Here is a 54,688-nt window from a genome sequence, read left to right as displayed (position 1 = left end):
CGGCTGCTGGTCAAGTTCATCCGGATCGGGCCGAACGAGCAGGACGAGCCCGAGACCGCCGTCCCCGCGCTGAGCTACTGAGGAAATCATGGAAAACGTCTGGTTCGTACTGATCGCCGTGCTGTGGACCGGCTACTTCCTGCTGGAGGGCTTCGACTTCGGCGTCGGCATCCTGATGCCCGTCCTGAGCCGCGAGGAGGCCGACCGGCGGGCCGTCCTGCGGACGATCGGCCCGGTGTGGGACGGCAACGAGGTGTGGCTGCTGGTGGCCGGCGGCGCGACCTTCGCCGCCTTCCCCGAGTGGTACGCCACCCTGTTCAGCGGCTTCTACCTGCCGCTGTTCCTCATCCTGCTGGCGCTCATCGCCCGCGGCGTGGCCCTGGAGTACCGCAGCAAGAGCGACAGCACTCGGGGCTGGGACCGGGCGCTGTTCTGGGGCTCCCTCGTCCCTGCCTTCCTGTGGGGGGTGACGTTCGCCAACATCGTGCGCGGTGTGCCGCTGAACGCCGAGCACGAGTACACCGGCACGCTGCTGACCCTGCTCAACCCGTTCGCGCTGCTCGGCGGGCTGGCCACGCTGCTGCTGTTCACCCTGCACGGCGCGGTCTTCCTGGCCCTGCGCACCACCGGCGACCTGCGCCTGGCCGCCGGGCGGATGGCCAAGAGCATCTCCCCGGCGGCGTTCCTGGTGGTGATGGCGTTCCTGCTGCTCTCCGGCGGCGGCGGCGCGCTGCGGTGGGCCGCCGTGGCGCTGGTCGCGCTCGGCCTGGCCGGCGCGGTGGCCGCGACCGTGCGCGGCCGCGACGGGTGGGCCTTCACCGCCAGCGCGGTCGCCGTGGTCGCCCTGGTGGCCGCCATCTTCAGCGGCCTGTTCCCGAACGTCATGCCCGCCCTGGACCCGGCCAACAGCCTCACCGTGACCAACGCGGCCTCCAGCCCGTACACGCTGACCGTGATGACCTGGGTCGCGGCCATTTTCACGCCCCTGGTGCTGGCCTACCAGGCCTGGACGTACTGGGTGTTCCGCCGCCGCCTCACCGGCGTCGTCCGGACCTGACGGCCGGCCGGATCGTCGGCCGGATCGTCGGCGGGGTCCGCGCGGCGGCGTCAGCGCCGGGCGGCGTCCACCGCGGCCAGCACGGCGGCGGACATGGCCTGGTGGCCCGAGGCGTTCGGGTGGAGTCCCACCGAGTCCACGCCCTCCATCGGCTCCATCCACCGGACGCCGAGGGGCTTGCACAGGTCGTGGCCCACCGAACCGGTGTAGGTGTCGACGAATCGGGCGCCGCCCGCCGCGGCGCGGGTGGCGAGCATGGTGTTGAGGCGCTTCTCCACGTCCCGCAGCCAGGGGGCGTCGCCCTTGGCGATGGGGACGGTCGCATAGCAGTTGCTCCCGTCGTCCGGCATGATGACCGGATATCCGACGACGAGGACGTCCGCGCCGGGGGAGCGTCGCCTGATCTCCTGGAGCACGGCGTCGACCTTGTCGCCGGTGGCGGCGATGCGCCCGGCGAGCTGGTCGATGCCGGCCAGGGTGTAGCTGGCCTTGCACGGCGAACCGCCGGGGTTGAGCTTGCCGAGGATGACGCAGCGGCCGATGATGCCGCTGACGTTGATGTCGTTGCCGCCGATCCCCAGCGTGACCAGGTCCGTCTCCGGGCGGAGCGCGTCCAGCTGGGGCGGGGCGGCGCCCTGTGCGCCGGTCATGTTCTCCGTGGTCGCGCCGGCGCAGCTGACGTCCGTGAAGGTGGCGACGGCCCGCGCGGCCGCGGTCAGGGTCGGGTAGTTGCGGTCGGAACGGCCGCAGTCGGCGTCCGTCTGGGTCGGGATTCCCGGGCCCGCGGTGTAGGAGTCGCCGAGGGCCACGTAGTGGCCGACGGCGGTGTCGCTGACGGTGTCGCTGACGGTGTCGCTGGTGGAGCCGTGCGCGGCCGGCGTCGCCAGGAGCGAGGAGACGGCCGCCGTGACGACCGCCGCTGAGAACGTGAGGGACTTCTTCCCGAACATGGTCACCTTCTCTGGAGGGGGGTGAGGGCAGGGGCCGGCGCGGCGGCGGAGGCGAACGCCGCGCACGCAGGGCGAACCCGCGGGCGCGCAGCCATTTCCTACCAGGTGGTTAGTTTTGCCGGGGCGCGGGCGTCCCGTCAAGATCCGGGTCGTGGTCCGGGCGGGGTGATCATGGGCCGGGCGCGGCGCGTAGGGTGGTGACCCGAGCGGATACGATCCGTTCGCAGGCGACGCCGGGAAGGGCGGGTGATGGTCCGGTGGCGCAGAGGGCGACCGTCTACGACGTCGCTGAGCGGGCAGGCGTCTCCATCGCGACGGTCTCGCACACCTTCCGGCAGCCGGAGAAGGTCCGCCCGGAGACGCGCGAGCTGGTCCTGCAGGCCGCGCGGGCCCTCGGCTACGTGCCCAGCGGCAGCGCGCGTGGCCTCGCGAAGGGCCGCTCCCAGGCGCTCGGCCTGTACGCCTTCGACATGTTCCTGCCCTCCGACCTCGGCGCCCCGGACCTCGACGCGATGGTGGCCCGGGAGCTCGACGGCCTCGGCGACGTGCGGCGATTCCCGCTCTACGTCGACGAGATCCAGCGCGGGTTCGAGCTGGAGGCGCAGCGGCTGGGCCGCCCGGTGATGCTCGGGTCGGGGGCCAGCCGCGACTCGCTGGGCAGCTTCGACCTGGCCGGCAGCGTCGACGGCCTGGCGATCTTCCCGGGCGGCGCGGCGCGCGACCTGCTGGAGCACGTGGGGCGCGGCGTGCCCGTGGTGATCTTCAGCAGCCCGCCCATGCACGACCCGCTGCACCACATCACGGTGGCCAACGAGAGCGCCGTGCGCGAGCTCGTCGATCACCTGGTCGAGCGGCACGGCCGCCGGTCTCCGGCCTTTCTCGGCGAGCCGGCCGCGCCCGACATCGCCGCCCGGTTCGCCGGGTTCCAGGCCGCGCTGGCCGCGCACGGGCTGCCAGTCCCCGAGGAGCCGTTCGACACCACCGCGCTGGCCCAGGACAGCCTGCGCTCGTTGCGGGCCGCCATCGCGGCCGGCGACGTGCCGGACGCCCTGGTCTGCGCCACCGACCAGCTCGCGCTCACCGTGATGGACCTCCTGGCCCGGCACGGCGTCCGGGTGCCGGACGACGTCGCGGTCACCGGCTTCGACGGGATCGTCGCCGGGCGGCTCTCGAACCCGACGCTGACCACGGTCCGCCAGCCGTTCGCCTCGATGGGCCGGCTCGCGGTGCGCATCCTGACCGACACCGCGTCGGGGGTGTCCCACCCCAGGTCGTACGTGCTGCCGACCCGCATGGTGCTCGGCCGCAGCTGCGGCTGCCCCTGACGGAGTTTTATCTCGATTGCGCAATGGGGCTGGATTTCTGGCGAGTTAAGCGCATAAATTCTCAGCCGTTCGGGGGAGGGAACACAGGCCGACAGGAAGGAACTGGCCGTGCGACACAGATCTACAGTGGCGGCCCTGGTCGCGATCGCTGCCGCGACGGCGCTCACCGCGTGCGGCCGGGCCGACGAGGGCGCCGGACGGGCTCAGCCGTCCTCCAGCGTCGCGGCCAAGGCCGCCGGCGCGATCACGATGTGGGCGATGGGCAATGAGGGCGAGCTGCTGCCCGAGTTCTTGAAGAAGTTCGAGGCCGCCAACCCGGGGGTCAAGGTCGACGTGACCGCCATCCCCTGGGACTCGGCCTACCAGAAGTTCCAGACCGCCATCGCCGCCGGGAACGTTCCAGACCTGGCCATGATGCCCGGCCTGCCGGTGTTCAAGGACGCCTTCGCGCCCGTGCCCGGCACCATCGACACGGCGGGCATGTACCCGGGAGCCGTCTCGACGGGAACGATCGGCGGCCGGCTCCTGGAGGTGCCCTGGTACGTCGACGTCCGCGCGCTCTACTACCGCACGGACCTCGCGCGCAAGGCCGGCTGGGACAAGCCGCCGGCCACCTGGGACGAGCTGCGGCGGATGGCGGCCGACCTGCAGCGCAAGGCCGGTGCGAAGTGGGGCATCCGGCTGCCCGCGGGCAGCACCGGATCGTTCCTGTCCTCGCTCTGGATGCCGTGGTCCAACGGCGCGGAGCTGATGAACGCCGACCAGTCCTCGTGGACACTCGACACCCCGCAGTTCGCCTCGGCGTACGAGTACCTGGCGTCGTACTTCAAGCAGCGCATCGCCGACCCGAACGCCGACACGGCGCCCGCCGCCGCGGTGAAGGACTTCCTGACCGGCACGACGCCGATGCTCGTCGCCGGCCCCTTCCTGCGCGGCGCCATCTCCCAGGCCGGCGGGGACGCGTTCGCGGGCAAGTACGCGACCGCGCCGCTTCCGGCGGGGAAGAGCTCGACCTCGTTCGTCGGCGGCGCGAACCTCGTGGTCTTCAAGGCCGCCAAGAACCCCGGCTCCGCCTGGAAGCTCGTCCAGTGGCTCAGCGAGCCGCAGACCCAGGCGGCCTGGTACAAGGTCAGCGGCGACCTGCCGGCGACCCAGAGCGCGTGGCAGGATCCGGCGCTGGTCGCCGACCCGACGCTCGCCGCGTTCGCCGAGCAGCTCAAGACGGCCAAGGCGCCGCCGCAGCTGGTCGCGTTCGACAAGGTCGGCGCGGCGGGCGACTCGGCGATCGAGCAGATCATCAAGGGCGGCCTGCCGGTGGCGGACGCGCTGCGCAAACTCCAGCAGCAGGCCGACGGCATCGGGGTGTCCTGAGCGGTGTCGAACCCCATGTCACCCGCCGCCCCCGGACGGGCGCGCGCCTCCCGTGACGCGCGCGCCCGCCGGGCCGCGGGAGCCAACTCCGAACGCCGGCGCCGGCAGACGACGATCGCCTGGCTGTTCGCCGCGCCGTTCGTCGTCGTCTTCGCGGTGTTCATGGTCCTGCCGATCGCCGCTTCGATCGGCTTCTCCTTCACGGACCTGACCGCGCAGGACATCCAGTCGCCCTTCAACGTGGACTTCGTCGGCCTGCAGCAGTACGCGGAGGTCCTCACGGATCCGGAGTTCCAGAACGCCGCCGGGGTGACGGCGCTGTTCGTCCTCGTCGGCATCCCCGCCACGGTGGCGCTCGGGCTGGGGCTGGCGCTGGCGCTCAACTCGGGCGTCCGCCGGCTCAGGCCGGTCTACCGCGTCGCCTTCTACGCGCCGGTGGTCACGAGCGTCGTCGCGGTCTCGGTCATCTGGCGCCACATCCTCGCCCGCGACGGGCTGCTCAACATGGTCCTCGCCCTGGTCGGCGTCGACGGGCCGGACTGGCTGAACAGCACCACCTGGGCCCTGCCCTCGCTGATCCTGATGGCCGTCTGGCGCAACACCGGGACCCTCATGGTGATCTTCCTGGCCGGGCTGCAGGCCGTCCCGGCCGACGTCAACGAGGCGGCGGCGATGGACGGCGCCGGGCCCTGGCGCCGCCTGCGCAGCATCACGCTCCCGCTGCTGCGCCCCACGATCCTGCTGGGCTGCGTGCTCATCTCGGTCGGCTACCTGCAGTTCTTCGAGGAGGCATTCGTGATGACGCAGGGCGGGCCGCTCGGCTCCACGCTGTCCATGACGTACTACACGTTCAACGCCTTCGGCTTCGGCGACTTCGCCAAGGCGTCGGCGGCGAGCTACATCATGTTCGTCGTCATCGCGGCGGTCGGCGTGCTGCAGTTCCGCCTGCTCAGGAGGGCCGCATGAGCCGGCCGGGAGGCCTGACGGCGCGCTCGCTCAGCTACGTGGTGCTCACCGCGGGCGTGGTGGTGTGGCTCGCGCCGTTCGCCTGGATGGTGCTGGGCGCGTTCAAGACGCAGGACGAGATCTTCGCCGACCCCCCGACGTGGTGGCCGCACTCGCCCACCGGCGGGAACTTCGCCCGCTGGCTCACCGAGCTGCACTTCGGCACCTTCTTCGGCAACAGCCTCCTCGTCGCCGTGCTCACCGTGCTCGGCAACCTGCTGTTCTGCTCGATGGTCGGCTACGCGCTGGCCAAGATGGACTTCGCCGGGAAACGCGTCCTGCTCGGCGTGGTGCTGGTGACCATCATGGTGCCCGGCGTGGTGACCTTCGTCCCGCTCTTCGTGATCGTCGCGAAGATGGGCATCCTCGACACGTACGGGGCCCTGGTGCTGCCGTTCCTCACGCAGCCCGTGGGCGTCTTCCTGATGCGCCAGTTCATGCTGGACATCCCCGACTCGCTGCTGGAGGCCGCGCGCATCGACGGCGCCTCCGAGACCAGGATCTTCACCCGGGTCGTGCTGCCGCTGTGCGGCCCGGCGCTGGCCACCCTCGGCATCCTCACCTTCCTGGGCTCGTGGAACAACTTCCTGTGGCCGCTCGTGGCGAGCCAGACCGAGTCGATGTACACGCTGCCGGTGGCGCTCTCGCTCTACTCCACCGGCCAGTACGCGACCGACTACGGCACGCTGCTCGCCGGCGCCGTTCTGATCATCACGCCGATCCTCGCGCTGTTCGTGTCCCTGCAGCGCTACTTCGTGCAGGGCATCGCCACCATGGGCCTCAAATGACCACACCTCCGACACCCAAGACAGGATCCAACATGGCGACTTCGCAGCCGCTGACCTTTCCCGACGGTTTCCTGTGGGGCGCGTCGACGGCGGCCCACCAGGTGGAGGGGAACAACGTCGGAAGCGACTTCTGGCAGGCCGAGCACGACGGGAGCCCGGGACTGCCCGAACGCTCGGGGGACGCCTGCGACAGCTTCCACCGGTGGCCCGAGGACCTGGACATCGCCCGCGACCTCGGTCTGAACGCCTACCGGTTCAGCGTCGAATGGGCCCGCGTGGTCCCCGCGCCCGGTCACCCGTCGCCGGCCATGCTGGACCACTACCGCCGGATCATCGAAGGCTGCGGGCAGCGCGGGCTGACCCCGGTCGTCACCCTCCACCACTTCACCAGCCCCGCGTGGCTGAGCGCCGTCGGCGGATGGACCTCGGGGGAGGCGATCGCGCACTTCGCCGACTACGTCCGCGCGGTGGTGCCGATCCTCGACGGCGTGCCCTGGGTGTGCACGATCAACGAGCCCAACATGGTCGCCCTGGTGGCCGCGCGCCGCAGGTACGGCGCCGGCGAGCCCGTCCCGTCCTTCGTCCCGCCGGACCCCGCCGTGACCGCCGCGCTGGCCCGCGCGCACGAGCAGGCCCGCGACCTGCTCGCCGCCGTGCCCGGACTGCGGTCGGGATGGACGGTGGCCAACCAGAACGTGCAGGACCACGGCGCCGGCCCCGACCGCACCGCCGAGCTGTCCTACCTGGTCGACGACCAGTACATCGACCTGGCGAAGGACGACGACTTCATCGGCGTGCAGGCCTACAGCCGCCTGCGCGCCGGCGGGGAAGGCGTCATCGCCCCCGGCCCGGACGACAGGCGCACGATGATGGGCTGGGAGTACTACCCCCTCGCCCTGGAGGACGCGGTCCGGCACACCGCCGCCCGGCTCGGCGGATCGACCCCGCTGCTCGTGACCGAGAACGGCATCGCGACCGGCGACGACGACGAACGCGTCGCGTACACGACCGAGGCCGTCAGGGGCCTGGCCCGCGCCATGGCCGACGGCGTCGACGTGCGCGGTTACCTGCACTGGTCACTCCTGGACAACTACGAGTGGGGGTCGTGGACGCCCACCTTCGGCCTCGTCGCGGTCGACCGGACCACCTTCCGGCGCACGGTCAAACCCAGCGCCCGCTGGTTCGGACGGCTCGTCCAGGACCCGGCGGCCGTCCTGGGCGGGAAGGCCGCGCCGTGACGGACCTCCTGGACGTGACCCTGGACGCCGCCGACCTGGCCCCCCTCGTCGACGGCGCGGCCGTCCTCGACCCGGGAGCCCACGGCGGCCTGCGCCCGCGCCGGCTGCCGCCATGGGCCCGCGCACAACACGACGATCCCTGGTTCGACCTCATGGAACAGGCCCCCACCGGCGTCTCCCTCCGCTTCGCCACCAGCGCGACCCTGCTGCGGCTGCGCCTGCACACCCGGTCGATCCGGCCGGCCGGCGCCGGGACCGCCAGGCCGCACAGCCTCGCCGTCGTCGTCGACGGCGCGCTGGCGGGCCACGTCGCCATCCCCGAAGGGGACGTCGTGGTCATCGGCGCCGACCGGCAGGTCACCGGCCGGGAACAGCGCGATCCGTCCGAGGTGACGGTGGCCCTCGTGCCCGGCGGCGGGGAGAAGCAGGTCGAGATCATGTTGCCGCACGACTGCGCGGTCGAGGTCATCGGCCTGGCCGCCGACGCCCCGATCTCGCCGCCGTCCGCCGGCGGTTTCCCGCGCTGGACGCATCACGGCAGCTCCATCAGCCATGGGCTGCAGGCCGCCACGCCCGACGGCACCTGGCCGGCGCGGGTCGCCCTGGGCACCGGCTGGCGCCTGCGCAACCTGTCGTTCGGCGGGAACGCGCAGCTCGACCCGTTCGTCGCCCGCATGATCAGGGACACCCCCGCGGACCTGATCACCCTGAAGGTGGGCATCAACCTCGTGAACGCCGACTCGATGCGGGCCAGGACGATGCTGCCCGCCGTGCACGGCTTCCTCGACCTGATCCGCGAGGGCCATCCGACCACGCCGGTGGTCCTCATCACCGCCATCGCCTGCCCGGCGCACGAGCACACGCCGGGACCGACCGTCGACCGCGGCGGCACGGCCGCCGGGGCGGACCGGGCCCTGGAGGCCGACGAGGGCGCCCTCACGTTGGCCGCCACCCGCCGGATCATCGAGCGCGTCCACGCCGGGCGCGCGGCCGACGACCCCCACCTGCACCTGGTGGACGGCCGTACCCTGCTGGGCGAGCAGGATGCGCGCCTGCTGGGCGACGGGCTCCACCCCACGGAGGAGGGGCTGGACCTCATCGCGCGGCGCTTCCAGGACACGGTGGCCGGCATGCCGGCCCTGGCGGGGCTGCTCGGAGGCCGGCGATGAGGGCCGCGCTGGTGCCGTGGCCGCACGCGGTCGCGCTCGACCACGCGACGACGATCGTCCTGCATCCCGGCCGCGTCGAGATCCGGGCGGACGATCGTCTGGACGACGCCCGCGCGTGGCTCGAAGGCGAGTTCGCCCGCCTTCCCGCCACCCCCGCGGCGGGCGACCCGCCCCCGTCGCGCGTCGTCCTGCTGATCGGGGAGGCTCCCGGCGACGTGCCGCCGGCCGGCGGCGTCGCGCCGGAACAGCTGCCCCCGGACGAGCGGCACACCGTGACGATCGCCCCGGGGGAGATCACGATCACCGGCCCGAGCCCGCACGCGGTCCTGCGGGGCGCCGCGACGCTGGTGCAGCTGGCGGAGTCGGCGGCGGGCCGGCTGCCGGTCGGGCGCATCACCGACGGCCCCGCCCTGGCGTGGCGGGGCCTGATGCTCGACGTCGTCCGGCATCCGTTCCGCCCGGACGAGATCCGCCGCGTCGTCGACCTGCTGACGCGATACAAGCTGAACGTGCTGCACCTCCACCTCACCGACTCCGGCGGCTGGCGGCTGCAGTCGGCGGCCCGTCCCGCGCTGGACGCGACCTCGCCCGGCGAGCTGATCACGCGGCGCGAGCTGGCGGAGCTGACGGCGTACGCCGCGGCGCGCGGGGTGACGATCGTGCCCGAGATCGACCTTCCCGGGCACGCCCATGCCGCGATCCGCGCCTACCCGGAGCTCGCCGGCGACGGGACCGCCACCCGCCTGGGCTACGTCGATCCGGCCATGCCCGGGGCCGAGTCCTTCATCGCGGAGACCGTCACCGAGTTCGCGCAGGCGTCCCGTGCCCGGTTCGTGCACGTCGGGGGGGATGAGCCGTTCGGGATGCCCGTCACGGCGTACACGCGCGCGGTCGGCGTGGCCGTCCGCGCGGCCCACCACGCCGGCAGCCGGGTCGTGGCCTGGCAGGAGACCGTACGCGCCGGGGCGCTCGGCGACGGCGACCTCGTGCAGCTGTGGATCGGCGCGGAGACGAGCATCGACGCCGACGCCAAGAAGGCGGAGCTGCCGGAGTCCGCGCACCCGTTCGTCGACCAGATGGTGGCCTTGTTCGCCCTCGCGCCGTCCGACGGGCCCGCCGCGGCGGCCGCCGGGCTGCCGGTGCTGCTGTCCTCCAGCGACGTGCTGTACTACGACCGCCCGTACGCCGAGCCCGCCGCGGACGCCGAGGGGGAGGCGCGCCGGGCCCGGCTCGGGTTCCGCGACTATCCGGCCAAGACGCTCCGGCAGATGTTCGACTGGACCCCGCGGTCGTTGGTGGCGGGGCTCGACGTCCGCGTCGCCGGGGTGGAGGCCGCGATCTGGTCGGAGACGATCACGTCCTTCGACGATCTGGCGTTCCTGCTGCTCCCTCGTCTTCCGGCCGCGGCCGAACGATCCTGGACGCGCGAGCCGGTGACCTGGGAGGACCACCGGGCACGCCTGCGACCGCACGCCGCCACGTGGGAGGCGACGGGATGGGGAGCGGCGTACCGGCCCGCGGCGGAGCCGTGACCCCGCCGCGGCCCCGGAAGCTCGCCGCGATCCCAGGGCTCGTGGCGGGCGCGGAGCCCGTCGCGGTCCGGGGGCTCGTCGTGGTCAGGCTTGCACGGGCGATCCGCCGAGCTCGGTCACCGTCAGGGCGCGCAGCAGGTGCGGGTGCAGGCTCTCGGCCCGCGTGCGGGGCAGGCCGGCGGCGAGCGCGGCGTCGGTGAGCGCGGCCCGCGTCCAGGCCAGGTCGACCCGCCGGCCCGCCTCGCCGGTGAGCAGCGGGTGGTCGGCGGGCCGGTCGCCGCACAGGCGGCGCAGCGGGCGGCGCAGGTAGGGGGCGAGCGGGAAGGCGACGATGTCGCCCCGCCCGTCGTGCAGGGTGATCAGCACGGGGTCGCCGGCGCCCACCAGGTGCACGTCGCACGGCGTCAGCCGGGCCAGCGCGTCGACGGACGCGCCCGTGGACTCCAGCAGCCCGACGGCCACGGCCTCGGCTAAGCGCCCTTCCTCGGCCAGCAGGGCGACCCCGCCGCGCAGCAGCCGCCGCTCGGCCGGGGTGGGCGGGTGCGCGACCGGCGCCGGGAGAGCCGGCCCGTGCCGTCCGGCGAAGGCGTAGAACGAGGCCAGCACCGCCCGCCGGCGGACCACCGTCGCGCGGGCCAGCGGCCGGCCGGACGGCGCGAGGCCGGCGGTGAGCGCGGCCAGGCAGTAGGCGTCGACCTGCGACCCGGCCCCCAGCACGTCGCCGCCGGGATCCTGCCCGCGCAGCCACCGCAGGTAGGAGGCCAGCACCCGCAGCCGCGTCCGCCGCAGGGCCGGGGAGGGCCGCTCGCGCAGCCAGGCCGCCGCCGCGCCGGCCGCCGCCGGAGCCAGCCCCTCGACGACGTCGACGTCGGCCGCGGGGACCTCGCCGCCGTCGCCGGGACCGCGCCGCGGACGCAGCCCCTCGATGCGGGAGACGAGGCCGCGGGCCTCCTGACCGGTGAACGCGCCCCGGGACGCGACGGTGTCCTCGGCCATGCTCAGCACACGACCGGCACGGCGACGGGATCGGCGGCAGGGTCGGCGGCGGCCCGTGCCGGGACACAACAGGACGAAAGGGAGGCGTGGAGGACGTCGCTGCTCGCGCCCAACGGACCCATCATGATCTCGATCGTCTCATGGAACTGCGCCCGCGCACTCCATCCGGCCGGGCCGCCGGGGCCGCGGGAGCCAGGGGCGCGGCCGTCCGCCGAGGTCAGGGTTCGATCAGGCCGGCGCGGATGGCGTAGCGGGTCAGGTCGAGCCGGTCGTTGAGGCCGAGCTTGGCCAGGATGTTGCTGCGGTGGCGGTCGACGGTCTTGGGGCTGATGACCAGGGTGTCGGCGATGGCCTTGGTGGAGTGGCCTTCGGCGATGAGCTTGACGATCTCCTCCTCGCGGGCGGTCAGCAGGGTGTCGGGCAGCGGGTCGCCGTGCCGGTGGCGGTGGAGGTAGTCGCGGATCAGCGCGGTGACCGCCCCGGGGTACAGGAACGGCTCGCCGCGCATCGCCGCCCGGCACGCCTCGATGAGGTCGCGGTCGGCCACCGACTTCAGCACGTAGCCGCAGGCCCCGGCCTTGAGCGCGGCGAAGAAGTACTGCTCGTTGTCGTACATCGACAACATCAGCAGCCGGATGCCGGGCCGGCGGCGGGAGATCTCGCGCGCGGCCTGCAGGCCGGTCATGCGCGGCATGGCGATGTCCAGGACGACCAGGTCGATGTCGTGGGTGCGGACGGCCTCGACCGCCTCGGCCCCGTCGGCCGCCTCGGCGACCACGGTCAGGTCGGGCTCGGCGTCGAGGATCAGGCGGACGCCCTGGCGGACGAGCGCGTGGTCGTCGGCGAGCAGGATGCGGGTCATCGGGCGTTCTCCTTGGCCGCGCCGGGGACGGTGAGGACGATCTCGGTGCCGCCGCCGGGCGGCGAGTGCACGCTCAGCCGGGCCCCGATGAGCAGGGCCCGCTCGTGCATGCCGCGGATGCCGGCGCCCGGCTCGCCGATGCCGCCCCGGCCGTCGTCGGTGACGCGCAGGACCAGGTCGCCGTCGTCGGGCGTCAGCGTGAGCGCCGCCCTGGTCGCCTGGGCGTGGCGGGCGACGTTGGTCAGGCTCTCCTGGGCGATGCGGTAGAGCACCAGCTCGACCTCAGAGCTGAGCGGCGGCAGCCCCGGAGCCAGTCTACGCGTGACCTCGACCGTGCCGGTCTGCGACAGGTCGGTGGCCAGCGCGGTGAGGGCGCTGGTCAGCCCGAGGTCCTCCAGGACGCCGGGACGCAGCCGGTGGGCGACCTGGCGCACCTCGTCCAGGCTGGTCCTGATCGCCTCCTGGGCGTGGCCGAGCTCGTCGGCCAGCTCCGCGGGCGCCCGGTCGCGCACCCGCTTGAGCGCCAGGAGCGCGACGGTGAGGCTCTGGCCGATCTCGTCGTGCAGCTCGCGGGCGATGCGGCCGCGTTCGGCCTCCTGGGCGGCCAGGGCCTGGGCGCTGGCCACGCTGCGCTCCTCCTCCAGCCGGTCGAGCATCTGGTTGAAGGTGTCGGTGACGCCGCGCAGGTCCCGGTTGCCGGCGGGCAGCCGGTCGTGGGTGTGCAGCAGGTCCACCCGCCGCATGAGGGCGGTCAGGGAGGTCAGCGGGGCCAGGCTGGCCCGCACCAGGAACGCGTTCGCCGCCAGGATCAGCGCCAGGCCGATGAGCAGCACCGGGATCTCGGTCAGCAGCACCGGTGAGGAGACCGTCGCGGGGGACAGCGCCAGCACGAACGTGCCCGCGGCGAAGACCAGCGCGTTGATGACGAACAGGCGGCGGAACAACGCCTGGGCCGGGGTGCGGCCAGGCGGCTCCGGCGCGGTGGCGACGGCGTCTCTCATGCCCTTAGCCTGGGCGTTCGCCGCCCGCGCTGTCCACTGACCCGGCCCGGATACGGCCCCGCCCCCACCCGATATGGGGGCTGGACCCGATGGGCGCGGCCCCCCGCGCGGTGATGGCATGGTCTCCCCGGAAAACAGGGACGGACCGTAAGGAGGTGGGCGATGCGTGGCACGGACCTTCGCCGAGCCGCGGCGGCAGGACCGCTTCTCCTCCTGCCCGCCCGCGGGTCGCGGTCCGTCCCCCGGGGCCATCTGACGCGCGGGCCGCGCCGGGGGCCGGCCGCCGTCCCGTGGCCGGGGCTGAGCGCCTGAGCCGTCCTGGCCGCCTTTGTGACCTTCGCCCATGCCCCCGCTGGAGGCTCCCCATCAAGATCCGTCATACGACCGCGCCCCGAACCGGCGCGAACCGTCGTCTTCCCACCACTCCGACCACCGTGGACGGTGCCATGCGAGCACAGGACATCGCCGTCACCCTGCCGACCGTGACGGCCCGCGACTCCGTGGGACGCGCCGTGCGCCTGATGGTGGTCAACCGGCTGCCCGGGCTCATCGTGGTCGACGAGCGGGGCAGGCCGGCGACCGTGCTGCCGGGCACGCAGGTGCTGCGGCTGGCCATCCCCGGCTCGTACCAGGAGGACCAGGCCCTGGCCCGCACCCTCGACGAGAGCGACGCCGAGCTGTTCTGGCAGGAGCTCGCCCACCTGACGGTCGGCGACTGCCTGCCCAGGCCGCCCGCGCGGCCCGTCACCGTGCCGCCGGACGCGACCCTGCTGGAGGTGGCGGCGCTGATGGCCCGCACGCGTAGCCCGCTCGTCGCCGTCCTCGGCCCGGACGCCACCCTCACGGGGGCGATCACGCTGGAACGCCTGCTGACCAGCCTGGCCATCACGAGCCTTCCGGACTGATCCGCATGAGCGCGATCCTGGCCCTATCCATCTTCGTGGTGGCGTTCTTCTTCATCGCCACCGAGAAGGCCGACAAGGTCAAGGTCGTCCTGGTGGCGGCCGGCCTGATGACCGTGCTGGGGCTGACACCGGGGGAGGAGGTGTTCTCCTCGGGGCACGCGGGCATCGACTGGAACGTCATCTTCCTGCTGCTCGGCATGATGATCATCGTGGGGGTGATCAAGCAGACCGGGCTGTTCGACTACCTGGCGATCTGGGCGGCCAAACGCTCGCGGGGACGGCCGTACCGGCTGATGGCGATGCTGATGGCCATCACCGCCGTGGCCTCGCCGTTCCTGGACAACGTCACGACGATCATGCTGGTCGCGCCGGTGACGGTGATGGTGTGCGGACGGCTGCGCATCCCGGCGCAGCCGTACCTGATCGCCGAGGTGCTGGCCTCCAACATCGGCGGGGCCGCGACGCTGATCGGCGACCCGCCGAACATCATCATCGGCAGCCGGGCAGGGCTGACGTTCAACGACTTCCTCGTCCACATGGCGCCCGCGGTCGTGGTGATCTTCGCGGTGTTCGTGCTGCTCACCTACCCGCTGTTCCGCCGGTCGTTCCACTACAACGCCGAGCACGTCGCCAAGGTGATGGCGCTGCAGGAGCGGCGGGCCATCACCGACCCCGCACTGCTGGCGCGGTCGATGACGGTGCTGGCCGCGGTGGTGACGGCGTTCGCGCTGCACTCCGTCCTGCACCTGGCGCCCTCGATCATCGCCCTGGTCGGCGCGGGGGTCATGCTGCTGGTCTGCCGGGTCGAGCTCGGGGACGTGCTGCGCGAGGTCGAATGGCCCACGCTGGTGTTCTTCGCCGGGCTGTTCGTCATGGTCGCCGGCCTGGTGCACACCGGCATGATGGAGACCATCGGCCGCGCCACCATCGACCTGTTCGGCGACAACTACTTCGCCGCGGCCACCTCGCTGCTGTTCGGCTCCAGCGTGCTGGGGGCCTTCTTCGACAACATCCCGTACGTGGCGACGATGGCGCCGGTGGTCGAGGAACTGGCCGCCGCCGCACCGGACGCGTCCACCGGGCAGGCGCTGTGGTGGGCCTTCGCCTTCGGCGCCGACTTCGGCGGCAACGGCACCGCGGTCGCCGCCAGCGCCAACGTCGTGGCCCTCGGGATCGCCGCCCGCACCGGGAACCCGATCTCCTTCTGGCAGTTCACCCGGTACGGCATCGTCGTCACCCTGGGCAGCACGGCCCTGGCCTGGGTGTACGTCTGGCTGCGTTACTTCTGACCCGGGCCGCCCGGGTCAGGGGCGCAGCCGGTGGAACAGCTCGACCCGGGCCCGGTGGTAGTCGAGGTCCTCCTCGTCGTGCGGCACGCCCGCCGCGGCGGCCTTGCGGAAGTAGGCGTGCTCCCTGCGCAGCTTGTGCCGTACGAGCTGGGCGAGCGACTCGTCGTCGAGGGGGGCCGCCGTGCCGCCCTCCTCGTGGTAGGCCGCCACGAACTCCTTGCTGGGCCCGGTCAGGTCGTCGCCCCACTCCAGCGCGGCGGCGGCCAGCTCCAGCTCGGGGGCGCCGACGAAGGTCTCGTCCCAGTCGAGGACGGCGACGATGCGGCCGTCCCTGGCCAGGGTGTTGCCGGTGTAGTAGTCGCCGTGCAGCGGGTGGCGTACGGGATGCCCGGCGTGGAAGGCCGCCAGCCAGCGGTCGAGGACCGGGTCGTGCAGGTCGGCGGCGTCCGGGGGCGGGTCGCCGTACAGGCCGGACTCCTGGAAGGCGGGCACGGGACGCGGGCCGGGACGCAGACCGGCCAGCGCGCGGTGGAGCCTGGCCAGCAGCCGCGCGCCCGCCTCCCGCTGGGCGGGGACGTCGGAGTCGGGCCACTCGCCCTCGACGTAGGGCCAGCAGGAGACCGCCCGCCCCGCCACGACGACCACCGTCGCGCCGCCCGCGGTGGCCAGCGGGGCGACGGCCTCGGGGAGCGTGGTGGCGGCGTGCCGGGCGACGGCGTGGCACCACTCCGACTCGGCCACGCCGCGCGCGGCCGGCCCCACCCGGACGACGTGGTCGCCGAGGCGGTAGGCGGCCGACTCCTCCCCGCCGTGCAGCCGCTCGCCCTCTCCTTCGGCGCCCCAGGCCCGGGAGACGGCGGCACGGATCTCGGGGGTGAGGGGCGTCTTCGCGTAGATCACCTTGTCAGGTTATGGGGTTCAGGTCATGAGCCGGGACGGCTTGTGGAGTGTTCTGCCAAGGTCGGGCGACACGTGGCGCAAATTCGGCGCTCTCCGCCGGATGGCGCTTAACCTGCACTAACAGGATCATCATCCGCTTGTCACCCTGCCGTCAGGGCCGCCGGTGCCGAGCCCGCTCCGAATTCGGGACGCTCATGATCGTGCAGTCGCAACAAGTCGCACAAAGCTCACATCCGCCCGATACCCGCCCGTCCCGGCGACGAGGCACCCGCACGCCACCCGGCACCGCACGCCGCGCCCTGAGGCCGGCCGTCACCGTCCCGCTCGGCCTGCGGCGGGTTGTCGCCGTCCCGGTCGGCCCGCGGCGGGCTGTCGTGGTCCCTGTCGGCCCGCGGCGGGCCGTTGCCGTCGGGGCCGGCTCGTGGGCCGTGGGGCAGTTGGCTGATGGCGTCGTGCCCGGTCAGGGGCAGCACATCGTCCGGGCCGCGTCCGTGTGCCGGGCCTTCCCGGGCCGGCTGCGCGCACGCCTTGGAACGGTCCAGAGTCAGGGGCCGGTCCGGTGCGACCTGCCGCCCGCCGTCGTCCCGCGCTGCCGTTAGCGCCGCTCGGGCCGGCCCGCCGATCACCGTCTGGGAGTCCCGCGTGTCCCATCCGACTCCGCCCGCAGTGCCCACTGCTGTGCCGTCCGCCACGCTGCCCGTGGTGCCGTCCGTGGTCCCGTCCGTCGTGCCGCCCGTCGTGCCGCCCGTAGGGGCGGGGCGGGGGCGGGCGACGTGGCGGCACGTCGCCGGCTCCGGCCGGCGCGTGGACATCAACCCGTGGCTGGCGCGGGCGCCGTGCTCGGTGCGCGCGTGCCTGCCGGAGGAGGCCGTCGCCGCCGGGCGGGCGCGCCGCGCGGCCCGGCTGTGCGCCGCCCTGCTGGTGCTGCTGGCCGCGTTGCCCGCCTTCCTCGTCGTGGGAGCCGGGCCGAGGCGCTGGCGGGCCAGGACCGCGCAGGCCGCGGCCCGGCTGCTGCTGCGCGCGCTCGGCGTCCGGGTCGAGGTCGCCGGTCCGGCGGACCTCGCGGGGGAGGGGGCCGGGGTGCTCGTCGTGGCCAACCACGTCTCGCTGCTCGACCCGCTGGTCATGCTGGCCGCGCTGCCCTGCCGCCTGCTGGCCAAGCGGGAGGTGCGCCGGTGGCCGCTCATCGGGACGCTCGGCGCGGCCTGCGGGGCGCTGTTCATCGACAGGGAACGCCTGTCCACGCTGCCCGCCGCGGTGGGCCTGGTCCGCGACGCCCTGCTGGCCGGGGAGGCGGTCGCCGTCTTCCCCGAGGGCACCACGTCCTGCGGGCGCGAGGTCGGCACGTTCCGGCCCGCGGTCTTCCAGGCGGCGATCGACGCGGGGGCGGCGGTGTGCCCGGCCGTCCTGCGCTACTACGAGGGCCCGAGCCCGTCGAGCCGGGGGAGCTGGGTGGGCGAGGACTCGGTGACCGGGTCCGTCGTCCGGGTGGCCGGGACGCGGCGGCTGCGGGCCGAGGTGCGGCTCACCCCGCTCCTGCCGCCGCCCGCGCCCGCCCGCGGGCCGCGCGGACGGGCCGCCCTGGCCCGCGCCGCCGAGGAACGCGTACGCGCCGGCCTCGACTGAATGCCCAAGCCAACCGCACAGGCCCGACCGCACAAGGCCCGACCGCACAGGGCCCGACCGCACAGGGACCGACCGCACAGGCGCGCGCCGCGGGGGAGCGCGTGCGCGGCGGCCTCGACCGACCGTTACTCGACGTAAGGATTCACCGATGTGGGGCAATTCGCCGCCGTCCGGCCGTGGGCGGAGGTGGCCGCGACGGGTCGTGCTCTGGGGCGCGGCCGTCACGTTCGCCGTCTCGCTCATGGCCGGCCTGGACGTGCACGACCGGCTCGTGCTGGGCGACATCGTGCCGCTCGGATCGCAGTCCCTGCGCGCGGACGACATCCTCCAGGACGCCTTCCACGCGGGCAACGCCGACCTGGTCCTGATCGCCCGCGCCGCGCGCCCGGTCGACGACCCCGAGATCGACGCCGCCGGGACGCGGCTCACCGAACGCGTCTCGGCCGACCCGGGCGTGTGGCGGGTCACCTCGTACTGGCGCGGCCACGAGCCCAGGCTGCGCGGCGGTGACGGGCGCGCGGCGGTCGTCCTGGCCCACCTGCGCGGCGACAACGCCGCCCGCAACGCCGCCGCCCGCCGGATCGTGGAGTCCCTGCACGGCCGCTACGGCCCCCTGTCGCTGACCGCCACGGGCGAGGCCCAGGTGCGCGTCGAGGCGCAGGACCGCAGCGAGACCGACCTGCGCACCGCCGAGCTGATCGCCGCGCCGCTGACCCTGGCCATCCTGTGCGTGGTGTTCGGCAGCCTGGTCGCCGCCCTGCTGCCGGTGCTGATCGGCGCGCTGGCGGTGATCGCGACCATGGCGGTGCTGCGCCTGCTCACCGAGGTCATGGAGATCTCGGTGTTCGCGCTGAGCATCTCCAGCGCGCTCGGCTTCGCCCTGGCCGTCGACTTCAGCCTGTTCATCGTCACCCGCTTCCGCGAACAGCTCGCCCAGGGCCAGGACGCCGCCCAGGCGGTCGCCGTCACCATGCGCACCACCGGCCGGGCCATGGCCTGTTCGGCGGCCACCGTGGCGCTGTCCATGTCGGCGCTGCTGCTGTTCCCGTTCACCATCCTGCGCTCGCTGGCCGTCGGCGGGATGACGATCAGCCTGACGGCGGCCGCGGCCAGCCTCGTGGTGCTCCCGGCCGTGCTCACCCTGCTCGGCGACCGGGTCAACCGGCTTCCCGTGCCCGGCCCGTGGAACGCCGCCCGCCGGTCCGCGCCGCCGGTGGAGGACGGGCCCTGGTACCGCCTGGCGGTCGCCGTCATGCGCCGCCCGCTGGCGGTCGCCGTGCCGACCACCGCGCTGCTGCTGGCCATGGGCGCGCCGTTCCTGGGCGCCCGCTTCGGCACCCTGGACGACCGCATCCTGCCGCCCGACGCGCCCGCCGCCCGGGCGGCGCAGGCGCTGCGCGCGGAGTTCGGCGGGCAGCAGGTCGTCGGCGGCACCATGATCGTGCTGCCGGACCTGCGGATGACCGGGCAGAGCTCCGCCGGCCCGCTGGACGGCTACGCCAGGCGCCTGGCCGCGACCGACGGCGTGCTCCGGGTGGACACGGCCGGCGGCTCCTACAGCCGGGCCGCCGCCGTCCCGGGGCCGGGCCGCCGGTTCACCGGCGAGGCGGGCACCTGGCTGCTCGTCACCACCGCGCACGAGCCGTACTCGGTGGCCAACAGCGAGCTCGTCCGGCGCCTGCGCGCGATCCCGGCCCCGGGCCAGGCGCTGTTCGCCGGGCCGGGCGCCGAGCTCGACGACATCAGGCAGAGCATCGCCGGCACGCTGCCCACGGCCCTGGCGCTGATCGCGCTGGCCACCCTGGCCATGGTGACGCTGCTGACCCGCAGCGTCGTGCTGGCCGTCAAGGCCCTGGTGATGAACGTGCTCAGCCTCACCGCCACCTTCGGCGCCCTGGTGCACGTCTTCCAGGACGGCCACCTGCGCGGGCTGGTCGGCGACTTCACCGCCACCGGCAGCATCGACGCCCTCATGCCCACGCTGATCTTCTGCGTCGCCTTCGGCCTGTCCATGGACTACGAGATCTTCCTGCTGTCCCGGATCACCGAGGAGTACCGCGACCGCGGCGACACCGCCACCGCGGTCGCCACCGGGCTGCAGCACACCGGACGGCTGTTCACCTCGGCCGCCGTCATCTTCGCCGTCGTCATGGCCGCCGTGGCGACCTCCGGCCTGGCCGTGCTCAAGATGATCGGGGTGGGCATCGCGCTGGCCGTCCTGGTCGACTGCACGCTGATCCGCACGCTGCTCGTGCCCGCCGTGATGCGCCTGGCCGGACCCGTCAACTGGTGGACGCCCCGGCTCCTGCGCGGCAGGCGGGGCAGCGGCGGCGGCTCTCCCGGCGACCCGCCGCGCGTCCCCGTCGGCGCGGCGGCAGGCGGGCCGCCCGGGCCAGGCGGCCCGGACGGGACGGAGCCCGCGGCACCGCCGGCGGGCACACCATGACGACCACCCGCGACCAGGACCACCGCCACGAGCGGCCGCCGTCCGGGCCGGGGCTGTCGCCGTGCACGCCGGACGCGTGCGTGCGCCCGCCGGTCGCCGCCGCCGGGCCGGTCCGCCGGGCCGCCCGCCTCCTGGGCTGCGCGCTGGCCCTGGCGGTCGCCCTGACGCTGTCGGCGGCGCCCGCCCGCCGCGCCGGGGCCCTGCGCGCACGCCTGGCCCGCAGGGCCATGGGCCTGATCGTGCGCACGCTCGGCATCACGGTACGGGTCCCCGGCGGCGTCCCGGTCCTGGACGGCCACGGCACCCTGCTGGTGAGCAACCACATCTCGTGGGCCGACCCGCTGATCATGGCGGCCCTCACGCCGGCCCGCCAGCTCGCCAAGCGGGACATCGGCCGGTGGCCGCTGGTCCGGTCGCTGGCCGCCGCCCACCGCACGCTGTTCATCGACAAGGACCGCCCGGCCGGGCTGCCCGCCGCGATCACGGCCGTCGCCGCCGCGCTGCGCGACGGGGACGCCGTGCTGGCCTACCCCGAGGGCACCACCTGGTGCGGGCAGGCCATGGGAGCCTTCCACCCGGCCCTGTTCCAGGCCGCCGTCGAGGCGGGCGCGACCGTCCGGCCGGTGGCGCTGCGCTACCGCGAAGCCGGCATGCCCTCCACCCGCGCCGCCTGGATCGGCGCGGACTCCCTGCCGCTCTCGCTGCTGCGCGTGGTCGCGACCCGGAACCTGGTGGCCGAGGTGACGTTCCTGCCCCCCGTACGCCCCGCCCCCACCGGACGGCCGCGCGCGGACCGGGCGGCGCTGGCCGCGCTGACCGAGTCGCGGGTCAGGGACGCTCTGGGCCCGGCTTGATGGACATTTGAGGTGTCATACCCGGACCCGCCCGCGCTCCTGGAGCACACTCGGACACGCCCCCCATCCGCCGAGAGAACGGACGGCACCATGACCGACGACCAGATAACAGACACGCTCCGCGGCCACTGCGCGCGGGTCCTGGGTGTCAGCCCGGCCCAGATCGGCCCGCACACCGACCTGCGCGAGGAACTGGACGCCGACAGCCTGGACTTCGCCGAGCTGTACGCCGTGGTCGAGGACGAATGGGGCACCTTCGCCGACGACCGGCTCCAGCGGGTGCGGACCGTCGCCGACATGGCCGCCGTCATCCGCCGCCACCTGACGGCGGTGGGCGGCTGATGCGACCCCGCGTCGCGGTGACCGGGCTCGGCCTGCGCACGCCCGCCGGCTCCGGTCCCAAGGAGCTGTGGAACGCGCTGCTCGGCGGGCGCTCGACGGCACGGGCCATCACGTCCTTCGACACGTCCGCGCTCGCGGTGCGCTTCGCCTGCCAGGTGCCGGAGCTGGACGTCTCGGCGTACCTGACCGACCGGCAGGCGCGGCGGCTGGACCGGGCGTCGCTGCTGGCGGTGTGCGCGGCGGGCGACGCGCTGGCCGACGCCGGTCATCCGCGGGTGCCGCCCGAGCGGCGGGCCGTGGTGGCGGGCAGCTCGTTCTGCGGCACCGAGACCTACGAGTCGGCGCTGCTCGACACGCCCGGTCCGGCCGCGCTGCGGCTGTCGCCGATCTTCATCCCGAAGATCATGCCCAACGCCGGCGCCGCCGCCATCGCCATGCGGTACGAGATCCGCGGGCCGAGCATGTCCGTGGTCACCGCCTGCGCCTCCGGCGCGCACGCCATCGGCGAGGGCGTCCGGCTGATCCGCGACGGCTCGGCCGACCTGGTCGTGGCCGGGGCCGGGGACGCGAACGTCACCCCCGGCATGCTGCACGGCTTCAGCCGGTGCCGGGCCCTGTCGGTGCGCAACGACGACCCCGAGGCCGCCTGCCGCCCCTTCGAGGCCGACCGCGACGGGTTCGTGCTGGCCGAGGGGGCCGCGTTCCTCGTCCTGGAACGCCTGGACGACGCCGTGCGCCGCGGGGCGCGCGTGCACGCCGAGGTGTCCGGCTACGGCCGCACCAGCGACGCCCACGACCTGACGGCCCCCGCGCCCGGCGGCGAGGGCGCCCGGCGCTGCATGGACGCCGCGCTCGCCGACGCGGGCCTGGCGCCCGAGGACATCGTGCACGTCAACGCCCACGGCACCGGGACCGAGCTGAACGACCTGGCCGAGGCGCAGGCGATCGGCCGCGTCTTCGGGCCCGCCGCCGTGCCCGTGAGCTCCACCAAGGGGGTGACCGGGCACGCCCTCGGCGCGTCCGGGGCGATCGAGGCCGTGGCGTGCGTGCTGGCGATGGCCGAGTGCACCGCCCCGCCGACCGCCAACCTGGACCGGCTCGACCCGCGCTGCGACATCGACGCGGCGCCCGTGCCGCGCCCGATCGCCAGAGGGCCGGTGATGTCGAACTCGTTCGGGTTCGGCGGCCACAACGCCACGCTGGTCTTCTCGCCGGCGCGCTGACCGCTCCCGCCGGACGGCCAGCCCCGCCGGACGGTCAGTCCCGCCGGGAGACGAACACGCAGAACGGGTGCCCGGCCGGGTCGGCGTAGACCCGCAGGGGCTCCTCCTCGTCGTCGATCCGGTCCAGCAGCAGCCGGCCGCCCAGGCGCAGAACGCGTTCGTGCTGCTCCAGCAGGCTCTCGACCGAGGAGACGGTCAGGTCGAGGTGGAGCTGCTGGGGCACCCCGGGCTCCGGCCAGGTCGCCTCAGGAAGCGTCTCGACCTGCTGGAAGGCGAGCTGCGGCGCGCCGTCCCTGGTGCGCAGCACGAGCCAGTCGCGGCCGCGTTCGTCGTCGGCCCCCGCCTGCGGCGGCTCGTCGCCGGGCCGGTAGACCAGGTCCAGCAGGGACCGGTAGAACTCCGCCAGCGCCCTGGCGTCGGTGCAGTCGAGCACCACCTGACACAACCTGATCCCGCCGTCCGTACCGGTCATGCGCGCCTCCGTGGTCGTCCTTCGTCCGTCATGCTCTCTGCACGGCCGGAGGGCACGTCAAACGCGGCGGCCTCACCAGGTGACCGGCAGGGACGCCAGGCCGTAGATCGTGGCGCGCGGGCGCAGCGGCACCTCCTCGGCGGGCACGGCCAGCCGCAGCCCGGGGAAGCGGCGCAGCAGCGCGGGGAAGGCCAGCCGCATCTCCAGGCGGGCGAGCTGCTGGCCCAGGCACTGGTGGATGCCGTGGCCGAAGCCGAGCTGCGGCCCGGCCTCGCGGGTGACGTCGAAGCGGTGGGGGTCGGGGAAGCGGGCCGGGTCGCGGTTGACGGCCGGCAGGGAGAGCGTCACGGTCTCCCCGGCGCTGATCGTCCGCCCGGCGAGCGGCACGTCGGCCCGCGCGACCCGGATCGGGCCGATGTGCACGATGCTGAGGTAGCGCATCAGCTCCTCGACGGCGGTCGCCGCGACGCCGGGATCGGTGCGCACCAGCTCCGCCTGCTCCGGACGGCTCAGCAGCAGGAACGCGCCGAGGGCCAGCATGTTCGCGGTCGTCTCGTGGCCGGCGGTCAGCAGCAGGGTGGCCACCCCGGTCAGCTCCTCGTGGTTCAGCTCGCCGCCGGAGACCAGCTCGCCGAGCAGGTCCTGGGCGGGCTCGGCCCGCTTGCGGGTGACCAGCTCGGACAGGTAGCCCATCAGCTCCGCGCCCGCCGCCCCGCGCTGCTCGGCGGAGTTGTCCAGGTTCACCGCGCGCGCGGTGGTGTCCTGGAAGCGCGCGCGCTCGTCGTACGGGACGCCGAGCAGTTCGCAGATCACCAGCGACGGGATCGGCAGCGCGAACGCGCCGACCAGGTCGGCGGGCGCCCCGGCCGTGGCCATCTCGTCGAGCCGGCCGTCGACGATCTCCTGGATCCTGGGCTCCAGGAGCCGCATCCTGCGCATGCTGAAGCGGCCGGTGAGCAGCCGCCGGTAGCGGGAGTGCTCGGGGTCGTCCATGGCGATGAAGAAGCCCGGCGGGATCACCAGGTCGGCCAGACCCTCGGGCGGCGCCAGCTCCTTGATCGGGGGCGCGGCGCCCTGGGAGGTGTTGCTGAAGCGCGGGTCGTCGAGCACCGCGCGGGCCTCGGCGTGGCCGGTGACCAGCCAGCCGGGACGGCCGTCGGCGTAGATCATGCGATGCAGCGGGCCGTGCAGCCGGGCGAGCTCCGCGGGTGGCTCGAACGGGTTCTCCCGGTCGAGCGGCAGGCTCTGAAGGATGTCCATGCGTCCCAGAAAACCGCAGAGACTGCGAATTTGCAACCTGTGCATAAAAGCAGGGCATGCAGTAGGGTGGCGCCGTGGAAGGTCATCGCGAACGCAAGAAGGCCCGCACCCGCCGCGCGCTGCTGGAGGCCGCCGTCCGGCTGTTCGCCGAGCGGGGGTACGAGCAGACCACCGTCGCCGACATCGCCGCGGCGGCCGACGTCGCGCCCCGCACCTTCTTCGCCTACTTCGCGAGCAAGGAGGACGTGCTCTTCCTCCAGGCCGGCGACCGCGAGCGGGTGATGCTGGAGGCGATCGCCGGGCGGCGGCCCGGAGAGCCGCTGGGGGAGCTGCTGAGCCGCATGTTCGAGGCCATGGTGCGCAGCCTGGCCGAGGACGACGAGCTCGGCTTCGCGCTGTCGCCGCTGCGGGCGCGGCTGATGGCCGCCGAGCCCGTGCTGCGCGCCCGCGGCCTGACGCTCATGATAGAGACCCAGCCCCGGCTGGCCAGGGCGTTGTGCGAGGTCTATCCGGGGCTCGACCCGGTGTCGGCGGGGGCGGCGGTCGGGAGCTTCATGGGCGCGCTGGCCGTGGCCGGGATGGTCGCCCAGGAGCAGGGCGGCTCCGAGGACGACGTCCTGGCCGCCGGGCGGCGCGGGATCGAGATCGCGGTCAACGGCCTGTCGATCCTCGACCGGCCTTAGCCCGCGCGGGGCCGCCCCGCGTCCACTCGCCGGGCGTCACGGCTCCAGGGCAGGCTGTCACGGCTCCAGGGCAGGCTGTCACGGCTCCAGGGCCTGGCGGGCGCGCAGGGCGCGGAGTTTGTGGCGGTTGCCGCAGCGTTCCATCGCGCACCAGCGGCGGGCGCCGGGCCGCGAGGTGTCGACGAACACCAGCGGGCAGTTGTCGCTCGCGCACTCGCGGATACGCTCGGCGAACGGCCCGGACAGCAGTTCGATCATCTCCCGCGCCATGGCGGACAGTGCCTGAACGGCCCGCACCGGTGACGCCCATCCCGCCGTGACGCCGTCGGCGCCGAGTTCGGGCACCAGGGGCGCGGCCGTCGCGGCCCGGTTGATGGCCGTGATCGCCTCGGCGGGCAGGGGGCGGCGCGCCGCCCGGGCGTGAGCCGCGTCCCAGATCGCCCGGCGCAGGGCCTTGGCGTCGGTGAGCTCGCCGGCGGTCACGGGGACCGTCATGACCGCCGTCAGGGGTGGCTGGGCGAGCCATTCGGCCAGGTCGGCAGGCTCGTGAAGGGTCTCGAAGATCGCGTACTGGCCTTCGCCGCCGGTGTGGGCGAAGTCGAGGCAGAGGGCGCCGGCGTCGAACCGGAACGACCCGCCCTTGGGATCGTGCAGCACCCGTCCGGTTGCGTTCACTCGCATGACACCACTATAACTGGTGTCGCACCAAAACCCCTTTAACTGGTTTCAGAACACGAGGAGAGAACACCATGGCCGTACGGCACATCAACCCCGAGGGACTTCACCGCAGCCCGGCCTTCAGCCAGGCCGTCGTGGTCGAGCAGCCGGCCAAGACGATCTACATCGGCGGCCAGAACGGCGTCGGCCCCGACGGCAAGGTCGTCGGCCCCACGGTGGGGGACCAGGCCAGGCAGGTGTTCCGCAATCTCAGGACGATCCTGGAGAGCGAGGGAGCGACCCTGGCGAACGTCGTGCACTGGCGCATCGCCGTGCTGGAGGGCCACACGTTCGACGAGGGAGTGGCCGCCTTCCAGGAGGTGTGGAACCGGGCCGACGCCCCGCCGGCCATCACGGTGCACGTCGTGGCCGGCCTGAACCCGGGTTGCCTGGTCGAGGTCGACGCCGTCGCGGTCGTGTGACCACGCGGGGACCGTCGACGACATCTCGGATCATGACGAACACCGCGGACGCGCCACCGGCCGGGCGGAGCACCGCCCGGCCGCCCGCCCCCCTCTGGCCGATCGTCGCCCTGGTCTGCCTGGCGCAGTTCATGACGGTCCTCGACGTGTCGATCGTGAACGTCGCGCTGCCCGCCATGGAATCCGACCTCCGCCTGGGCGCCGAGGGGCTGCAATGGGTGGTCAACGCCTACCTCCTCACCTTCGCCGGGTTCCTGCTGCTGGGCGGCCGGGCGGCCGACCTCTACGGCCGCAGGCGCACGTTCGTCGCGGGCCTGACCGTGTTCGCGGTCGCCGGCCTGGCCGGCGGGCTCGCCACCACGCCGGAGCTGCTGATCGCCGCGCGGGCGTGCCAGGGGCTCGGCGCGGCCGTGGTCGCCCCGGCCACGCTGACGATCCTCACCACCACGATCCCCGCCGGGCCGGCGCGGGCCAGGGCCGTCGCCACCTGGGGTGCGGTCGGGGCCGTCGGCGGGGCGGCGGGCTCGCTCGCCGGCGGGCTGCTCACCGACTACCTGTCCTGGCGCTGGATCCTGCTGATCAACGCGCCGATCGGGGTGGTCGCGGTAGTCGCCGCGCTGCGCCTGCTCGCCGAGAGCCGCGACGCCGGCGCCCGCGGGCTCGACCTGGCCGGCGCGATCACCGTGACGGCCGGGCTGTCGGCGCTGGAACTGGGCATGCTGCAGACCCCCGCGTACGGCTGGGGTTCGCCGCGCGCTGGTCCCGATGGGCGTGGGCGTGCTGGCGCTGGCCGCGTTCGTCCTGGTGCAGGCCCGGTTCGCGCGGGCGCCGCTGATGCCGCTGCGGATCTTCCTGGCCCGCTCGGTGTCCGGCGCGCTGCTCGTGCAGTTCCTGCTGGGCGCCGCGGGGTTCGCGCTCTGGTACTTCCTGTCGCTGCACATGCAGCAGGTGCTGCGCTACAGCGCGTTCCAGGCGGGCCTGGCGTTCCTGCCGCACACCCTCGCCGTCGTCGTCGCCGCCAAGGCCACGCCGTGGCTGGCCGGCCGGGTCGGGCTGCGTCCGCTGCTGGCCACGGGCGCGCTGATCGCGGCGGCGGGTTTCGCCTGGCAGGCCACCGTCACGCCGGAGAGCGGCCTGCTCGCCGGGATCGTGCTGCCGGGCGTGCTCATCACCGGCGGACTGGGGCTCACCTCGGCCCCGATCGCGCTGACCGCCACGGCCGGCGTCGGCCCCGGCGAGGCGGGGCTGGTCTCCGGCATACTCAACTCCTCCCGCCAGGTCGGCGGCTCCCTCGGGCTGGCCGCGCTGACCACGGTGGCCGCGGCCCCCACCGGCGCGCCGGCCTCCGGGTACGCCCTGGCGTTCTGGGCCTGCGCCGGCGTCGTGACCGCCGGGGCGGTGGCCGTGCTCGCTCTCCCCAGAGTCTCGCGCGAACGTCCGTGACAGGCGATCGCGTCCGCGGTCGTCAATCCGACACCTCGGCTGGGCATTGTCAGCGGACTTGACTGCTGATCCCCGCCCGGTCGCCTCATCGCGACCGGTCGAGCAGCCACTGCTCGACCGCCGCGCTCATCCGCCCGCCCGCCTCCAGCGCCGCCGCCTTGGCGGCGGCCGGGTCGGTGTGCGCGGCGTGGCCGAGGATGACGCCGAGCACCAGGTGACCTCGTACGCGCGAGGCCCACATCAGGTTGCCGCCCGCGGCCGTGCCCGAGCCGGTCTTGATGCCGATGACGCCGTGCCTGTTCAGCAGCGTGTTGGTGTTGTGCAGCCGCCTGGCGTCCCCCGGGACGGACGTGTCGGTCTGCGCCACCACCGCCCGCAGCACCGGGTCGCCCATCGCCGCCCTGGCCAGCCTGAGCTGGTCGGCGGCGGTGCTGACGGTGGTGTCCTCGTTGCCGCTGGCCCCCGTGTACGTGCTGTCCGCCATGCCGAGGCGTCGTGCGGCGGCGTTCATCCGGGCCACGAAACGCTCCTGGGAGCCGGCGTCCCAGCGGGCCAGGAGCCGGGCCACGTTGTTGCCCGAGGGCACCATCATCAGCTCCAGCAGCCGCCGCAGCCGCACCGTCCGGCCCTGGACGAGCGGGACGGTCGACTCCAGCCGCGACAACGACTCCTCGGCCGCCGCGCGGTCCACGGTGATCAGCGGGCCCTCGTCGCCGGGCCGCAGCGGGTGGCGGCGCAGGATCACGTACGCGGTCATCACCTTCGTCACGCTGGCGATCGGCACCGGCCGCAGGTCGCCGCTGACGCCCAGGCTGCCCACGCCCGCCACCTCGACCGCCGCCTGCCCCTCCCGCGGCCACGGCAGGGACGCCTCCCCGGTGACCTTGGGAGCTCCGGCACAGCCCGACAGAACGCCAGCCAGCAGCAGAAACATCAAGGAACGTCGCATACCGGCCAGGTTGCGCGACCGGCGTGTCCGTGCGGCCGTGGCCGGGCATCCACCCGCGCTCAGCCGTGTATCAGCCCCGCATCAACCCGGGCGTCAACCCGGCGTCAACCCGGCGGGAGGCGCAGGACGGCGACCGCGCCGCCGTCCGGGGCGTTGGCCAGGGTCAGCTCGGCGCCGATGACCCGGGCCTGGCCCAGCGCGATCGTCAGCCCCAGGCCGTGGCCGCGGCCCCGCTCGGCGGCGCCCGTGCGGAACCGGCGCGGCCCGTCGGCCAGCAGCTCCGGCGGGAACCCCGGCCCCCGGTCACGCACCTCGACCACGTGGTCGCCGACCGCGATCTCCACCGGCGCCGCGCCGTGCCGATGGGCGTTGAGCACGAGGTTGGCCAGGATCCGGTCCAGCCGCCGCGGATCGGTCTCGGCCACCGGGTCCCCGTCGGCCAGCACCCGCGCCTCGGCCCCCACCCGGGCCGCCGACTCCGCGGCCAGCGCGGCCAGCGGCACGCGCACCCGCTCGGCGACCTCGGCCCCGGCGTCCAGCCGGGACACCTCCAGCAGGTCCTCCACCAGCGTGCGCAGCACCCGCACCCGGTCCCGCACCAGGTCGGCGACCTCGCCCTCGTCCAGCAGCTCGACCACGGCGACCAGGCCCATCAGCGGGGTGCGCAGGTCGTGCGCGACGTCGGCGGTGAACCGCTGCTCGGCCAGCAGCCGGTGCTGCAGGCTCGCCGCCATCGAGTCCACGGCGGCGGAGATGCGGGCGATCTCGTCCCGGCCGCGGGCGTTCGTCCGGGCCGCCAGGTCGCCCCCGGCGATGCTGCGGGCGGTGCGCGCGACCCGCCGCAGCCGCCGGTTGGGCAGCTCGGCCGCCAGCACCGACAGCGGCACCACCCCCGCCAGGGCGAGCAGCCCGGCCTTGGCCATGTTCCGGTCGAGCGCCTGGAGGCCCAGCAGTTCGGAGCCCATCGCGATCTGCACGCTCGTCGCCTCCTCGCCGCCGTCGCCGGACGGCTGGACCGCCCACATCCACGGCTCGTCCCGGTGGTCGAGCCCGTACCAGACCACCCGCCGGCCGGGCCGCAGCCGGTCGGCCAGGACATCGGGAAGCTCGGCGACGGGCACGACGTCCTCGGCGGTCCCGGCGGCCAGCGACCTGTCCAGGGCCGCCTCGGCCCGCGCCTGGCCGAGGTCGAGCGCCCGCTGCCAGGTCGCCCGGTGCACCAGCAGCCCCACCACGGCGGCGACGACGGTCGCGGCGAGCGTGACGAGTGCGGCGATCTTCCAGCGCAGCGAGGCCGGATTCACGTGACGGCCAGCTTGTAGCCGAACCCGCGCACGGTCTCGACGCGCTCGGCGCCGATCTTCCTGCGCAGCCGCTGCACGCACAGGTCGACCACGCGGCTGTCGCCGTCCCATCCGTAGTCCCACACGTTGCGCAGCAACGTCGCCCGTTCCAGGACGATGCCGGGATGGGCGGCGAACTCCAGCAGCAGCCGCAGCTCGGTCGGCGACAGCTCGACGCGCCGGCCGGCCCGCCGCACCTCCAGCGCGCCGGTGTCGACGCTCAGGTCCCCGAACTCCAGCACGGCCGCCCCCGCCTCGGGCCCGGCGGCCGGCGTCCTGGTGAAGGTGGCCCGGCGCAGCAGCGACCGGATCCTGGCCACCAGCACCGGCAGGTCCACCGGCTTGACCACGTAGTCGTCGGCGCCGCCCTCCAGCCCGGCCACGATGTCCAGCCCGTCGCCGCGGGCCGACATCATCAGGATCGGCACCTGGCTGGTCTCCCTGATGCTGCGGCACACGCTGATGCCGTCGAGGCCGGGCAGCATCACGTCCAGCAGCAGCAGGTCGTGATCGCCTGTACGGGCGGCCTCCAGCCCGTCGAGCCCGTCGGCCGCCGTGGTCACCCGGTAGCCGTACCGTTCCAGGGCCATGCCCAGCGACGTGCGGATCACGGTGTCGTCCTCGACGAGCAGCAGGGATGTCATGAAATCGCACCATACCTAGGGAAGTGCACTGACCGGCCCGCGTGTCGGTAGGCTCGGGGTGGACGATCGCGGCCAGGACGCCGAAGCCGTTCCTGCTCCGCTCGGCCCTCATCGCCTGATAGTCGGCCGGGTCGGCTGTCCCGCCGGAGCCCCTCCGCAGCCGGTCAGCACCCCCGGACCGCGCATCAGCGCACGCATCAAGGGCTCCTTCGCCGTGGGGACGCGCCGCCGTCCGCGACGCCTCGGCCAGTCTTGGGCCCTCTTCCGTCCGCCCGGCCTCGGCCGGGTGTCACCGGGCGCTCGGCCGTGTATCAGCCGCGTATCAGCGCCCGTAGCCCGTCATCTATCCCCACCGAAATGGAGAACAACCGTGCCGAACCACGTTCTCACCGGCACGCCGGGCGCCGGGAAGACGGCCGTCCTGCGGCTGCTGGAGGTCCGCGGGTACAGCGTCGTCGAAGAGGCGGCGACGGACGTCATCGCCCTCGGCCAGGCGCTCGGCCGCGCGGAGCCCTGGCGCGAGCCCGCCTTCGCCGAGGAGGTGGTCAGGCTCCAGCGGCGGCGCCAGGAGGCCGCGCCCGCGGGCGGCGAGGCCCCCGTCTTCTTCGACCGCTCGCCGGTCTGCACGCTGGCGCTGAGCCGCTTCCTCGGGCATCCCGCCTCACGCCTGCTCGCCCGCGAGGTCGAGCGGGTGGTGGAGCGGGGGACCTACGACGGGAAGGTGTTCTTCGTCCGCAACCAGGGGTTCGTCCGCGCCACCTCGGCCAGGCGGATCGGCTACGAGGAGGCGCTGGACTTCGAGCGCCTGCACGAGCGGACCTACCGCGACCTCGGGTTCGAGCCCGTCGAGGTGCCCGCCGGGCCGCTGGCCGGCCGCGTCGCGCTGGTCGAGCGCGCCGTCAGCCCACCCGGCCGCTCTTGACCAGCGCCCAGCACAGCGAGGCGAACGCGCCGGTGGTGGTGATCGTGCGGACGAGGTTGTAGCCGGCCCACTTGGCCTCGTCGAACGCGCGGCGCACCGCGGCCAGGTCGGCGATCCGGTCCGGGTCGCCGGCCGCCTTGAGAGCGTCGTTGAGCGGCACGTTCACGGCCACCGTGAGCACGAAGGCGACCAGGTAGAGCACCAGCGCGACGATGATCCAGGGCAGCACCGCGCGCACGTCCTGGCCGAGGTGCAGCGCCGCCGCCAGGCCCGTGAAGGCCAGCGCGCCGACGAAGCTGAGCATGAACCAGGGGTTGAGTATCGCCCGGTCCACGGCCTGGAACGCTCCGACGAACGTGCGGTCGTCGGTCGCGCCCAGACCGCGCATGATGGTGTGCGAGTACAGTCCGAAGACGCCCGCCGCGAGCCCGGTCGCCATGGTCGCCGCGATGAGCACGACGGTGCGCAGAACCGACATCAGTGTGTCCCCCTGTTCGTCCCGCGCCCGACGTCCCGGACGCGCGAGGACAAGTCAACGCGACACCGGGGGAGCGCGGCCATGGCCGAGACGCTCCCGCGCATACGCCGGACTCCAGGGGACGCCGTGGTCAGGGCGCGGGCGGGTTCCGGCGCGCGGTGACCAGCGCGAAGGACAGGTATTCCCCCTGGTCGGCTTCGAGCATGGCGATCGTCGCGGTCTCCTGCCGGGCGCGGGCCCACAGCAGCCAGTCGTGCCATCCGCCGTCCTGCAGCCGCGCGGACGTCACCGTGACCAGCTCGGTGATCTCCCACTGGAAGCGCCACCACCCGGGAGTGTGCCAGGCGATGGCCTCCCAGCCGACCAGGGCCTTGACGTGCGCGGGGATGTGCCCGAGCTCGCGGACCTCGCGGGTCATGCCGGGCGTGGCGACGCCGAGCTGCCCGCCGGGCCGCAGGAAGCGGACCAGGTAGGGCAGGTAGGAGTCGGCCGTGCCGAAGTACTCGAAGGCGTCCACGCTGACGATCGCGTCGAAGGACTCCGGCTCGAACGGCAGCGCGTGCGCCTCGGCCCGTACGGCCCGGACGCGGTCCGTCACGCCCGCCGCGGCGAAGACGGCCGCGGCCTTCTCCGGCGCGACCCACAGGTCGGCGGCCACCACCTCCACCCCGAACTCGCGGGCCAGGAAGACCGAGGTCGCGCCCAGGCCCGAGCCCAGGTCGAGCACCCGCATGCCGGGCCGCAGGTCGAGGTCGCGGGCCAGGTCCTCCAGCAGCCACAGCGGATGGGGGCCCATGTCCAGCCCGAGCACCCATTCCGGGTCGTATGTGGAGGACAGCGGATAGACGTCGGGGCGCACGAGATCCTGGATCGCTGACACAGCGGGCCATCCCACCACGAAGCCCCCGCCCGTTCAACCGGTTATCTGCCGCCGGGGCCGGGCCCCGCAGGTGCGATCCGGGTCACCGGGTCAGGTGCGCCAGCAGGGCGGCGGCGGCCGGGTTGGCGGGAACGGGCGCCCGGCCGGCCAGCACGACCGTCCTGGCCGGATCGGGCTGGCGGATGCGCACGGTCGGCAGCCCCTCCCGCTCGGCCACCCGCCGGGGGACGATCGCCACCCCGATCCCGGCGCGCACGAGGTCGACCAGCAGCCGGATCTGGGTGACCTCGCAGGTGATCTGCCGGTGCAGCCCGCACCCGGCGGCCAGCCGGCGCACCGCGGTCTCCAGCCCGGTGCCGGCCTTGAAGTCCACGAACGGCTCCTCCGTCAGCTCCGACAGCAGGGCCCGCTCGGCGCCGGCCAGCCGGTGCTCGGGCGAGGTCATCAGCACCAGCTCCTCCTCCCAGGAGTCGAACACGGCCAGCCCCGCCGGCAGCTCGGCGCCGTCGAGCGCCAGGTAGGCCAGGTCGAGCTCGCGGGCGAGCAGCGCGTCGAGCAGCCCCGCCACCGGCGCGTCGCGGACCGAGATCTGGATGCCCGGCCGCCGGCGGTGGAAGGCGGCCAGCTCGGCCGGCAGGTCGACGCTGGTGAGGGTCTGGATGGTGCCGATCGCCACCCGGCCGGTGGCCAGTCCGGACACCGCGGAGACGGCGTCGGCGGCCGCCGCGGCGTCGGCCAGCAGCGCCCGCGCGGCCGGCAGGAAGGCGTGCCCGGCCGGGGTGAGCACCGGCCGCCGCCCGGTGCGCTCGAACAGGTCGGCGCCGAGCTCCCGTTCGAGCTTGCGGATGGACGTGCTGAGCGCCGACTGCACGATCAGCTCGGCCCGCGCGGCGGCGGTGAAGCTGCCATGGGTGGTGACGGCGACGAAGTGGCGGAGCTGACGCAGTTCCATCCATCTACGATAGCGATGGCAGCCAGCGAGACGATGTGTTGGATCGATCAGTGCCTGCCAGGACATCCTGGTCCGCATGGAACGACACGTCCCCGTCCTGTGGACGGCCGCCTACTGCTCCCGCCGTCCCGCCCCGGTCCGGCTCGCCGGGCGGGGGCTGCTCAAGCTCCTCGACTTCGTCCGGGCGCTCGCCCTGGCCGACCACCGCACGTTCGTCTCGCACTGAACGGGTCTCAGCCCGTGTTCTCGCGGTGCCGCAGCAGCAGCAGCGCGATGTCGTCGGTGTGCGGGGCGTGGTCGAGCAGCGTCCCGGCGACCTGCTGGAGCTGCTCGCGCGGGGCGCTGGTCAGGTACGCCGCCAGCGTCCCGATGGCCTCGTCCAGGTCCACGCCCGGCGCCTCGACCAGCCCGTCGGTGTAGAGGGCCAGGACGGCGCCCGGCGGGAACGGCACCTCCACCGTGGCGTACTCGGCGTCGGCGTCGATGCCGAGCAGCAGGCCCGCCGGGATGTCGATGATCTCGGCCGGCATGTTGGGCGGGCGCAGCAGCGGCAGCGGATGACCGGCGTTGGCCGCCCGCAGCGTGCGCAGGCGCAGGTCGAAGTAGATGAGCAGGCAGCTGGTGAACAGGTCGGTGTCCAGGTCCATGAGCAGCCGGTTGGTGTGCTGGAGCACGTCCCCGGGGCTGGCCCCGACGGCGGCGTGGGCGTGGATGGCGGTGCGCACCTGGCCCATGAGCGCCGCGGCCGTCATGTTGTGCCCCTGGACGTCCCCGATGACGGCCGCGGCGGTGGTCTCGTTGAGCCGGATCAGGTCGTAGAAGTCGCCGCCGATGCCGACGCCGCGGGTCGCGGGCACGTAGCGGGCAGCCACCTCCAGGCCCGGCATGTCGGGCAGGCTGCCGGGCAGCAGCGAGGTCTGCAGGCTGTGGGCCAGCCGGTCCTTGGTGTCGTAGAGCAGCGCCCGGTCCAGGGCCTGGCCCATCAGCCCGGCCAGCGTGGTCAGCGTCGCGCACTGCTCGGCGGTGAACGGCCGCGGGTGGTCGAAGGCCAGCAGGCAGACGCCGAAGGTGTCGTCGGAGACGGTCAGCGGCAGGAAGGCCCAGGCGGCCATCCCGTCGTCCTGGGCGACGTCGGGGAAGGCCCGGTTCAGCTCGGCCCGGTCGGCGAAGAAGGCGGCCTCGCCGGTGCGGACGACCTGCTCGGCGGGGCTGGGCGCGGCCAGCGTCTGGCCGTCGAACCGCTCCAGCACCTCGGGGACGTAGCCGTGCGACCCGACGATCCGCATCCGGCCGCTCTCCGCCCTCATGATCGCCATGGCCTGCGCCCTGAACACCGGCATGACGTGCTCGGCGATGAGATCGACCACCTCCCGGACGTTCAGCGCCCGGGTCATCGCCGAGGCCATGTGCAGGAAGTTGTAGAAGACGTCGGCCCGCGGCAGCCCCGCGTTGTCCGGCATGAAGGCGCGCGCGGGCCGCTGCGCGCACAGGTCGGCGCCCGAGGAGGTGATGCGCAGGCTCAGGCCCGTCGGGTCCGGGTGCAGGACGAACTCCAGCTCGTGGCCGTCCGGCCGGCGGGCCGAGCAGGAGGCGACCCGCTGGCCGACCACCGCCGCCCGGCAGCGGTCCTGGAAGGCCGGGTCCTTCAGCCACGTCGCCGTCTCCCACAGCGGCGTGCCCAGCAGCTCCGAGACGGTGGTGCCGAGCAGGTCGGCGGCGGCGGGGCTGGCGAAGGTGACGACGCCGTCCAGGTCGAGCGCGACGGAGCCGTCCCGCAGCCGGTCCAGGTAGCCGGCCGCGGCCACGGCCTCGTACGGGTCGGGCATCGGCGGCGGCACCGGGGTCAGCACCCGCGGCTCGCCGCCGGGACGCAGCGGACATCCGCTGTCGGCGGCCTGCTCCAGGACGGCCGCCAGGCGCTCGCTCGTGGCGGCGATGACGTCCTGCTCCGGCCCGCTCAGCTCGGCCGGCCGCCCGTCCGGCCAGAGCAGGATCCACGAGCCCCACATGCGGGAGTCGCTGTGCAGGGGCGCGGCGGCCGAGGCGAACGCGTACGGGAAGGCCAGGGCCGTGCCGGGGAAGCGGCGGGCCAGCTCCTGCGCGGTCGGCACCCACACCAGCCGCCCCTGGCGCACGGCGGCGGCCACGGGCGCCCCGCCGTCCAGCCGGACGGTGGTCCACGGCCTGACGAGCTGCGCGGGCAGCCCGATCTCCGCCTCCATCACCAGGACCTGCGGGGAGCCGGTCAGCAGGTACACCGCGCCGATGTGCGCGCCGGTGTCACGGGCGGCCTGGGCGAGCTGCTCGTCCAGCGCCGAGGTGTACGGCAGGGTCCCCTCGTCGGCGTGGCCGCCCACGGACTACCTCGTTCCGTGCTGCGCTGACGTCGGCGCCGCGTCCCGTTGATCGCCCATAGGACAACTGTAGATATCCGTATTGGGGGTGAAGCTCACCGTTGCCGGATTCTGGGGAAGAGGAGGGACGAATATGAGCTTTGCGGCGGGCGACGGTCGGGTGGGGCCAATTGGCCGGAACGTGACAAAGCGACGGGGTTCTCGGCCCGTTGATCGCTGTCTACACTCCGGTTCGGACGCCAACCCACCCCGCCCACGGGGAGGGGAGGCGGTCCAGCTCGTCACCCGCCGGGGAGGGTCATCGATCTCTCCGGCATGCGCGCGTGGGGGTGACATGACGTCCTCGGCCGGGGCGGCGGGTTCGTGCAGCTCCTCGGCCAGGAGGTCTTTGTGTTGTCCCGTTCGTTCTTATCCCGTTTACGCCGGTTGACATCGTTAGCCGTCGGGCTCGGCGTCGTGCTGACCATGAGCCCGGCCGTGGCGCGGGCCACGCCGGCCCCGCCCGGCAAATGGCGGTCGGTGCCGCTCACCGGCGCCGAGGTGGTCGAAGGCGCCAAGTCCTCCACCGGCAAGCTCGCCAGGAGCGACGCGGCGCTGCTGAAGGTCACCTCGCCCGCGCCGGTCAACGTCATGGTCAAGCTGGACTACGACTCCCTGGCCGCCTACCAGGGCGGGCTGGCCGGACTGCCGGCCACCAGCCCCGCCGTCACCGGCAAGGCCCTTGACACCAGAAGCGCCGAGGCCAGGAAGTACGGCACCCACATCCAGGACGTCGAGAACGCCTTCCTGGGCGAGCTGGCCAAGAAGGTCCCCGGAGCCGTCGTCGGCCAGCGGGTCAGGACCGTCTACGGCGGCATCGCCCTGCGCGTCCCGGGCAACAAGGTGGCCGACGTGCTGCGCCTGCCCGGCGCGGTCGCCGTCCAGGAGGACAAGCCCCAGCAGCTGCTGACCGACTCCAGCCCCGAGTTCATCGGCGCCGACACCATCTACGGCAAGCTCGGCGGCAGCTCCTCCGCGGGCAAGGGCGTGATCGTCGGCGTGCTCGACACCGGCGCCTGGCCCGAGCACCCGTCGTTCGCCGCCGCCCCCGGCCTGCCCGCCCCCGGGCCCACCAAGGACGGCACGCCGCGCGTGTGCAACTTCGGCGACAACCCGCTGACCCCCGCCAGCGACCCGTTCACCTGCAACAACAAGCTGATCGGCGGGCAGCCGTTCATGGAGACCTACAACGCCGTCTACGGCGGCGAGGTCTACGGCGACAGCGCCCGCGACTCCAACGGGCACGGCACCCACACCGCCAGCACCTCCGCGGGCGGCCCGGTCGCCGACGCGAACCCGCTGGGCATCAGCCGCGGCCCGATCCACGGCATCGCCCCGGCCGCCGAGGTGTCGGTCTACAAGGTGTGCGGCGCGCAGGGCTGCTTCCCCTCCGACTCGGCGCAGGCCGTGGCGCGGGCCGTGCTGGACGGCGTACGCGTGATCAACTTCTCGGTCTCCGGCGGCAGCGACCCCTACAGCGACCCGGTCGAGCTGGCCTTCCTCGACGCCTACGCGGCCGGCGTGCTGGTCTCGGCCTCGGCCGGCAACTCCGGCCCCGGCGCCGGCACCACCGACCACCGCGGCCCCTGGGTGACCACGGTGGCCGCCTCCTCGCAGTCCAGGACGTTCCAGTCCACGGTCACGCTGTCCGGCGGCGGCGCCACGGCGACGATCAAGGGCGCGTCCATCACCGCGGGCCTGGCCTCGCCGCTGCCCGTCGTCCTGGCCTCCGCGCCGCCGTACTCGCGGCCGGCGTGCGACGTCCCGGCCCCTCCCGGGCTGTTCAGCGGCAAGATCGTCGCCTGTGAGCGCACCCCCAACCGCGTGCTGAAGAGCTTCAACGTCAGGCAGGGCGGCGCGGCCGGGATGATCCTCTACAACACCTTCCCGTTCGACGTCTTCACCGACGCCCACTGGCTGCCGTCCGTGCACGTGGACAAGCCCGAGGCCGACACCCTGCTGGCCTTCCTCGCCGCCCACCCCGGCGCCACCGCCTCCTTCACGCAGGGCGCCAAGTCCACCTGGCAGGGCGACGCGATGGCGCACTTCTCCTCGCGCGGCCCCGGCGGCGACTTCCTCAAGCCGGACGTCACCGCACCCGGCCAGCACATCATGGCGGGCATGACGCCGACCCCCGAGTCGCCGCTGGAAGGCCCGCCCGGCAACCTCTACCAGGTCATCTCCGGCACCTCGATGTCCGCGCCGCACGTGACCGGCTCCGCGGCGCTGGTGTTCGCCCTGCACCCCACCTGGACGCCCGGCCAGGTCAAGTCGGCCCTGGAGACCACGGCCAGGACCGCGGTCACCAAGCAGGACAGGACCACCGCGGCCGACCCGTTCGACATGGGCGGCGGGCGCATCGACCTGACCAAGGCCGGTGACCCCGGACTGACCCTGGACCAGGACGCCGCCGGCTTCGTCGCCTCGGCCACCGACCCCATCAACCGGATCGACCTCAACCTGCCCTCGGTGAACGCGCCCACCATGCCCGGCGTCATCACCGCCAAGCGCACCGTCACCAACACCACCGGCTCGTCGCTCACCTTCACCGCCTCCGGCACCACCGTGAGCGGAGCCGCCGTCGCCGTGCTGCCGCCGCTGTTCACCGTCGCGCCCGGCAAGAGCGCCAAGCTGAGCATCGTCGTCACCGCGCCGGAACTGCCCGAGGGCCAGTACTTCGGCCAGGTCAACCTCAAGCAGGTCGGCGGCTCGCGCGCGCTGCACCTGCCGGTGGCGTTCTACCGCAAGCAGGGCGCGGTGCCGGTCGAGCAGACCTGCGCCCCGGACACCATCGCCAGGAACACCGGCGAGTCGACCTGCACCGTCACCGTGCGCAACACCACCTACGAGGACGCCGAGGTGACCGCGCTCAGCACCCTGGACGCCCGCCTGCGCCTCAACAGCGTCACGGGCGCGACCAAGGTCGGCACCCAGGTCGCCACCACCAAGGCGACGCTGGCCGCCACCCAGCCCGCCCGGCCGGCCATCGCGCCCGGCGCCGGACCGGCCGGCTACATCCCGCTGGACGCCTTCGGCGTCACGCCCACCCCGATCGGCGACGAGCAGGCGCTCAACTTCACCGTGCCCGCCTTCCAGTTCGCCGGACGAAGTTACACCCGGCTCGGCGTCACCTCCGACGGCTACAGCGTCGCGGGCGGGGCCACCGGCGACGACGTCTCAGCGACGCCGCAGACGCTGCCCGACCCGGCGCGGCCCAACGGCGTGCTCGCCCCGTACTGGACCGACCTGGACGGCACCGCCGCGCCGGGCGTCCTGGCCACGATCCTGACCGACGGGGTCAACGACTGGCTGGTGGTGGAGTGGCGGCTGAACCTCTACGGCACCACCGACCTGAAGGTCTTCCAGCAGTGGATCGGGCTCAACGGCGTGGAGGACATCAGCTACGCCTACGACCCGGGCAACCTGCCCGGCTCGCCGCCCGCCGCCTACGGCCTGACGGTCGGCGCCGAGAACGCCGAGGGCAGCGCCGGCGCCCAGATCTCCGGGCCGCCCACCCAGGATCTGGTCGTCACCAGCACGCCGGGCGCGCCCGGCGGCAGCCTGACGTACTCGATGAAGGTCAAGGGGGTCAGCGCGGGGGTCGGCAGGATCACGACCGCCACCTCGACCCCGCAGGTCAAGGGGATCACCGTCGAAGTGGACAAGATCACCGTCCAGTGAGCCCGCCGGTGGCCGCGGGCGGCGCACCCGCCCGCGGCCACCGCGGCACGGCTTCCGAGCTCCCTCAGAGCTCGGCCCGGTGCTGCTCGGCGGGGTCGGTGTGCTGCTCGCCATGGACCTGATCGGCGCCCTCATGGCGGTCGCCGCCGGGCTCAACCCGACGTTCCCGGACGCCCTCGGCCCCCAGGCGCGGCTGTCGGCGCCGCTGCCGATGATGGCCGCGCACGTCGTGCCGGCCGTGGGGGCGACCCGGAGCCGCCGCGGCGTCGCGATCCCGGCCGCCGCCCTGCCGGCGGTCGCCGGGGTGCTGGCCTTCGTGTCGGGGTTTACGACGGCGGTTACGCCGCCGAGCTCACGGCCGGGCAGCGGGTCTACCAGATCGCCCTGGTCTCGGCGCACCTCGCGGTGGCCGTCGTGGCGGCGCTCAGGCTCGCCGGACTGCTCCGCCGGCCCGCGCGCTCCTGACGTCTCCTAGTGGGCGGCCTCGTACTTCTCGACCACCGAGGCCGCGATCCGGCCGCGCTCGCTGACGGGCAGGCCGTTGGCCTTGGCCCACTGCCGGATCTCCGAAGACTTCTCCCGGCTCAACGCGCGGCTGCCGGTGACGGCCGCCCGGCGCCCGCGCCCACCGCGATCCACGCGAACAGGACGGGCCTTCACGATGAAGGGCGCCAGTGCTTTCCGCAGCGCGTCCGCCTTCTCCTCATGAAGGTCAATCTCGTAGCTGCTGCCATCGAGTGCAAAGACGACGGTCTCATGAGCCTCCCCACCGTCTACATCGTCGATGAGAATCTCTTGAATCTGCTTAGCCATGGTGGCACTCCATGCTCGATACGGTTGTTGCGTACTGTAGCGCCCTTCAGTAGCGTGCGGGCAACTTACCTCGGCCCGGCGCCGGTGAACGCGGAGAACTCGCCGGGCACACCGCCTGTCAAAGGCATTTCAAACGCGGCCGGAACCGCGCGTGCCCGGGGTGTCCCGGCGGCCGCCTTGCGTATCTCACCTGGGAATGCCCGCGTCATGTTCCAGGTCGCGGGGCGGGCGGGCGGTCGCGGCGGGCCCGAGGCCGCCCGGCGCGCGCACCCGCGCGGGGCGGCAACGGGAAGGCGGCGGCCGCAGCGGCGGGCATCTTATCGAAGATGAATTCAAAGGTGTGCTTCAATGTGTCGACGCCGCACCCGCGTGCGCGCCGCCGTCGCTTCCCGGCTTCGGCACACGGTTTTCCGGCGTCCCGCGAGCTGTGCGCCGGCCGGTCCCCTATGGCGTCAACTCCGGGCAAGGCGCAGAAGTGCAAGTGCGAATGCGACGGGCCCGGCCGTCTTCCGCCCTTTTGTTTCTGGCCGATTTATCGGGCGGGGCGGCCGAACCACTCCGTGACCCGGCGGAGGGCGGCGTCCGGGCCGTCGAGGTCGAGCAGGAGCTCGGGGGCGGCGAGCGCGGCCACCTCCTCGAAGGCGTCCTGATGACAGGTCAGCCGCCAGCCGGGCCAGCGCTCGGCCGGCCGCGACGGGGGCAGCGAGCAGTCCAGCGACCACCAGTCGAGCGTGCGGGCGGCGGCGTCGAGGTACACGCCGTTCCAGGGCGCGGCCTCCAGCACCGCGAAGGGCGTCGCCTGCTCCTGGAGGCGCAGCAGGGCGGCGGGGCCGGCGAGCAGCACGCGGGCCAGGCCGGCGCCCCACCAGCCGGCGAACGACAGCCGCCCGGCGGTGTCCCGTACGGCCACGAGGGTGTCGGCGACCACCGACAGGTCGTCGTCCTCGGCCGGGCCCTGACCCCATTGCGGCGGCAGCGGCGCCGGCGGGTCGTCGAGGCCGGCGACGGTGTCGTAGCCCAGCCCGAGATGCTCCATGACCTCGTGGAGGCCGCGGGCCGCCCACCTCACCGTCCAGCCGGGCCACCGCGCGGCGAGCAGGCCCAGCCACGCCCGGATCTCCGGCACCGACGTGCGCCACACGGGCCCGCGGATCTCCAGGGAGCAGTGGACGAGCAGCAGGCGGCGGGGCACGTCCAGCACGGCCACGGCCTGCCAGCGCACCGCGTCGCCCCACCCGAGGGCGTGGCCGTGCTCCTGCTCGCGCACGAAGGCGGCCAGCCGGTCGGGGCCGCGCAGCAGGTCGCCGTGGAAGGTGCCCGCGCCGCCCCGGCGTGACCAGACCCGATGGCCGCCCGCGTCGACGATCACGTAGTGCGCGTGCGCGGTGCCCATGCCGCCCAACCTAGCCCGCGCCCGGCGGGGGCGGACTCCGGATGATCCGCAACGGCTCCGCAACGGCTCCATGGCGGCCCGCGGTGGCTCCGTGGCGGGGACGGGCCGGGGCCCGCGACAATGAAGCGATGCGCTACCTGGATGCGGCGGACCCGCTGGCGGTGTCGGCGGCGGCGGCCGTGCGGCTCGGCGACCTCGACGGCGTACGCCGTCTGCTGGCCGGGCATCCCGAGCTGGCCCGCGTCCGGCTGGGCGAGGCGGGCGGGGTGTCCAGGAGCCTCCTGCACGTCCTCACCGACTGGCCGGGCCACGTGCCGCGCGGTCCCGCCCTGGTGCGGGAGCTGGTGGCGGCCGGGGCCGAGGTGGACGCCCGCTTCGCCGGCCCGCACGCCGAGACGCCGCTGATGTGGGCCGCGAGCTGCGACGACGTCCCCGTGCTCGACGCCCTGCTGGACGCCGGAGCCGACGTCGAGGCCACCGGCGCGGTGATCGGCGGCGGCACGGCGCTCTCGGACGCGTGCGCCTTCGCCCAGTGGGACGCCTGCCACGGCGGGCAGTCGCAGGCCGCGGCGTTCCTCCTGGAACGCGGCGGCGACCTCGGCTGGGTGGGCTACGACGACCTCACCCCGCTGGACGCCGCCCGCCGCGCCGGCGCCGACGACCTGGCATCCTGGCTCGCAGCACACGGCGCCCGCCCAGGCCCCCGGCACCCCGCAGGCTGACCCCGCTCAGGGCCTCGCGTCGCGGGCGGTCTCGGTGGCGCGGGTGAGGAGGGCGCGGCGTTCCTGGTCGCTGTGGGCGACGGCGGCGGCCCGCCGGAACAGCGCCGCCGCGCGCGCCGGGTCGCCGTCGCGGGCGGTGAGGTCGGCCTCGGCGGCGATGGCCAGCGGATGGCCGTCGAGCTCGGCGCGGGAGCGCTCCAGCAGCGCGAGCCCGGCCCGCGGCCCGTGGGCGTACCCGTGCGCGACGGCCCGGTTCAGCTCCACCACGGGCGTGGGGTGGAGCAGGGCCAGCTCGTCGTAGCAGCGGGCGATCCGCGACCAGTCGGTGCCGGGCAGCGAGGACGCCGTGGCGTGGCAGGCGGCGATGCGGGCCTGCAGCCCGTACGGGCCGCCGCCCTCGACGGCGGCCAGCAGGGCGAGCCCCTCGCCGATCGCCGCCCGGTCCCAGCGGGAGCGGTCCTGCCGGTCGAGGGGCACCAGGTCGCCGGCGGCGTCGCGGCGGGCGTCCCGGCGGGAGTGCTGCAGCAGGAACAGCGCCAGCAGCGCCGCCACCTCCTCCTGCTCCGGCATGAGCCGCCGCAGCAGCCGCGCCAGCCGGATCGCTTCCTCGGCGAACGCGGGCTCGCCGCCGGCGTCGTAGCCTTGCGTGAACAGCAGGTAGAGGACGGCCAGCACCCCGGGCAGCCGCTCGGAAAGGGCCGCCCCCTGCGGCACCCGGTACGGGATGCCCGCCTCGGCGATCTTCCGCTTGGCCCTGGTCAGCCGCCGGGTCATCGCCGACTCGGTGACCAGGAAGGCGCGCGCGAGGTCGGCAGTGGGCACGCCGCAGACCGTCCGCAGCGTCAGCGCCACCCGCGACTCCAGCGCCAGCGCCGGATGGCAGCACGTGAAGACGAGCCGCAGCCGGTCGTCCACGACCTCCTCCTCCCGCCCGTCGCCGGGCCCGTCCTGGACGGTCAGGGCGAGCGCCGCCAGCTCGGCCAGCTTGCGGCGCTCGATCGAGACCCGGCGCAGCGCGTCGATCGCGCGGTTGCGCGCCACCGTCATGAGCCAGCCGCCCGGGTTGGACGGCACGCCCTCCTCCGGCCACCGCCGCACGGCCAGCGCCAGCGCCTCCTGGGCGCAGTCCTCGGCGAGGGTCCAGTCGCCGGTGACCCGGATGAGGGCGGCGACGATCCGCGGGTACGCCTCCGCCGCCGCCTCCTCCAGGCGCCCTCTCACTGCTCGAAGTCGGCGAACGGCCGCAGCTCCAGCCGTCCGTGCCTGGCCATCGGGTGGCTGCGGGCGACCTCGACCGCCTCGTCGAGGTCGGCGCATTCGAGCAGGTCGAAGCCCACGATCACCTCCTTGGTCTCGGCGAACGGCCCGTCGGACAGGACCAGCTCGCCGCCGCGCACTCGCACGGTGGTCGCGGCCGACTCCGACGCCAGCACCGCGCCGCGCACCCGCCGCCCCCGGGCGTCGTTCTCGGCCACCCACGCCTCGACGTCGGGCAGGTTCTCCTGGTCGGTGTCGGGCTCGGTGTCGGTGCAGACGAACATCATGTACTTCATCTCGTGCTCCTCGGTCGGACGGCGTCTCACCATGGTGACGAACGGGACCGACGGAACCGGACGGCGTCCCCCGAAAATTCTTTCGCGGCGACGGAGAAGGGTCAGGCCGACACTGCGCGGCGCGCGTCCAGGCGGCCGGCCCGGGGACGGGCCCGCAGGTCGAGGGTGAGCAGCGAGCCGAGCCCGGTCTGCTCGAGGACGACCTCGTCGCAGAGCTGCTGGATGACCCACAGGCCGTACCCGTGGGAGGCGGTCGGGTTGAGGCGGGCCGAGGCCAGGTGCTCGTGGGTGAGCCGGCCGGCGACGTCGAGGATCTCCACGACCACGCCGTCGGCGCCGCCGCGGGAGGTCACCATGCCCGTCCGGCCGCCGTGGTCCAGCACGTTGGTGACCGCCTCGTTGACGGCCACCACCAGGTCCTCCAGCCGGTCGGCGGACAGCCCGCAGTGGCGGCCGTGGACGCGGATCAGGTCCCTGATGAGGGCAAGGTCAGTGCTGATGGGGCACTGGAGCTCGAACTGAAGGGTCATGATCGTCTCGCGTGGCGGGGTCGGATGGGGTGGCGGGCCAGTCTCCAGCTTTCCCACCGGCGGCCACTCAAACGTGTACCGCCGTCGTTCGCAAGTCGGCGGCATGAGGGACGCAGGACCGGGTAGCGCCATAAGTGCAGAAACTTCCGGCACGCCCACGGTCCCCAGACGAACCCGGAGGCTGACGAATGCGGCACGGCGACGGCGACCAGAGCACGGGCATCGACCATCGCAAGGGGAGCGGCCAGGTCACGGGAAGCGGCGGGCTGGGCAGGGCCGCGCTGTGGCCGGCCTCGGTGCTGACCGCGGCGGTGACCGCCGACCTGCTGCGGCGCCGGTTCGCGCCGGCCCGGTTGCGGCTGGCGGAGGCCGCGAGCGAGCTGCTCGAACGTACGGGTGTGCGCCCCGCCAGGCCGCGCCTCACCGACCGGGAGCGGCTGGACCGCCAGTTGCTGACCTGGCGGCAGGCCCACCCGGAGACCGGGTGGCCCACCGGCCGCATGGGCCCGGCCGGGACCGGCGGCGGCTGACCCGGCGTCCCCGCGAGGTCCGCCCTGTCAGCAGGGGCCCGTAGGGTCTGCGGGGGTCCGCCCTGTCAGCCGGGGCCCGTAGGGTCTGCGGGCGGTCCGGGTCAGGTGGGCCCGTTGGGGGTGCGGGCGGTCCGGGTCAGGTGGGGCCGGCGGCGCTCCGGCGGGCCGTCTCGGCGATCGCCCGGAGCGCGTCGAGGTGCCCGGCCAGCGCGCGGCGGCCCTCCTGGGTCAGCGAGAGCCACGTGCGGGGGCGCTTGCCGACGTACCCCTTGCGCACGTGCACGTAGCCGGCCTCCTGAAGGGCGGAGACGATCCGGCTGACGCTGGCGTCGGAGATCTCGGCGTAGTCGCGGACCGCGGCGAACTCCGCCTCCAGCACGCCCGACAGGAACGCCATGACGGTCAGCCGGGTGGGGTGCTGGATGACCTCGTCCAGCCGGGGGTCAGCGGTCATGGCCGTCGCGTGCCGTGACCGCCCACAGCGCGGCCCCGCCCAGCACGGCGGCGCACGCCGCGCCCGCGCAGCAGCCCGAAACCGGCCGCGAACAGCAGCCCGCGCGCCGGGGCGAACCAGCCGGGGGCGGCCGGCCGCGAACGGGCCGCCGCCCGCGCCGCCTCGGCCGCCCGCAACGCCTGATGGGCCGCGTGGGCATCGACGTGATCGCGCATCGGACCTCCTCGGTAGAAGTACTTTCACCGTAGCATCTACTTTTGCCTCGCAAAAGTACTACCGCTGCCGCCCGGCCACGACGTGTGCCGCGACCGGGGCCCGGCCGGTCCGCCGCCGCGCTACGCCTGGCCCGTGTGCAGGTGGGAGCGCTCGCCGTCGTGGTCGAAGATGGTGAGCAGCTCCACCGGCCCGTCGTGGGCGCCGACGGCGTGCGGGGTCATGGTCGAGAACTCGGCCGCGTCGCCCGCCGGCACCAGGACGGTCCGTTCGCCCAGCAGCAGGCGGGCCGTCCCGGACAGGACGGTGAACCACTCGCGCCCGGGATGCGCCTGCGGTTCGAGCGGCCGGTCGGGGGTGATGCGCATCTTGGCCACCGTGACGCCGTGCAGCGAACGTTCCCGCGACAACAGCCACACGGTCATCCCCGGGTGGTCGCAGGGCAGCGGCCGGATCACCACGTCGTCGTCCTCGGTGGACTCGACGAGCTGGTCGAGCGTCGTGCCGAGAGCCCGCGCGATGGGCACGAGCTGGTCGAGGGCGATCCGGCGGTGGCCGGTCTCGATGCGGCTCAGGTTGGACGGGCTCAGCCGGCACCGCGCGGCCAGGGCGTCGAGCGACCAGCCCCGGGCCAGCCGCAGGCCGCGGATGCGCCGCCGGACGACGGCGTCCAGGTCGACTTCTTGCGTCATAGGCAAGAGTGTATGCCGCACACGCAGGAGCCCCCTACGGTGAAGGCATGGAAGCACATCACCACCACGGACACCACCACGAACGCCACCACGGCGACGAATCCGCCCTGGCGGACCTGCTCGACCTGGACGCCGAAGTGCTCGGGCCGTTCCTGGACGAGCTGACCGCCTGGGTCGGCGAGCAGACCGGCCGCACCCCGCACACGGTCGCCGACCTGGGCGCCGGCACCGGAACCGGCACGCTGGCCCTGGCCCGGCGGTTCCCCGCCGCCGAGGTCGTCGCGGTCGACCGGTCGCCGGTCATGCTCGACCGCCTGCGCGCGGTGGCGCGCGGCCAGGGGCTGGGGGAGCGGGTGCGCGTGGTCCAGGCCGACCTGGACGCGGCCCTGCCGCCGATCGGCACGCCCGACCTGGTGTGGGCGGCGGCGTCGCTGCACCACGTCGAGGACCCGGCGCGGCTGCTGCGCGAGGTCCACGCCGCGCTGCGCCCCGGCGGGCTGCTGGCGGTCGTCGAGATGGACGGCATGCCGCGCCTCCTGTCCGACGAGGCCGGGGCGGCGCTGGAGGCGCGCTGCCGGGAGGCGCTGGCGGGCAGCGGCCCGGACCCGTACCCGGACTGGGGGCCGGTCCTGGCGGCGGCCGGGTTCGAGGTGGCCGCGCGGCACGACTTCCCGATCGAGGTGCGCCCGGCGCCGCCGGGGGCCGTCCGCTACGCGCGGGCGGTGCTGGGCGGCTACCGGTCGCGGCTCGCCGGGCACCTGGCCGCCGACGACCTGGCGGCCCTCGACCGGCTGCTGTCCGCCGGCTCGCCGGAGTCCCTCGACCGCCGCGAGCTCGTCGTGCGCGGCACCCGGACCGCCTGGGCGGCCCGCCGTCCCTGAATCCGGGGGAGCCCGGGTGTTGCCAGGGGGACCGATGCGTTGGGATGCGTGACGACTGCTCCCTTTGGCACCCCCCAGGTCGTTCGTCCCGAGGCGTCCAGGCTCGCCTGGCTGGACGCCCTGCGCGGCATCGGCGCGCTCGCCGTCGTGGGCGAGCACCTGACCACCTGGGCCATGCCCTGGCTGCGCCCGACCTTCTTCAACCTGGGCGTGTACGGCGTCCTGGTGTTCTTCCTGGTCAGCGGGTACATCATCCCGTCGTCACTGGAACGGCACGGCGACGTGCGGGCCTTCTGGATCGGCCGCCCCTTCCGCCTCTACCCGCTCTACCTGGCCGTCATCGCCGTGGTCCTGGCCCTGTCCTGGTGGATCCCGGTACGCGCCGAGGTGTCCAGGGACGCCTCCTCGGCCGCGGCGCACGCCACGATGCTGCTGGACGTCGTCGGCGTCGCCGGGGTGATGAACACGATGTGGACGCTCTCCTACGAGATGGTCTTCTACCTGATGGTCACCGCCCTGTTCGTGACCGGCGTCCGGGACCGGCGCGGCCTGGTCGCCGTCGCGTTCGGGGTGACCGCGGTCGTGGCGGGCCTCGCGCTGGGCGCGGCGCCGCTGACCGGCGGCTGGTTGTCGTGGGTGTCGTTCGCGGTGTTCGCCGCCGGGCTGGCCGGCGTCGTCTCCGGCCGGCTGCGCAACCTGGCGGCGTGCGCGCTCGGCGTCATGGCCCTGGCCCTGCTGCTGCTGAGCAGCCGCGTCCCGTGGTTCGGGGCGGCGATCCTCGCGGTCATGTTCACCGGCACGGCGATCCGCCGGTGGGAGAGCGGCCAGGGGTCGTTGTGGCCGGTGGCCCTGGCCGCCTCGCTGGTGACGGTCGCCCCCGTCCGGGCGCTCAGCGCCGGGTGGTGGTGGGTGCAGCCGGACGTGTGGGGCACGACCGTCGCCCTGGCCGGGCTCACGTTCGCGGCCGGTCTGGCCTGGCGGGCCCGCCGGGTGCCCGCCGTGCTCACCTGGCTCGGGCTGATGAGCTACTCCCTCTACCTGGTGCACCTGCCGGTGCTGCTCGTGGTGATGGAGATTGCGGGGGAGATGCGCTGGTCGCCGCTGCCCCTGCAGATCGGCGTCAGCGTGCTCTTCCTGGCTCTCGTGCTGCCGGGCAGCCGGCTGACCTACCGTTTCCTCGAACGCCCGATGCAGCGGCTCGGCCGCCGTCTGACCGCCTCCTAGGCGCTTCTACCGGCGCGGGTCGAGCACGAGCTTGCCGGTCGTACGCCGTTCCCTGAGCTCGGCGTGCACCTGCCGCACCTCCGACATCGGACGGTCCCCGCCCACGACCACCCGCAGCTCGCCCGCGATCACCTGCGCCGCCATCTCCGCGTACGCCCCGGCCAGGACGGCGGGCCGCTGGAAGGCGTTGAGCAGCCAGAAGCCGCTGACGGTCGCCGAGCGGGGCTGGAGCGCGCGCGGCGAGACCGGCTGCGGCTCCACCCCGCCCGCCATCCCGTAGAAGGCGAGCCGGCCGAACGGCGCCAGCGCCGCCAGGCTCTGGTCGGTGACCCGGCCGCCGGTCATCTCCAGGACCACGTCCACGGGCTCGCCGCCGTTGGCCGCGCGCAGCGCCGCGGTGAGGTCGTCGGCGGCCGGGTCGACGGCGGCGTCCGCGCCCAGCGACAGGGCGAGCTCCCGCTTGGCGGGCGTGCTCGCCGTGGCGATCACCCGGCCCGCGCCCGCCGCCTTGGCGAGCTGAACCGCCAGCGAGCCGACGCCGCCCGCCGCCGCGTGCACGACCACGCTCTCCCCGGCCTGCACCCGGCCGGTGTGGCGGACCAGCCACCACGCGGTCAGCCCCTGGGCCAGCAGGGCCACCGCCGCGACGTCGTCGAGCTCCTCGGGCACCGGGAAGGCGGACGCCTCCGGGATCGTGGCCTTCTCGGCGTACCCGCCGCGCTCCAGCAGGGCGGCCAGGCGGCGGCCGTCGGCAGTCCTGCCGACGACCTCACCGCCCGGGACGACCGGCAGCGTGGTCGCCGCCAGGTAGGCGTTCTCGCGCATCAGCGTGTCGGCGAAGTTCACGCCGCAGCGCGAGACGTCCACGACGACCTGGCCGGGGCCGGGGCGCGGCTCGTCCACCTCCCGCACCCGCACGACCTCGGGACCGCCGAACTCGGTGATCTGCACGGCTCGCATGGCAACTCCAATGGAATCCAGTTTCAAATGGTACTGAGTACCATAAGGGACGCCGTCCGCAAGCGCTAGACTGAGCCCGTGACCGAGTCCTCCCTGCGCGCCCGCAAACGACGGCGAGCCCGCGACGAGATCATCGAGGCGGCCTACCAGCTCTTCGCCGAGCGCGGCTACGACGAGGTGACGGTCGCCGACATCGCCGAGCGCGCCGAGGTGGGCCGCACCACGTTCTTCCGCTACTTCGGCGACAAGCAGGAGGTCGTCTTCGCGGGGGAGCACGACTGGCTCGACGGCCTGGCCGCCCACCACCGCGAGCTGCGCGGCGACCGCCCGCCCGGCCTGCCCGAGGCGCTCGCCCAGGTGCGCGAGCTCACCCTCGCCCTGTGCGCCAGGGCCACCCTCGACCCCGTCCGCTACGTCCTGCGCGAACGGCTGATCGCCGGGCATCCCGAGCTCGGCGACCGCACGGCGCGCAAGCAGCGCCGCTTCGCCGAGACCATGACCGAGGTCCTGCGCGAGCACGGCGCCACCCCCGAGACGGCGGCCCTGGCCCCGCAGCTCGCGCTGGCCTGCTACACCGCGGGCCGCGCCGTCGCCGGCGACGACCCGGCGGCGCTGGCCCCGAGCGTGGCCGCGGCCTTCGACCGGCTCGGCCTCCTCCCGCCCGCCCCCTGACCCGCCTGACCCGTCCGTCCCCTGACCCGCCTGACCCGCCGCCCGGCCCCCTCGCGCCCGGCTCAGCGCACGTGCACGCCGATCAGGCAGGTGTCGTCGTCGGTGTCGGAGTTGCAGTGGGTGAGCAGGTCGTCGAGCCGGTGGTCGAGGGTCGTGGCCGTCCGCGAGGCGACGGCCAGCAGCCGGTCCTGGGCGTGGCGCAGGTTGTGGTCGCGCCGCTCGATCAGGCCGTCGGTGTAGAGCAGCAGCGTGTCGTCGGCCTCCAGCTGCAGCCGGCCCTCCTCGTAGACGGCGTCGGCGAACGCGCCGAGCAGCGGCCCCTTGATCATCGGCAGCTCCGTGCCCTGCGCGCCGCGCAGCAGGATCGGCGGCAGGTGCCCGGCCCTGGCCCAGCGCAGGACGCGGGTGGCGGGGTCGTACAGGCCGCAGATCGCGGTCGCCGTCATGCGGTCGGCGAGGTGGCGGGCGACCAGGTTGAGCCAGCTCAGCAGCCGGGCCGGGCCCGCGCCGGTGGCGGCCAGGCCGCGCAGCGCGTTGCGCAGCACCACCATGCCCGTGGCGGCCGCGACGCCGTGCCCGGCCACGTCGCCCACCGACAGCAGGATGCACCCCGAAGGCAGGACGACCGCGTCGTACCAGTCGCCGCCGACCAGGTCCTCCTTCTGCGCCGGACGGTAGCGGACCGAGATGCGCAGCCCGAAGGAGTCCATGCGGCCGTGCGAGGGCGGCATGATGGCGTGCTGGAGCTGGAGGGCCAGGCGGTTGCGGGCGGCGGACTGCCGTTCGGTGTGGGCCAGCCTGTCGCGGGTCACGGCCAGCGCGACCTCCGTCCAGTGCTGGGGCGAGACGTCCTGGTAGGCCCCCCGCAGCGCGGTCAGCCGGCCGTCGGGGGCGAACACCGGCTCGGCCACCACGCGCAGATGGCGGGCCACCCCGTCGGGGCGTTCCAGCCGGAACGCCGTCGCGGCCGGCCGCCGGTGATGCAGCAGCGTGCGCAGGAAGAGGCCCACGGCCACCTCGTCGTCGCGGTGCACGTGGTCGCGCAGGCGCTCCAGCGGGACCGGCCGGGCGTCCGGCGGCAGGCCGTACAGGGAGAACATCTGGGCGTTCCACATGATCTCGCCGGTGAGCGCGTTCTCCTCGAAGCCGCCGATGCGGCCCAGACGCTGGGCGTGCTGGAGCAGGCGGGCCTGGTCGTCGTGGTCGCGCCGGACCAGCAGCACGCTCCCGCCGTGGCGGGTGATGCTCACCTCGGCCGTGGAGGCCGCGGTGAAGGGCATGTCGGCGGCGCGGAACGGCTCGCCGGTGGCGTGCACGTGCTCGATCGCGGCCAGCAGCTCCCCGGCCGCGAACGGGTACGCCTCCAGCAGCAGCCCGCCCGCCCGCACCGCCGACGACCCGTTGGCGTGGTGGACGCGGAAGTCGGCGAGATGCCCCTGCGGGTCGAGGTGCGGCACCAGGACGAGCGCCGGGTCGGACATGGAGTCGGCCAGGGCGGCCAGCTCGGCCAGGGCGGCGCCGGCGCGCGCGGGCGGGCCGGGGGAGTTCAGGGTGAGGGCGCACAGATCGGCCAGCGCCTCGATCTGCCGTTCCAACCTGGGCGTGGGCTCGGGACAGTCGCCCGGCCAGCAGATCTCCAGGACGCCGAGCACCCGCCCGCCCAGCCGGGCCAGCGCGGTGACGCGGCCGCCGGTCAGCTGGTGGCGGCCGATCGAGGGCGGCCCCTGCGGGGTGTGCCACAACGTGCGGCGTTCGAGCAGCGTGCTGGTGGCGGGCGTGACCAGGCCCGGCGGGACCTGCCGCCAGAGCCCGGCCTCCTCGGCGCTGAAGCCCGCCTGCCCGGCCAGCGTCAGCGACGTGTCCGGCCCGGCCGCCCACACCGCGACCGCCGTCGCGCCGATCGGCAGCAGGGCCGTCTCCAGCACGGCGTGGGCCGCCGCCTGCACGTCCGTGGCGCCGAGCGCGGCGCTCTCGGCCGTGCGCAGCCGCACCGCCGCCTCCGCGTGCCCGGCGGCCGGCTCCGGATCGCCGTCGAGCCCGGCGGCGCCGCTCAGGGACGCGTCGGCGATGGGGTCGCCGGCGGCCCGGTTGACGACGTCGGCCGCCAGCTCGACCGGCGAGCGCCCGGTCCGGGCCGCCAGCGTGGCAAGCTGGTCGGCGGCCTGCGCCGGGGCGCAGCGCAGGCGCTCGACCAGGATGCCCTTCGCCAGCTCGACCAGCGCGCGGTCGTCGGCGGCGCGGCGGACCTCGTGCAGCTCGGCGCGCAGGCGTTCGACGGTCGCGGCCAGCCTGGCCAGGCCCGTCTCCTCGGCTGAACTCCCCATGGCGCGACTCCTCACCGGGTCAGGCCGGATCCATCCAGTGCTGGATGCGTTCGATCAGCTGGTCGGCGTCGACCGGTTTGGTGACGTAGTCGCTGGCTCCGGCCGCCAGCGACTTCTCCTGGTCGCCCGGCATGGCCTTGGCCGTGACCGCGATGATCGGCAGGTCGGCGTAGCCGGGCATCTCGCGGATCGTCTCGATCGCCGTGTAGCCATCCATCTCGGGCATCATCACGTCCATCAGGATCAGGTCCGTCTCGGGGTGGGCCGTCAGTGTGTCGATGCCCTTGCGGCCGTTCTCGGCGTGCAGCACGTCGATGCCGTGGATCTCCAGCATGCTGGTCAGAGCGAACAGGTTGCGCGCGTCGTCGTCCACCACCAGGACCGTGCGCCCGGACAGCGTGTTGTCGATCTCCCGGCCCGACGCGGCCCCCACCGTCCGGGACCTGACCAGCGGCAGCACGTCGCCGGGCTGGTCGGCGGTCAGGTGCAGGGCGATGCGCTCGCGCAGCTCGTCGAGGCTGGACAGCAGCTCCAGCGGCCGGTCGCCGATGCGGGCCTCCTGCGACGGGCCGGAGCGCCAGTTGTTGTAGGCCAGCACCGGCACGCCGTGCAACGCCGGATCGCCGTCCATGGCCTCCAGCAGGCCGTAGGCGGCCCGGTCGGGCAGGTCTAGGTCGAGCACGACGCAGTGGCACGGCTCGGCGGCCAGCAGCCGCGCCGCCTCCTCCGCGTCCCTCGCCTCGACCACCTGGACGGTCCCGCCGAGCGGGTCGGGCGCCCCGGCCACGCCGCTCACCACGCTCTCGGTCACCAGCGACAGCAGCCCGTGCGGCCGCTCCTCGATCACCAGCAGCCGCCGCGGCTGACCCGCCACCGGCAGCGCGACGGCCGCGGGCGCGGGCCCCTCGGCCCCGGGCTGGGCGACCGGCAGGTACAGGGTGAACACGCTGCCCTGGCCCGGCGTGCTCTGGACGGTGATCGCGCCGCCCAGCAGGTAGGCGATCTCGCGGCTGATGGACAGGCCCAGGCCGGTGCCGCCGTACTTGCGGCTGGTGGTGCCGTCGGCCTGCTGGAACGCGCCGAAGATCACTTCGAGCTGCTGCTCGGGGATGCCGATGCCGGTGTCCACGACGCGCAGGGCGATGGCGGGGGCGTGCGGGCGCACCGCGGCGGGCAGCTCGCCGTGCGCGGCCGGCTCGATGCGCAGCTCGACGCCGCCGGTCTCGGTGAACTTGACCGCGTTCGACAGCAGGTTGCGCAGTATCTGGCGCAGCCGCGAGTCGTCGGTCAGAAGGTCGGCGGGCACGCCCGGCCCGGTGGTGATCCGGAAGTCGAGGCTCTTCTGCGACGTCATCGGCCGGAACGTGGCCTCGACGTAGTCGAGAAGCTGGCGCAACGGCACCCATTCGGGGTTGATGTCCATCTTGCCCGCCTCGACCTTGGACAGGTCGAGGATGTCGTTGATCAGCTGGAGCAGGTCCGAGCCCGCGGAATGGATGATCCCGGCGTACTCCACCTGCTTGGGCGTCAGGTTGCGCGTGTGGTTCTGGGCCAGCAGCTGGGCCAGGATGAGCAGCGAGTTGAGCGGCGTGCGCAGCTCGTGGCTCAT

Annotated in this window: 55 protein-coding genes and 1 pseudogene (1 of these 56 cut by a window edge); 29 read left to right on the top strand and 27 right to left on the bottom strand. The window is 74.2% G+C overall.

Annotation, left to right across the window (positions count from 1 at the left end; translation table 11 throughout):
• Both AB0J76_RS47075 and cydB read left to right on the top strand, forming a co-directional pair.
• Positions 1-81: the final stretch of a cytochrome ubiquinol oxidase subunit I gene (locus AB0J76_RS47075; protein WP_352326394.1), read on the top strand. 1,293 nt of this gene lie to the left of the window's left edge; only the last 81 of its 1,374 coding nucleotides appear in the window; its start codon lies beyond the left edge, outside the window; it ends in the stop codon at positions 79-81.
• Between the two features lie 7 nt (positions 82-88).
• A complete protein-coding gene (gene cydB / locus AB0J76_RS47070) occupies positions 89-1,057 on the top strand; it encodes a cytochrome d ubiquinol oxidase subunit II (protein WP_352326393.1) in 969 nt (322 codons plus the stop codon).
• 50 nt (positions 1,058-1,107) lie between these two features.
• On the opposite strand, the gene AB0J76_RS47065 is transcribed toward cydB, so the two are convergent.
• Positions 1,108-2,007 carry an SGNH/GDSL hydrolase family protein gene (locus tag AB0J76_RS47065; RefSeq protein ID WP_352326391.1) on the bottom strand — a complete coding sequence of 300 codons (900 nt, stop codon included), beginning with the start codon at positions 2,005-2,007 and terminating at the stop codon, positions 1,108-1,110.
• A 257-nt stretch (positions 2,008-2,264) separates the two neighbouring features.
• Here AB0J76_RS47065 and AB0J76_RS47060 point away from each other — a divergent pair, with 257 nt between their 5' ends.
• From AB0J76_RS47060 to AB0J76_RS47030, 7 genes are all read left to right on the top strand, one after another.
• Positions 2,265-3,332: a LacI family DNA-binding transcriptional regulator gene (locus tag AB0J76_RS47060; RefSeq protein ID WP_352326390.1), complete on the top strand. Its 1,068-nt coding sequence runs from the start codon at positions 2,265-2,267 to the stop codon at positions 3,330-3,332.
• Positions 3,333-3,440: 108 nt separating this feature from the next.
• Complete coding sequence (locus AB0J76_RS47055; RefSeq protein ID WP_352326389.1) at positions 3,441-4,703, top strand: extracellular solute-binding protein; 1,263 nt, start codon at positions 3,441-3,443, stop codon at positions 4,701-4,703.
• Between the two features lie 3 nt (positions 4,704-4,706).
• The gene (locus tag AB0J76_RS47050; protein ID WP_364393906.1) at positions 4,707-5,669 is read left to right on the top strand and encodes a sugar ABC transporter permease; all 963 of its coding nucleotides are present in this window, start codon (positions 4,707-4,709) and stop codon (positions 5,667-5,669) included.
• Positions 5,666-6,496 carry a carbohydrate ABC transporter permease gene (locus AB0J76_RS47045; RefSeq protein WP_352329192.1) on the top strand — a complete coding sequence of 277 codons (831 nt, stop codon included), beginning with the start codon at positions 5,666-5,668 and terminating at the stop codon, positions 6,494-6,496. The genes AB0J76_RS47050 and AB0J76_RS47045 overlap by 4 nt, the downstream gene beginning before the upstream one ends.
• A gap of 32 nt (positions 6,497-6,528) precedes the next feature.
• The gene (locus tag AB0J76_RS47040) at positions 6,529-7,734 is read left to right on the top strand and encodes a family 1 glycosylhydrolase (RefSeq protein WP_352329190.1); all 1,206 of its coding nucleotides are present in this window, start codon (positions 6,529-6,531) and stop codon (positions 7,732-7,734) included.
• The gene (locus AB0J76_RS47035; RefSeq protein WP_352329188.1) at positions 7,731-8,903 is read left to right on the top strand and encodes a GDSL-type esterase/lipase family protein; all 1,173 of its coding nucleotides are present in this window, start codon (positions 7,731-7,733) and stop codon (positions 8,901-8,903) included. Before AB0J76_RS47040 ends, AB0J76_RS47035 begins: the two co-directional genes overlap by 4 nt.
• Positions 8,900-10,435, top strand: coding sequence for a family 20 glycosylhydrolase (locus tag AB0J76_RS47030; RefSeq protein WP_352329186.1), 1,536 nt, complete (start codon positions 8,900-8,902; stop codon positions 10,433-10,435). The genes AB0J76_RS47035 and AB0J76_RS47030 overlap by 4 nt, the downstream gene beginning before the upstream one ends.
• An 84-nt stretch (positions 10,436-10,519) precedes the next feature.
• On the opposite strand, the gene AB0J76_RS47025 is transcribed toward AB0J76_RS47030, so the two are convergent.
• From AB0J76_RS47025 to AB0J76_RS47015, 3 genes are all read right to left on the bottom strand, one after another.
• The gene (locus tag AB0J76_RS47025) at positions 10,520-11,431 is read right to left on the bottom strand and encodes a hypothetical protein (protein ID WP_352329184.1); all 912 of its coding nucleotides are present in this window, start codon (positions 11,429-11,431) and stop codon (positions 10,520-10,522) included.
• A 217-nt stretch (positions 11,432-11,648) separates the two neighbouring features.
• Positions 11,649-12,293, bottom strand: a complete 645-nt coding sequence (locus tag AB0J76_RS47020; RefSeq protein ID WP_352329182.1) for a response regulator transcription factor — start codon at positions 12,291-12,293, stop codon at positions 11,649-11,651.
• Positions 12,290-13,294 (bottom strand): histidine kinase, encoded by a 1,005-nt coding sequence (locus AB0J76_RS47015; protein ID WP_364393899.1) that lies wholly within the window; start codon positions 13,292-13,294, stop codon positions 12,290-12,292. Before AB0J76_RS47015 ends, AB0J76_RS47020 begins: the two co-directional genes overlap by 4 nt.
• Positions 13,295-13,740: 446 nt before the next feature.
• Here AB0J76_RS47015 and AB0J76_RS47010 point away from each other — a divergent pair, with 446 nt between their 5' ends.
• On the top strand, positions 13,741-14,199 hold the full coding sequence (locus tag AB0J76_RS47010) for a CBS domain-containing protein (RefSeq protein WP_352330979.1): 459 nt from the start codon (positions 13,741-13,743) through the stop codon (positions 14,197-14,199).
• Between the two features lie 5 nt (positions 14,200-14,204).
• Positions 14,205-15,488: an ArsB/NhaD family transporter gene (locus AB0J76_RS47005; protein ID WP_364393896.1), complete on the top strand. Its 1,284-nt coding sequence runs from the start codon at positions 14,205-14,207 to the stop codon at positions 15,486-15,488.
• 15 nt (positions 15,489-15,503) lie between these two features.
• Here AB0J76_RS47005 and AB0J76_RS47000 read toward each other — a convergent pair whose 3' ends face one another.
• Positions 15,504-16,388, bottom strand: coding sequence for a phosphotransferase (locus AB0J76_RS47000; RefSeq protein ID WP_352331462.1), 885 nt, complete (start codon positions 16,386-16,388; stop codon positions 15,504-15,506).
• A gap of 642 nt (positions 16,389-17,030) precedes the next feature.
• On the opposite strand from AB0J76_RS47000, the gene AB0J76_RS46995 reads away from it, so the two are divergent.
• From AB0J76_RS46995 to AB0J76_RS46975, 5 genes are all read left to right on the top strand, one after another.
• Positions 17,031-18,014, top strand: a complete 984-nt coding sequence (locus AB0J76_RS46995) for a lysophospholipid acyltransferase family protein (RefSeq protein ID WP_364393892.1) — start codon at positions 17,031-17,033, stop codon at positions 18,012-18,014.
• Between the two features lie 202 nt (positions 18,015-18,216).
• The gene (locus AB0J76_RS46990; protein WP_364393889.1) at positions 18,217-20,460 is read left to right on the top strand and encodes an MMPL family transporter; all 2,244 of its coding nucleotides are present in this window, start codon (positions 18,217-18,219) and stop codon (positions 20,458-20,460) included.
• Positions 20,457-21,314 carry a lysophospholipid acyltransferase family protein gene (locus tag AB0J76_RS46985; RefSeq protein WP_364393886.1) on the top strand — a complete coding sequence of 286 codons (858 nt, stop codon included), beginning with the start codon at positions 20,457-20,459 and terminating at the stop codon, positions 21,312-21,314. The genes AB0J76_RS46990 and AB0J76_RS46985 overlap by 4 nt, the downstream gene beginning before the upstream one ends.
• Positions 21,315-21,404: 90 nt before the next feature.
• On the top strand, positions 21,405-21,656 hold the full coding sequence (locus tag AB0J76_RS46980; protein WP_352331127.1) for an acyl carrier protein: 252 nt from the start codon (positions 21,405-21,407) through the stop codon (positions 21,654-21,656).
• Entirely contained in the window at positions 21,656-22,879 is a 1,224-nt protein-coding gene (locus AB0J76_RS46975) for a beta-ketoacyl-[acyl-carrier-protein] synthase family protein (RefSeq protein ID WP_364393882.1), read from the top strand. Before AB0J76_RS46980 ends, AB0J76_RS46975 begins: the two co-directional genes overlap by 1 nt.
• 34 nt (positions 22,880-22,913) lie before the next feature.
• Here AB0J76_RS46975 and AB0J76_RS46970 read toward each other — a convergent pair whose 3' ends face one another.
• Complete coding sequence (locus tag AB0J76_RS46970; RefSeq protein WP_364393879.1) at positions 22,914-23,351, bottom strand: VOC family protein; 438 nt, start codon at positions 23,349-23,351, stop codon at positions 22,914-22,916.
• Positions 23,352-23,423: 72 nt separating this feature from the next.
• Positions 23,424-24,611 carry a cytochrome P450 gene (locus AB0J76_RS46965; protein WP_352328649.1) on the bottom strand — a complete coding sequence of 396 codons (1,188 nt, stop codon included), beginning with the start codon at positions 24,609-24,611 and terminating at the stop codon, positions 23,424-23,426.
• 74 nt (positions 24,612-24,685) lie between these two features.
• On the opposite strand from AB0J76_RS46965, the gene AB0J76_RS46960 reads away from it, so the two are divergent.
• Positions 24,686-25,294 (top strand): TetR/AcrR family transcriptional regulator, encoded by a 609-nt coding sequence (locus AB0J76_RS46960; RefSeq protein ID WP_352328647.1) that lies wholly within the window; start codon positions 24,686-24,688, stop codon positions 25,292-25,294.
• 78 nt (positions 25,295-25,372) lie between these two features.
• On the opposite strand, the gene AB0J76_RS46955 is transcribed toward AB0J76_RS46960, so the two are convergent.
• Complete coding sequence (locus AB0J76_RS46955) at positions 25,373-25,975, bottom strand: ABATE domain-containing protein (protein ID WP_352328646.1); 603 nt, start codon at positions 25,973-25,975, stop codon at positions 25,373-25,375.
• 68 nt (positions 25,976-26,043) lie between these two features.
• On the opposite strand from AB0J76_RS46955, the gene AB0J76_RS46950 reads away from it, so the two are divergent.
• Both AB0J76_RS46950 and AB0J76_RS46945 read left to right on the top strand, forming a co-directional pair.
• Entirely contained in the window at positions 26,044-26,433 is a 390-nt protein-coding gene (locus AB0J76_RS46950; RefSeq protein WP_352328644.1) for a RidA family protein, read from the top strand.
• A 32-nt stretch (positions 26,434-26,465) separates the two neighbouring features.
• Positions 26,466-27,020 (top strand): annotated as a pseudogene (locus AB0J76_RS46945) (MFS transporter); the annotation flags it as partial.
• Here the strand turns inward: AB0J76_RS46945 and AB0J76_RS46940 are convergent.
• Positions 26,984-27,151, bottom strand: coding sequence for a hypothetical protein (locus AB0J76_RS46940; protein ID WP_352328643.1), 168 nt, complete (start codon positions 27,149-27,151; stop codon positions 26,984-26,986). The pseudogene AB0J76_RS46945 and the gene AB0J76_RS46940 sit on opposite strands and share 37 nt — an antisense overlap.
• 47 nt (positions 27,152-27,198) lie before the next feature.
• Between AB0J76_RS46940 and AB0J76_RS46935 the strand changes: the two genes are divergently transcribed.
• A complete protein-coding gene (locus AB0J76_RS46935) occupies positions 27,199-27,876 on the top strand; it encodes an MFS transporter (protein ID WP_352328641.1) in 678 nt (225 codons plus the stop codon).
• An 85-nt stretch (positions 27,877-27,961) separates the two neighbouring features.
• On the opposite strand, the gene AB0J76_RS46930 is transcribed toward AB0J76_RS46935, so the two are convergent.
• The 3 genes from AB0J76_RS46930 to cseB form a co-directional block, all read right to left on the bottom strand.
• The gene (locus tag AB0J76_RS46930) at positions 27,962-28,825 is read right to left on the bottom strand and encodes a serine hydrolase (RefSeq protein WP_352328639.1); all 864 of its coding nucleotides are present in this window, start codon (positions 28,823-28,825) and stop codon (positions 27,962-27,964) included.
• A 104-nt stretch (positions 28,826-28,929) separates the two neighbouring features.
• Entirely contained in the window at positions 28,930-30,129 is a 1,200-nt protein-coding gene (locus AB0J76_RS46925; protein WP_352328637.1) for a HAMP domain-containing sensor histidine kinase, read from the bottom strand.
• Positions 30,126-30,812: a two-component system response regulator CseB gene (gene cseB, locus AB0J76_RS46920; RefSeq protein WP_352328635.1), complete on the bottom strand. Its 687-nt coding sequence runs from the start codon at positions 30,810-30,812 to the stop codon at positions 30,126-30,128. The genes AB0J76_RS46925 and cseB overlap by 4 nt, the downstream gene beginning before the upstream one ends.
• A 370-nt stretch (positions 30,813-31,182) precedes the next feature.
• Between cseB and AB0J76_RS46915 the strand changes: the two genes are divergently transcribed.
• Complete coding sequence (locus AB0J76_RS46915) at positions 31,183-31,734, top strand: AAA family ATPase (protein ID WP_364393870.1); 552 nt, start codon at positions 31,183-31,185, stop codon at positions 31,732-31,734.
• Here the strand turns inward: AB0J76_RS46915 and AB0J76_RS46910 are convergent.
• The 3 genes from AB0J76_RS46910 to AB0J76_RS46900 all read right to left on the bottom strand — a co-directional run bounded on the left by AB0J76_RS46910 (position 31,712) and on the right by AB0J76_RS46900 (position 34,044).
• Positions 31,712-32,212 (bottom strand): anthrone oxygenase family protein, encoded by a 501-nt coding sequence (locus AB0J76_RS46910; RefSeq protein ID WP_364393867.1) that lies wholly within the window; start codon positions 32,210-32,212, stop codon positions 31,712-31,714. The genes AB0J76_RS46915 and AB0J76_RS46910 overlap by 23 nt on opposite strands.
• A gap of 130 nt (positions 32,213-32,342) precedes the next feature.
• Positions 32,343-33,092 carry a methyltransferase domain-containing protein gene (locus tag AB0J76_RS46905; protein WP_352328778.1) on the bottom strand — a complete coding sequence of 250 codons (750 nt, stop codon included), beginning with the start codon at positions 33,090-33,092 and terminating at the stop codon, positions 32,343-32,345.
• 82 nt (positions 33,093-33,174) lie between these two features.
• On the bottom strand, positions 33,175-34,044 hold the full coding sequence (locus AB0J76_RS46900) for a LysR family transcriptional regulator (RefSeq protein ID WP_352328777.1): 870 nt from the start codon (positions 34,042-34,044) through the stop codon (positions 33,175-33,177).
• 76 nt (positions 34,045-34,120) lie between these two features.
• On the opposite strand from AB0J76_RS46900, the gene AB0J76_RS46895 reads away from it, so the two are divergent.
• Complete coding sequence (locus AB0J76_RS46895) at positions 34,121-34,270, top strand: hypothetical protein (RefSeq protein WP_352328775.1); 150 nt, start codon at positions 34,121-34,123, stop codon at positions 34,268-34,270.
• 7 nt (positions 34,271-34,277) lie between these two features.
• Here AB0J76_RS46895 and AB0J76_RS46890 read toward each other — a convergent pair whose 3' ends face one another.
• Positions 34,278-36,401 (bottom strand): SpoIIE family protein phosphatase, encoded by a 2,124-nt coding sequence (locus AB0J76_RS46890; RefSeq protein WP_352328773.1) that lies wholly within the window; start codon positions 36,399-36,401, stop codon positions 34,278-34,280.
• A gap of 423 nt (positions 36,402-36,824) precedes the next feature.
• On the opposite strand from AB0J76_RS46890, the gene AB0J76_RS46885 reads away from it, so the two are divergent.
• Positions 36,825-40,118 carry a S8 family serine peptidase gene (locus AB0J76_RS46885; RefSeq protein WP_364393862.1) on the top strand — a complete coding sequence of 1,098 codons (3,294 nt, stop codon included), beginning with the start codon at positions 36,825-36,827 and terminating at the stop codon, positions 40,116-40,118.
• Positions 40,119-40,197: 79 nt separating this feature from the next.
• A complete protein-coding gene (locus tag AB0J76_RS46880) occupies positions 40,198-40,593 on the top strand; it encodes a hypothetical protein (RefSeq protein WP_364393859.1) in 396 nt (131 codons plus the stop codon).
• Here the strand turns inward: AB0J76_RS46880 and AB0J76_RS46875 are convergent.
• Together AB0J76_RS46875 and AB0J76_RS46870 are read right to left on the bottom strand one after the other, a co-directional pair.
• Entirely contained in the window at positions 40,590-40,931 is a 342-nt protein-coding gene (locus AB0J76_RS46875) for an Lsr2 family protein (protein WP_352330153.1), read from the bottom strand. The two genes, AB0J76_RS46880 and AB0J76_RS46875, sit on opposite strands and share 4 nt — an antisense overlap.
• A gap of 532 nt (positions 40,932-41,463) precedes the next feature.
• Positions 41,464-42,324, bottom strand: a complete 861-nt coding sequence (locus tag AB0J76_RS46870; protein ID WP_352330154.1) for a hypothetical protein — start codon at positions 42,322-42,324, stop codon at positions 41,464-41,466.
• A gap of 128 nt (positions 42,325-42,452) precedes the next feature.
• Here AB0J76_RS46870 and AB0J76_RS46865 point away from each other — a divergent pair, with 128 nt between their 5' ends.
• Complete coding sequence (locus AB0J76_RS46865; protein WP_352330156.1) at positions 42,453-43,046, top strand: hypothetical protein; 594 nt, start codon at positions 42,453-42,455, stop codon at positions 43,044-43,046.
• A 6-nt stretch (positions 43,047-43,052) separates the two neighbouring features.
• On the opposite strand, the gene AB0J76_RS46860 is transcribed toward AB0J76_RS46865, so the two are convergent.
• From AB0J76_RS46860 to AB0J76_RS46850, 3 genes are all read right to left on the bottom strand, one after another.
• Entirely contained in the window at positions 43,053-44,267 is a 1,215-nt protein-coding gene (locus tag AB0J76_RS46860) for a sigma-70 family RNA polymerase sigma factor (RefSeq protein ID WP_352330157.1), read from the bottom strand.
• Entirely contained in the window at positions 44,264-44,632 is a 369-nt protein-coding gene (locus AB0J76_RS46855; RefSeq protein WP_352330158.1) for a YciI family protein, read from the bottom strand. Before AB0J76_RS46855 ends, AB0J76_RS46860 begins: the two co-directional genes overlap by 4 nt.
• A 68-nt stretch (positions 44,633-44,700) precedes the next feature.
• Complete coding sequence (locus AB0J76_RS46850; RefSeq protein WP_364393854.1) at positions 44,701-45,129, bottom strand: ATP-binding protein; 429 nt, start codon at positions 45,127-45,129, stop codon at positions 44,701-44,703.
• Between the two features lie 188 nt (positions 45,130-45,317).
• Here AB0J76_RS46850 and AB0J76_RS46845 point away from each other — a divergent pair, with 188 nt between their 5' ends.
• Positions 45,318-45,659: a hypothetical protein gene (locus AB0J76_RS46845; protein ID WP_352330404.1), complete on the top strand. Its 342-nt coding sequence runs from the start codon at positions 45,318-45,320 to the stop codon at positions 45,657-45,659.
• Between the two features lie 136 nt (positions 45,660-45,795).
• On the opposite strand, the gene AB0J76_RS46840 is transcribed toward AB0J76_RS46845, so the two are convergent.
• The 3 genes from AB0J76_RS46840 to AB0J76_RS46830 all read right to left on the bottom strand — a co-directional run bounded on the left by AB0J76_RS46840 (position 45,796) and on the right by AB0J76_RS46830 (position 47,018).
• Positions 45,796-46,113 (bottom strand): transcriptional regulator, encoded by a 318-nt coding sequence (locus AB0J76_RS46840; protein WP_352330405.1) that lies wholly within the window; start codon positions 46,111-46,113, stop codon positions 45,796-45,798.
• On the bottom strand, positions 46,110-46,328 hold the full coding sequence (locus AB0J76_RS46835) for a hypothetical protein (RefSeq protein WP_352330407.1): 219 nt from the start codon (positions 46,326-46,328) through the stop codon (positions 46,110-46,112). Before AB0J76_RS46835 ends, AB0J76_RS46840 begins: the two co-directional genes overlap by 4 nt.
• A gap of 120 nt (positions 46,329-46,448) precedes the next feature.
• A complete protein-coding gene (locus AB0J76_RS46830; protein WP_352330409.1) occupies positions 46,449-47,018 on the bottom strand; it encodes a helix-turn-helix transcriptional regulator in 570 nt (189 codons plus the stop codon).
• A 47-nt stretch (positions 47,019-47,065) separates the two neighbouring features.
• Between AB0J76_RS46830 and AB0J76_RS46825 the strand changes: the two genes are divergently transcribed.
• Positions 47,066-47,899 carry a class I SAM-dependent methyltransferase gene (locus tag AB0J76_RS46825; RefSeq protein WP_352330411.1) on the top strand — a complete coding sequence of 278 codons (834 nt, stop codon included), beginning with the start codon at positions 47,066-47,068 and terminating at the stop codon, positions 47,897-47,899.
• A 48-nt stretch (positions 47,900-47,947) separates the two neighbouring features.
• Positions 47,948-49,123, top strand: a complete 1,176-nt coding sequence (locus AB0J76_RS46820) for an acyltransferase (protein ID WP_352330413.1) — start codon at positions 47,948-47,950, stop codon at positions 49,121-49,123.
• Positions 49,124-49,129: 6 nt separating this feature from the next.
• Here the strand turns inward: AB0J76_RS46820 and AB0J76_RS46815 are convergent, their stop codons facing one another.
• Positions 49,130-50,083, bottom strand: a complete 954-nt coding sequence (locus AB0J76_RS46815; RefSeq protein ID WP_364393847.1) for a zinc-binding dehydrogenase — start codon at positions 50,081-50,083, stop codon at positions 49,130-49,132.
• Between the two features lie 78 nt (positions 50,084-50,161).
• On the opposite strand from AB0J76_RS46815, the gene AB0J76_RS46810 reads away from it, so the two are divergent.
• On the top strand, positions 50,162-50,755 hold the full coding sequence (locus tag AB0J76_RS46810; RefSeq protein WP_352331009.1) for a helix-turn-helix domain-containing protein: 594 nt from the start codon (positions 50,162-50,164) through the stop codon (positions 50,753-50,755).
• A gap of 62 nt (positions 50,756-50,817) precedes the next feature.
• Here the strand turns inward: AB0J76_RS46810 and AB0J76_RS46805 are convergent, their stop codons facing one another.
• Both AB0J76_RS46805 and AB0J76_RS46800 read right to left on the bottom strand, forming a co-directional pair.
• Positions 50,818-53,079: a SpoIIE family protein phosphatase gene (locus AB0J76_RS46805; protein WP_364393843.1), complete on the bottom strand. Its 2,262-nt coding sequence runs from the start codon at positions 53,077-53,079 to the stop codon at positions 50,818-50,820.
• Positions 53,080-53,098: 19 nt separating this feature from the next.
• The coding region (locus tag AB0J76_RS46800) for a response regulator (protein ID WP_364393840.1) at positions 53,099-54,688 on the bottom strand (1,590 nt) is incomplete at its 5' end.

Origin of the sequence: Nonomuraea sp. NPDC049624, assembly GCF_040675255.1 — a bacterium.
GTDB lineage: Bacteria > Actinomycetota > Actinomycetes > Streptosporangiales > Streptosporangiaceae > Nonomuraea.
The sequence above is the reverse complement of the archived record's forward strand: the minus strand, read 5'-3'. Positions and strand labels throughout refer to the sequence as shown.

Bases quoted from the DNA above. Each gene is read 5' to 3' on its own strand.
- cydB (WP_352326393.1), top strand. From the start codon at position 89: ATGGAAAACGTCTGGTTCGTACTGATCGCCGTGCTGTGGACCGGCTAC.
- AB0J76_RS47065 (WP_352326391.1), bottom strand. From the start codon at position 2,007: ATGTTCGGGAAGAAGTCCCTCACGTTCTCAGCGGCGGTCGTCACGGCG.
- AB0J76_RS47045 (WP_352329192.1), top strand. From the start codon at position 5,666: ATGAGCCGGCCGGGAGGCCTGACGGCGCGCTCGCTCAGCTACGTGGTG.
- AB0J76_RS47040 (WP_352329190.1), top strand. From the start codon at position 6,529: ATGGCGACTTCGCAGCCGCTGACCTTTCCCGACGGTTTCCTGTGGGGC.
- AB0J76_RS47030 (WP_352329186.1), top strand. From the start codon at position 8,900: ATGAGGGCCGCGCTGGTGCCGTGGCCGCACGCGGTCGCGCTCGACCAC.
- AB0J76_RS47025 (WP_352329184.1), bottom strand. From the start codon at position 11,431: ATGGCCGAGGACACCGTCGCGTCCCGGGGCGCGTTCACCGGTCAGGAG.
- AB0J76_RS47020 (WP_352329182.1), bottom strand. From the start codon at position 12,293: ATGACCCGCATCCTGCTCGCCGACGACCACGCGCTCGTCCGCCAGGGC.
- AB0J76_RS47015 (WP_364393899.1), bottom strand. From the start codon at position 13,294: ATGAGAGACGCCGTCGCCACCGCGCCGGAGCCGCCTGGCCGCACCCCG.
- AB0J76_RS47010 (WP_352330979.1), top strand. From the start codon at position 13,741: ATGCGAGCACAGGACATCGCCGTCACCCTGCCGACCGTGACGGCCCGC.
- AB0J76_RS47005 (WP_364393896.1), top strand. From the start codon at position 14,205: ATGAGCGCGATCCTGGCCCTATCCATCTTCGTGGTGGCGTTCTTCTTC.
- AB0J76_RS46985 (WP_364393886.1), top strand. From the start codon at position 20,457: ATGACGACCACCCGCGACCAGGACCACCGCCACGAGCGGCCGCCGTCC.
- AB0J76_RS46980 (WP_352331127.1), top strand. From the start codon at position 21,405: ATGACCGACGACCAGATAACAGACACGCTCCGCGGCCACTGCGCGCGG.
- AB0J76_RS46975 (WP_364393882.1), top strand. From the start codon at position 21,656: ATGCGACCCCGCGTCGCGGTGACCGGGCTCGGCCTGCGCACGCCCGCC.
- AB0J76_RS46970 (WP_364393879.1), bottom strand. From the start codon at position 23,351: ATGACCGGTACGGACGGCGGGATCAGGTTGTGTCAGGTGGTGCTCGAC.
- AB0J76_RS46965 (WP_352328649.1), bottom strand. From the start codon at position 24,611: ATGGACATCCTTCAGAGCCTGCCGCTCGACCGGGAGAACCCGTTCGAG.
- AB0J76_RS46955 (WP_352328646.1), bottom strand. From the start codon at position 25,975: ATGCGAGTGAACGCAACCGGACGGGTGCTGCACGATCCCAAGGGCGGG.
- AB0J76_RS46950 (WP_352328644.1), top strand. From the start codon at position 26,044: ATGGCCGTACGGCACATCAACCCCGAGGGACTTCACCGCAGCCCGGCC.
- AB0J76_RS46940 (WP_352328643.1), bottom strand. From the start codon at position 27,151: ATGCCCAGTTCCAGCGCCGACAGCCCGGCCGTCACGGTGATCGCGCCG.
- AB0J76_RS46935 (WP_352328641.1), top strand. From the start codon at position 27,199: ATGGGCGTGGGCGTGCTGGCGCTGGCCGCGTTCGTCCTGGTGCAGGCC.
- AB0J76_RS46930 (WP_352328639.1), bottom strand. From the start codon at position 28,825: ATGCGACGTTCCTTGATGTTTCTGCTGCTGGCTGGCGTTCTGTCGGGC.
- cseB (WP_352328635.1), bottom strand. From the start codon at position 30,812: ATGACATCCCTGCTGCTCGTCGAGGACGACACCGTGATCCGCACGTCG.
- AB0J76_RS46910 (WP_364393867.1), bottom strand. From the start codon at position 32,212: ATGTCGGTTCTGCGCACCGTCGTGCTCATCGCGGCGACCATGGCGACC.
- AB0J76_RS46900 (WP_352328777.1), bottom strand. From the start codon at position 34,044: ATGGAACTGCGTCAGCTCCGCCACTTCGTCGCCGTCACCACCCATGGC.
- AB0J76_RS46895 (WP_352328775.1), top strand. From the start codon at position 34,121: ATGGAACGACACGTCCCCGTCCTGTGGACGGCCGCCTACTGCTCCCGC.
- AB0J76_RS46875 (WP_352330153.1), bottom strand. From the start codon at position 40,931: ATGGCTAAGCAGATTCAAGAGATTCTCATCGACGATGTAGACGGTGGG.
- AB0J76_RS46870 (WP_352330154.1), bottom strand. From the start codon at position 42,324: ATGGGCACCGCGCACGCGCACTACGTGATCGTCGACGCGGGCGGCCAT.
- AB0J76_RS46865 (WP_352330156.1), top strand. From the start codon at position 42,453: ATGCGCTACCTGGATGCGGCGGACCCGCTGGCGGTGTCGGCGGCGGCG.
- AB0J76_RS46855 (WP_352330158.1), bottom strand. From the start codon at position 44,632: ATGGTGAGACGCCGTCCGACCGAGGAGCACGAGATGAAGTACATGATG.
- AB0J76_RS46850 (WP_364393854.1), bottom strand. From the start codon at position 45,129: ATGACCCTTCAGTTCGAGCTCCAGTGCCCCATCAGCACTGACCTTGCC.
- AB0J76_RS46845 (WP_352330404.1), top strand. From the start codon at position 45,318: ATGCGGCACGGCGACGGCGACCAGAGCACGGGCATCGACCATCGCAAG.
- AB0J76_RS46840 (WP_352330405.1), bottom strand. From the start codon at position 46,113: ATGACCGCTGACCCCCGGCTGGACGAGGTCATCCAGCACCCCACCCGG.
- AB0J76_RS46835 (WP_352330407.1), bottom strand. From the start codon at position 46,328: ATGCGCGATCACGTCGATGCCCACGCGGCCCATCAGGCGTTGCGGGCG.
- AB0J76_RS46830 (WP_352330409.1), bottom strand. From the start codon at position 47,018: ATGACGCAAGAAGTCGACCTGGACGCCGTCGTCCGGCGGCGCATCCGC.
- AB0J76_RS46825 (WP_352330411.1), top strand. From the start codon at position 47,066: ATGGAAGCACATCACCACCACGGACACCACCACGAACGCCACCACGGC.
- AB0J76_RS46815 (WP_364393847.1), bottom strand. From the start codon at position 50,083: ATGCGAGCCGTGCAGATCACCGAGTTCGGCGGTCCCGAGGTCGTGCGG.
- AB0J76_RS46805 (WP_364393843.1), bottom strand. From the start codon at position 53,079: ATGGGGAGTTCAGCCGAGGAGACGGGCCTGGCCAGGCTGGCCGCGACC.